We start from the raw sequence: 55,968 nt of genomic DNA on the forward strand, positions 1-55,968 counted from the left end.
GCCGCACCGCCCGCCTGGCCGCCGCCGCGGGCCTGGAACCCGGCGGCGCGCTGAGCCCGGCCACCCTCCTCCTGGACGAGGAGGAGAGCACCCGCTGGCCGCTGCGCGAGGCCGCCGAGAAGGGCCGCGTCGTGACGTCCTGCCCGCCCGACCAGGCGCTCGCCCGGCTGGCCAGGCCCGGGTTCGACCCGCCGGACACCGCCCTGGTCCTGCCGCTGGAGCAGGCGGGAGCCGATCACCCGGCCGGGTTCCTGGTGGCCGGCGTCAACAGCGCCCGCCCGCTCGACGCCGACTGCCACACCTTCCTGGGCCTGGCCGCCAACCACATCTCGGCGGCCCTGGCCAACGCCACCGCGTTCGAGGCCGAGCACCGCCGCGCCGAGCAACTGGCCGAGCTGGACCGGGCCAAGACCATGTTCTTCGCCAACCTCAGCCACGAGTTCCGCACGCCGCTCACGCTCATGCTCGGCCCGGCCGAGGACCTGCTCGGCTCGGTGCTGCGCGAGGCCGACCGGGAGCGGGTCCGTACCGTGCACGCCAACGCGCTGCGGCTGCTCAAGCTGGTCAACACGCTGCTGGAGTTCTCCAGGGGCGAGGAGGGCGCGCTGCCCGCCGAGCCCCGGCCGGTGGAGCTCGGCGCGCTCACCGCCGAGGTGGCCAGCCTGTTCCAGGCGGCGGTCGAGCGCGGCGGGCTGAGCCTCGTCCTGGACTGCCCGCCGCTGCCCAGGCCGGTCCTCGTCGATCCCGACCTGTGGGAGAAGGTCGTGCTCAACCTGCTGTCCAACGCGTTCAAGTTCACCCTGCGCGGGGAGATCAGGGTCCGCGTGGACGTGGCGGGCGACCGGGCCAGGGTCACCGTCGGCGACACCGGCGTCGGAATCCCGGCCGCCGAGCTGCCCCGGCTGTTCGAACGGTTCCGCCGCGTCGCCGGCACGCGGGCCAGGAGCGGCGAGGGCAGCGGCATCGGGCTGGCGCTGACGCGGGAGCTGGTGGAGCGGCACGGAGGCGTCATCGAGGTGGAGAGCGTGCTGGGGGAGGGGAGCACGTTCACGGTGCTGCTGCCGTTCGCACCCGACGGGCAGGCGTCCGGGACGGCCGCCGGGAGCGGCGTCCACGCGGCCGCCTTCGTGCAGGAGGCGCTCGGCTGGGTCCCGAACGACCCCGCCGCCGCGGAACGGGCGCCCGAGGTGCTGGTCGTCGACGACAACGCCGACATGCGGGCGCATCTCGTCCGCCTGCTGTCCCCGCACTGGCGGGTCGCCGCCGTCGCCGACGGCGAGGCCGCCCTGCGGGCCGTCGCGCAGGCGCCGCCCGAGCTGGTGCTCACCGACGTCATGATGCCCGGCCTCGACGGGTACGGCCTGCTGCGCGCCCTGCGCGCGGACGAACGCACCCGCACCATCCCCGTGATCATGGTCTCCGCGCGGGCCGGCCAGGAGGCCACCGTCGAGGGCCTGGAGTCGGGCGCGGACGACTACCTGATCAAGCCGTTCACGGCCGCCGAGCTGGTCGCCAGGGTGGGCACCCACCTGCGTGCCCTGCGTCGGCGCGCCGACGCGACCCGGCGCATCCGGGCCCTGGCCGAGCTGGGCGAACGCCTGCACGCCAGTCTCGACCCGGACGAGATCGCCGGCGTGCTGTGCGAGCACCTGGTGCCCGAGTACGCGGCCGGCTGCGCGGTCTGGCTCGTCCCGGACGACGCGGACGCTCCCGGCGGCCCGCCGGCGCCCCCGCGCCGCCAGGCCGTCCGCACCACCCCCGACCTCCCCGCCCCCGCCCGCACCCTCCTCCGCACCCCGCCCGCATCCGGCCCGGCCCGCGCCCTGCTGCACGGTCCACCCCCGCCCGACCCCGCCGGGCTGCTCGCGTTACCCCTGCGGGGACGGCGTGGGAGCGTCGGCGTGGTCACCCTCGCCCAGCCCGCCGCCGCGACCGCCGACCCGCAGGCCCGCGCCTTCCTGACCGCGCTGGCCGACCGCGCCGCCCTCGCCTTCGACAACGCCGCCGCCTACGCCCGCGAGCACCGCACCGCCCTCAGCCTCCAGCGCTCGCTGCTCCCGGCCCGGCTGCCCGACCTCGACGGCCTGCGCCTGGCCGCCCGCTACGAGCCCGGCACCTCAGGACGGCTCGTCGGCGGCGACTGGTACGACGTCATCGCCATGCCCGGCGGCCGCGTGGCCCTGGTGATCGGCGACGTAGTCGGCAAGGGCGTGGAGGCCGCCGCGCTCATGGGCAGGCTGCGCGCCGCCGTCCACGCCTACGCCCTCGAAGGCGTGCGCCCCGCCCACCTGCTCGAACGCCTCAACGTGTTCGTCACCCAGGGCGGCCTCCGCTACTTCACCACCATGCTCTTCGCCGTCTACGACCCGGCCGAGCGCCGCCTGGAGATCGCGAACGCCGGTCACGTCCCGCCGATGCTGGTGCCGTCCACGGGGGCGGTACGCCTGCTGGAGGCGCACCACGGCCAGGCGCTCGGCGTGGACCCCGGGTTCGCCTACGGCGGGCAGACGTTCGTCCTGCCCAGGGGCTCGACCCTGCTGCTGTACACCGACGGCCTGGTCGAGACCCGCGACGAGCCGCTGACCCGGCGGCTGGACGACCTGCGCGCCGCCCTGGCCGCCGGACCCGGCGACGCCGAGTCGGTCTGCGACCGCGCCCTGCGGGTGATGACCGAGCACGGCGCCCGCGACGACGTCGCCCTGCTCGCCCTGCAGATCCCCTGACCCGGGCCTCAGCCCCGCCGGTCGTCCACCTCGACGGCCAGGTGGGGCCAGGCCAGGTCGGCGGCGGTCAGCGCGCCGAGCGGAGGCAGGCCCTCCTGCGGGAGGAACCGGACGACGGTCCCGGTCGTGCCGTCGTCGGCGACGGGTTCGAGGCCGGTCACCGGCACGCCGTGCTCGTAGCGGCCGCTCCAGGAGCCGTCGAGGCGGCGGTTGGTGTGGACCAGCCACGTGCTGAGCGCCGCGACGACGGACATGCCCCGGCGCGGGCGGCCGTCGGGCAGCGCCGGGGCCTCGGGGTGGTCGAAGAAGCGCAGGTCCTTCGTCGCCATGACCGGCTTGCGCACCGGACGTCCGTGCTCGTCGAGGCGGGTGTCGGTGCCCCGGCCGTCGTCGGCGACCTCGACGGACCCGTCCGGGCGCAGGACGACGACGCAGCGCCCGCCGCCACGGGACTCCGCCTCGTCGGCCGCGTACGCGAGGACCTCCAGCACCAGGTGCCGGACGCCGCCGGCGGCGAACACGTCGGGACGGGCGCGGACGTGGGCGAGATGCTCGACGTCGACCGTGCCCGTCCAGTCGTGCGTCGTGTTGCGCCAGGAGGCTCTCATGGGCCCATCGTCCCAGGCCCGCCAGGTGAGCCGACCGGCGCGGCCACCGGTCGGCTCGGGTTCTGGGCGGCTCAGCTCCCGACGGGCTCCGCGCGCAGCCGCGCCGAGTGCTTGACCAGGGTGATCAGCACCTCCCGGCTGGAGTCCCGCTTCCGCGCGTCGCACATCACGATCGGGATCGACGGGTTGAGCTGCAGCGCCAGCCGCACCTCGTCCAGCTCGAATGTCGGCGCCCCCTCGAAGCAGTTCACCGCCACCACGAACGGCGTCCCGCGCCGCTCGAAGTAGTCGACCGAGGGGAAGCAGTCGGCCAGGCGGCGGGTGTCGGCCAGGATGACGGCCCCCAGGGAGCCCTCGGCCAGCTCGTCCCACACGAACCAGAAGCGTTCCTGCCCCGGGGTGCCGAACAGGTACAGGACGTAGTCGGTGCCCAGGGTGATGCGTCCGAAGTCCATGGCCACCGTGGTGGTGCGCTTGGCCTCCACGGAGGTGAGGTCGTCGACGCCCACGCTGCGGTCGGTCAGCACCTCCTCGGTGCGCAACGGCCTGGTCTCGGACACGGCGCCGACCATCGTCGTCTTGCCCGCGCCGAATCCTCCGGCGATCAGGATCTTGATCGCCGTCGGGAGGCGCGGGCGCTCAGAGCGAGCGAAGACCATCGAGCACCGCCCTGTACATCTTCATGTCATGCATGTCCACCTCGGATTGCGGTTCCTGGGCAGAGACGAGTTCACGGTCGAACAGGTCGCCTAGCAGCACGCGGATCGTGCCGGCCGGGAGGTTCAGGTGCGCGGCTATCTCGGCGACCGACTTGGGTTCGCGACAGAGCTGGAGGATGCGCAGATGCTCGGGGTCCAGCCCGGCGTCGGGGCCCGGCGGCGGACCCACCGCCAGCGCCATGGAGATGAGGTCGAACTTGCCGTGCGCGGGCTGGGTCCGCCCGCGCGTGACGACGTAGGGCCGGATGATCTCCGGATCTATCCAGTGTTCGTCCGTGGACTCCTCCGTGGTGCTCACCGGTCGCTCCTGGCCACGGCCTCGGCGTTGCGCGCGCCGGAGGTCAGGTACTGGCCGACCCGCGCCACCAGCATCGCCATCTCGTACGCCACCAGCCCGATGTCGGCGTTCTGGGCGCAGAGCACGGCCAGGCAGGCGCGCTCGCCGGCGGTGGTCACGATCAGGAACTGCGACTTCCACTCCACGACCGTCTGCCGCACCGGACCGGCGGAGATGTGGTCCGCGACGCCCTTGGCCAGGCTCTGCAGGCCGGAGGCGACGGCCGACAGGTGCTCGCCGTCGGTGCGTTGCAGACCGGCGGACGAGGCCATGAGCAGGCCGTCGGAGGACAGCACGATGGCGTGCTCGGCCTCCTTGATCCGGCCGATCAGGTCGTCGAGCAGCCAGTTGAGGTCGGTGCCCGCGGTGGGGGTCATGTCGGGCCTCCCGTCGGGAGCCGGGCCGCGGCGGTCATGCCTCGCCCCCCGGCTGCTCTTCCATCAGCCTGGCCGCCTCGGTGCGGCCAAGACGGGTGCCTGACTGCAGGGATCCCATCATGGCGCGGATCTCCTCGGGCGAGCGCTCGTCATCGTCCTCCTCGAAATCGGGCTGCGTCGGCGTGTCGTCACGCAGCGCTGGCGCCAGGTTGGCCTGGGGGACTCGGAAGGGCAGGCCGGACGGCGTGAACTCGGCCACAGGCTGCTGCTCCGGTTCCGCGGGCGGTTCTGGTTCAGGTGAAGGCGAGGGTGCTGGTACTGGTGCTGGGAAGGGATCTGCCACTGCATGGATCTGGGTGGGGAAGGCGATGGGGGCGGGGGCGGGACGCGGCGGGGTCAGGGTGCGGACGTTCTCGGCGGGCCGCGCGACCGTCGCCAGCGTGGTCCCGGTGCTCGTACGGCGGGGCAGGCTCGGCCGGTCGTCGCCCTCCGGGTGCCGCGGCGCCGGGTCGAGCTCGACCAGCTCCTGCGGCAGCAGCACCACGACCGTGGTCCCCCCGTACGGGGAGGACTTCAGCACGACCTGGATGTCGTGCCGCCGGGCGAGCTGGCTGACCACGTAGAGGCCCAGCCGGGCGGTGCCGGAGATGCGGAACTCGGGCGGGTCAGCGATGCGCTCGTTGGCGGCGTCGAGGTCCTCGGGCTTCATGCCGAGCCCGCGGTCCTCGATCTCGATGACGTACCCGTTGGCCACGAGCTGCCCGCTGACCTGCACGTTCGTGTACGGCGGCGAGAACGACACGGCGTTCTCGATCAGCTCGGCCAGCAGGTGGATGACGTCGCCGACGGCCCGGCCGACGAGCACGACCTCGCCCATCGGCATGAGCGTGACCCGGGTGTAGTCCTCGACCTCGGCCAGCGCACCGCGCACCACGTCCACCATGGGGACGGACCGCCGCCACGTACGGGCGGGCGACGAACCGGACAGGACGATCAGGTTCTCGGCGTTGCGCCGCATCCGGATGGCCAGGTGGTCGAGGCGGAAGAGCTCCTTCAGCTCCTCCGGGTCGGTCTCCCGGCGCTCCATCACGTCCAGGACGGTGAGCTGCCGGTGCACCAGGCCCTGGGTGCGGCGGGCCAGGCTGAGCAGGATGTCGCGGATGCTGCGGCGCAGCTCGGCCTGCTCGGCCGCGACGGTGATGGCCGTGTGCTGCATGGTGTTGAACGCCTGGCCCACCTGGCCGATCTCGTCGTCGCCGAACTCCAGCGCGGGCGCCTCCTTGGCGACGTCCACCTCCTCGCCGTGGCCGATGCGCTCGACGATGCCGGGCAGGCGCTCGTCGGACAGCTCGTGCGCGGCGTCGCGCAGCTTCTGCAGCTGGGCGAACAGGGCGCGGGCGGTGGTGATGGACAGGATGATCGAGGCGACGACGGCCACCAGCCCGAGACCGGCGGCCAGCACCAGCCGGACGATGACGCCGGCCGCGACGGGCACGACCCGGTCCACCAGGCGGTCGCCGGCGGCCAGCACCAGGGCGCTGAAGTCGGCCAGCGCGCGGTCGGCCGCGCTCTTCCACTGCGCCGCGCCGAACGGCAGCGCCCCGGCCTGCGGGCCCTGCCCGGAGATCAGGTTCTCCATGGTCTGGAGCCTGCTCAGCGACTCGCCCTTCAGCAGCTTGTCGAAGGCCGCCTGCTCGGAGTCGGGCAGCTCGTCGCCGGCCTGCTCGGCGAGGACGTGCCAGGCGCCGACGGTCTGGGTGAACTGCGCCTGCTCCTCGGCCGAGATCCGCCCCTGGACGAGCGCGCCGGCCAGCAGGGCGTCCTCGCGCGCCAGCACCTCGCGGGACCTGTTCAGGGCCAGGAGCGTGCGGATGTCCTTGGCGACGGTCTTGTCGTCGACGGTCGCCAGCGAGCCGTAGAGGGTGAAGACGGAGTCGATCAGATCGCTGTAGGCGGCCGTGGCCTCCAGTTTGTCCAGGCGGCCGGCGTCGATGGCCTTGCGGGTCTCCTTGAGCGTGCCGAGGGCCTTGAGCACGTCGTTCAGGCGACCGGCGCCCTCGTCGTCGATGGCCCAGCTCACCAGGCCGCCGGTCGCCGCCTCCTGGAACGCGGCGAGCAGGCCGTCGGTCTTCTTGCGCTGGTTGTCCAGGTCACGGCGGGGGCCGCCGGTGGCGTCGCTGAGTTTCACGACGGAGATCCGGCGCTCCCTCTGGAGCTCGATGAGCAAGGGCTCGCTGGGGCCCACTACGCTGGAGTCGACTTGAGAGACCCAGAGCAGGTTGACACCCTCACGAAGGGTGACCCAGGCAGCGAACGCCCACAGTGCCGTGAGGGAGAGCAGTAGAGCTGTGACTTTGGTCCGCAGGCTCGTATTGCGGAAGCCCATTTATACCCACCCTGTGAAAGTCATTTCGCGTGCTCATCATCCGGACAGGTCATGGCATATCGACGCTGTCGATCACGAAACCTTAGCGCAGTTCCAAAGCGTCTCTCAAGCAACACTAGGCACTATCTGTACTTATATCCCATTTTTGACACCAGTAGTCAAAAATGGGCAAAATGGGTAGCCTTTATTAATGCCCGACTCGTCTCCCCCTGCTTACTTCAGCATCAGAAATACCCTGCTCAAGCAGTCCGACCAGCTCGCCGGCGTGCCCGAACCCGACCGGGCCGCGGTACTCGCAACCGCGTTGGAGGCCGTCCCGGTGGCGGCCGGATTCCTGCGGCCGTACTCCACGTTGTTCGCCGAGGGCGACAGCTCGGCGAGCAGGCTGGCCTTCAGTTGCCTGTCCGCCGCGGCCACGTTTCCGGACGCAGCGCGTGACGAAGTAGCCGAACTCGGCACACTCACCGCGATCCTTTTCGGTCTGGACGACATAGCCGACAACATCGCCGGCTCCTGGTCCCCGGACGACGTCCTGGCGATCTTCGGCCGCCTCTCCTCGGTCCTGCGCGGCCAGGGAACCGACCCCGGCGACGAGGGGCCGGTGGGCGAGGCCCTGCGCGCCTGGCGCGACTGGTGGACGCGGTTCGGCGCCGACCCGGAGGTGGCGGTGTACGCGCCCGCCCTGGCCGAGCAGCTCGACCTCGCGGGCGCGGCCATGGCCCGCGAGCGGGCGTGGTCGGAAGGCGGGGAACCCTGGCCCGACTACGACACCTACGTGGACAACGGCACCCAGACGATCCTGTACAGGACGTGGTGGGTGGCCGGTCTCGGGGTGCGCGGTCCCCGTCCGGCGCACGACCGGCACTGGCGGGCCGTCGTGTCCGCCACCCATCTCGGCGCGGCCTGCATGCGGCTGGCCAACGACATCAGGACGTTCGAGCGGGAGCGCAGCGAGGGCAAGCCGAACTCCGTCCTCATCCTGGAGCGGGCGGGCACGGACACGCGGGCCGCGGTCGACGGGGTCGCCGCTCACATCGCCGAGCTCAACGGGCGCTTCCTGAACGCGCTCGCCGGGCTGCCCCCCGAACTGGCCGCGATCGCCGAGGGGCAGCGCAGGAGCGTGGCCTTCAACGGCGCGTGGTACCTGGCCAGGGACACGCACGCCTACACGGTTCGCGAACTGGCCGGGGACGTCGGAGCACACGGCGGCTAGGAGGGACGCGCGAGGTGGGCGGCGGCGAGCTCGGCCGACCTGACCACCGCGACCGGCACGTACAGGTCCTTGTCATGCCAGAGGGGAACGTGCCGCTCGTCCGCCGCGCGGGTCAGGTACTCCAGCCCCCGTTCCACGGCCGCCTCACGCCGTGGTTCGGCCCGTCCGGGGGTCAGCAGCAGGGTCTGCATCGCGTACGACGTCTCCTCCCGGGTGCCCGTCCAGCGGCCCCACGAGCCGTCCGCCCGCTGCGTGTCCAGCACCCAGCGGGCGGCCGCCGCCACGGCCTCGTCCGAGGCCGGGCCGCCGAAGTCGGCCAGCGCGAGCGCGCAGCTCACGGTCGCATAGTACGGCGAGGCGTGCCACCTGTCGGCCCAGAACCCGCCGGGGTCCTGCCGCTCGCGCAGCCAGGCGGACAGGCCGGTGATCGCCTCGCCGTAGCGCGGCGCGGCGTCCGGCCGGCGGGCGGCGTACTGGCCGAAGGCGTCGAGCACGTGCGCGTTGACGCTGATCGACACGCCCTGCTCGCCGGGCCAGGTGGTGAAGTGGGAGCCGTTGTGGAAGTGCCACAGGCAGTCCGGCTCGTACGGCGAGCCCAGCAGCGCCAGCGCGTACAGCGCGACGGAGGTGGTGTCGGCGTCGGCCGGCAGCCCCGGGCCCGCCGGGGTGCCCTGGGGCCCGATCGCCGCCCGCAGGTCCGCGATCATCTCCGGCGGCACCTCGACGGGCACCCCGGCGCGGGCCAGCCAGCTCAGCACCCAGCCGCGCTCGAACACGGTGATCGGCAGCCCGACCGGGACCGGGCCGCCGTGGATGCGCACGACCGCCTCCAGGTGGTCGAGGACCGGGCCCGCGACCCGGCCGCCGAGCCAGGCGGCGGCCGCGGCGGGCGAGGCGCCGACGGTGCCGATGGCCGACGGCCGCGCCCCCAACGCGCCGCGGGCGTCCGGGCCCGCGATCTCCAGGGCGTGCAGCAGCTTGTCCGGGATGTCCTGCCCGGCGGCGACCCAGGACCTGATCGTGTCCAGGGTTCCGTAGCCCATGCCCGCGGGCAGCGGCAGCGGCGGGTGCCCGCTGTGCCCGTTGATGAGCGACACGAGCGAGGGGACGATGTGCTCGATGGCCGGCATGTCGGGCAGGCTGAGCGGCGCGGACAACAAGGCGGAGAGCGCGCGGAGTCCGCGTTCCGCCGCCGGGGCCGCCGCGTCGAGGTCCATGCCCGGGTCGCCCCGGCGCGCCGCGGTCAGCAGCGCCTCGGTCGCGCTCAGCGTCGGCACGAGCCCGTAACCGTCGGGAGCGCCCCAGGAGCCGTCCGCGTGCTGGACGGCGGTGAGGTGGTCGAGGCGCTCGCGGTGCCCGATCAGCCAGGGGGCGAGCGAGACCAGCCGCCCGGTCTCGTAGACCGACGGCGAGACCTGCCCCCACGGCCGGAGCATGAGGCTGGAGACGAGGTCGTCCGCGCGCGCGCTGATGTCCGCCGCCGTGCCGGCGGCGGTGCTCGTCCGGCTCACGCGCGTGCGGTCCGCTCGATCGGGTGCAGCCTCAGCATCAGCTTCTCCTTCGGCCGGGTCGAGGCGCCGGGCAGGGCCGTCAACGGCTGGGGGTTGGTCAGCTCCGGCCGGTACCGGCTCAGCAGGTTGGCGACGACGAGCGGCGCCTCGACGTAGAACAGGTGCTGGCCGAGGCAGATGTGCGGGCCGGCACCGAACGGGATGAAGGCGTAACGGTGACGCCGCTCGCCCTTTCCGTCGGCCCAGCGGTCCGGGTCGAACTCCAGCGGCCGGTCCCAGAACTCCGGCAGCCGATGGGTGCTGAACGGACTGATCAGCACGTGTGTCCCCGCCTTGATCCGGACGCCGCCGACCTCCGTGTCGGCCAGTGTCTGGCGGGGCACGATCCACGCCGTCGGGTAGATGCGCAGCAGCTCCTGCAGGACCATGCGGAGATAGGGCAGCTCGGCGACCTGGGCCGGGCGCACCGGGCCGTCGACGTCGAGGCGGGCGATCTCCTCGCGCAGCCGGGCGTCCACCTCGGGGTGCTCGTGCAGCAGGCCCCAGAGCCAGGTGAGCGACATCGCCGTGGTCTCGGTGGCCGTGCCGTAGACGCTCACCAGGTCGTGCCGGACCTGGTGGACGTCGACCTCGCCGTCCGGCCCGCGTCTGCCCCTGACCAGGGCGGCCAGCACGTCGGTGTCCTTGCCGTGCGAGGTCTCGGCGACCGCCTGCTCGATCAGCGGGTAGACGATCTCGTCGATCTTCTTCTTGGCGGCCATGAACGCGCGGTCGCCGGGCAGCGGCACGGAGTCCGGCACGAACGGCAGCAGCAGCCGGAAGGCGATGGACGTGGCACACGTGGCGAACTCGGGCGCCAGCACCGCGGCCGTCTCCCGCGAGATCCGTCCGCCGAACAGGACCTGGGCGACGGCCTGGTTGATGATCGTGGTCATCTCACGCCCGGCGTCCACCGGCCGGCCCGTACGGGCGTGGCCGTCGAAGGCGCGCAGGTAGTCGTCGATGAGCTCGGTCATGTCCTCGGCCAGCGAGGCCGTGTGCTTCACGGTGAACAGCGGCTGGAGGATCTTCCTGGTGGTCGACCACGTGTCGCCCTCGCTGAGGATGCCGTGGCCGGTCACCCGGCGTACGGCCTGCCAGAGGGTGCCCTCGCGGACGAAGTTCGCCGCGTCGGTCTTGAGGATCTGCTGCACGTGGTCGGGGTGCGAGATCAGGTACGGGCGGAACGGGCCGAGATCGAGCCGGACGATCCGCCCGTCCGCCTCCGTCCCCATTTTCGCGAGTTCACTGACAGGATCCTTGACCAGACGCGGCACCACTCGATAAAGGGGAAGGGTCTTGGGGCTACTCGCGGGGGCGTGCGGCATTGGGGGGAACCCCGATCCTGAGGATGACGCTGAAGGCAAGAGTGGCTATATCGCCATATGTTACTTTTTGCGTGATTATGGCATGATCATCCGCCCGTGATCAAGGTTGGGGCGTGATGGTACAGTTACGCTTCTTGTGGGATCATGCGAGCCGCGTCGTGGGGGCGCGCGGCCTGGGCCGTACACTGCGCTGACGGCCTGTCCCTCATCCGACCTGGCGCTTCGTCGCTGGATGCTGCGGTCTTCCGTGTAGATTCAAGATCGTACTTGGGGGTAGAGCGGCGATGGATCCCGGCCGGACGACGCCACGACGCGACGACGACGTGATCGCGCGCTGCCGCGCCCTGCTCGAACCCGCGCTCCGCCAGGCCGTCTCCGAGCTGCATCCCTGGGGCGCGCGCATGGCCGCCTTCGCCCTCGGCTGGCCCGACGCCGAGGGCCACGTCAGCGGCGGTGGCGGCGGTGCTGGTGGCGGTGCTGGTGGCGGCGGCAAGATCCTCCGGCCCGCCATCGCCATGCTCAGCGCCGAGGCCGTCGGCGGCACCGCCGAGCAGGCGCTGCCCGGCGCGGTCGCGGTCGAGCTCGTGCACGCCTTCTCCCTCGTGCACGACGACATCATCGACCGCGACGAGCAACGCAGGCACCGGGACGCGCTGTGGAAGGCGTACGGCGTGGGCCCGGCGGTGCTGGCCGGCGACTCGCTGCTGGCGCTGGCCGTCAGCCGCCTGAGCGGCCACGCCGAGGCGATGCGCCACCTGTCGGCGGCCCTGACGGAGCTGGTGCAGGGGCAGACGGCCGACATGACGTTCGAGACCCGCCCGTGGACGGGGCCCGAGGAGGTCACCGTCGAGGAGTACACGCGGATGGCCGCGGGCAAGACGGGCAGCCTGCTGGCCGCGGCCGCGGCGGCGGGGACGGCGCTCGGCGGGGCGCCCGCGCTGTCCGGCCGCATGTGGGGGATGGGACTGGACCTCGGGATCGCCTTCCAGATCGCCGACGACGTGCTCGGCATCTGGGGGGACCCGCGGGTCACCGGCAAGCCCGTGCACAGCGACCTGCGGCGCGACAAGAAGACGTTGCCCGTGCTCGCGGCGCTCGCCGTCGGCGGGCCCGCCGCCGAGGAGCTGTCCGAGGTGCTGGCGAAGGGCGCCGGGGACGAGGAGAGCGCGCGGCGGGCCGCCCGCCTGGTCGAGGAGGCGGGCGGCCGGGCCCTGGCCGAGGAGGTCGCCGACCGCCACCTGTCGGCGGCGCTGGCCGTCATGGACGAGCACCTGCCCGGCGCCGCCGCCCTGCGTGCCCTGTGCGCCTCGGTGACCAACCGCACCCACTGACGCCCACGACCCGCGCCGCCGCGGCTCCCGGAGGGGTTCGGCGACGCCCGGCGCGGGTCGTCAGGCGCGGGCCGACAGGCGACGTCGGGCGCGGGGCCGTCAGGCGGACCGCGGAGAGGGTCAGGGGCGGGAGGCCTCGTCGAGGAGGGTCAGCTCCTCTTCGCTCAGCTCCAGCTCGGCCGCCGCCAGCAGCGGCTTGAGCTGGCGCGGGTCGCGCGCGCTGGCGATCGGCGCGGTGACCGTGGGCTGGGCGGCCAGCCAGGCCAGCGCCACCGAGGCGGGCTCCGCGCCGCGCTCGGCCGCCACCTTCAGCAGCCCTTCGAGCGCCCTGCGCCCGTGCTCGGTGTCGAGGTACTCGGCCGCCTTCCCGGCCCGCGGGCTGTCGACGGTGACGCCGGGCTGGTACTTGCCGGTCAGGAACCCGCGGGCCAGCCCGAAGTACGGCGTGCTCGACAGGCCGGCCGCCGCCACCACGTCCCGCAGCTCGCCCTCATACCCCCGGTCGACCAGGTTGTACGGCTGCTGCAACGCCACGTACGAGGCCAGCCCCTCGTCCCGGGAGATCCGGAGGGCCTCGGCCAGCCGCTCCGGCCCGTAGTTCGACGCGCCGACCTGACGCACCTTGCCCTCCCTGACCAGCGCGTCGAAGGCGGCCAGCGACTCCACCAGAGGCGTGTCGTGGTCGTCCACGTGCGCCCAGTACAGGTCGATGTAGTCGGTGCGCAGGCGGCGCAGCGAGTCCTCGACGGCCGTCCGGATTGTGGCCGGGGCCAGCCCTTCGAGCCCCTCCAGCATGCCGACCTTGGTGGACACGACCACGGAGTCGCGGTTGCCGCGGTCGGCCATCCACTCGCCGATGATCAGCTCGGACGTGGACTCGCCGGTCACCCAGTGGGGGTAGACGTCGGCCGTGTCGATGAAGTTGCCCCCGCCCTCGACATAGGCGTCGAGTATCGCGAACGAGGTCTCCTTGTCCGCGGTCCAGCCGAAGACGTTGGTGCCGAGCGATATCGGGAAAACGGACAGGTCCGTCGTGCCTATTGATCTCATGCGGCCATTATCCGCGCCCCCGGCGAAGAGGCACGGACGGCGCCCCGGTCACGTCCGTGCCTGGTCGCGGACCTGACGTCAGTGCTCCACGGAGGCCAGGTCGAGGGCGCGCGGGGTGAGCAGCCAGACCACCAGCGCGCCGATCAGCATCAGCGCCGCCCCCGCCCCGGAGGTCAGGGCCAGCGAGTCGGTGAAGGCCGTCCTGGCCGTCTCCACCAGCCGCGCCCCCTGAGCCCCCAGCTCGGCGGCCACGTCGAGCGCGCCGCCCAGCGACTCGCGCGCCGCGCCCGCGGCCGGGCCGCCGTAGTTCAGCCCGTCCCGGTAGACCACGGCGGCCACGCTGCCCAGCACGGCCACGCCGAGCGCGGCGCCCACCTCGTAGCTGGTCTCCTCGATGGCCGCCGCGCTGCCCGACTTCTCCGGCGGCGAACCGGCCATGATCACCGCGGAGGCGATGGCCAGCGCGCCGTTGCCCGCGCCGATCAGCGCCAGCGCGACGGCGACCGGCCAGTAGCCCAGCGGGTGCGGCGCCAGGGCCAGCAGCAGGAACCCCAGCCCCGTCACCGCGAGCCCGCCCGTCAGCACCGGGCGGGCGCCGACGCGCTCGGCCAGGACCGGCGCGAGCGGCGAGGCGATCAGCGCGGCCAGCGCGGCGGGCAGCAGCCGCACGCCCGTCTCCAGCGGCGCGTACCCCTGGACGAGCTGCATCCACTGCGCGAGCAGCAGCAGCACGGCGGCCATCGCGATCGACGTGGTCAGCGCCGTCACCACGCCCGCCGAGAACGGCCCGCTGCGGAACAGCCTGATCTCCAGCAGCGGATCGGGCCTGTGCAGGCACCGCACCACGAACCAGCCCAGCGCGACCGCCGCGACCGCGGTGGCGGCCAGGGCGGCGGGCGAGGTCAGGCCGTCCTTGCCGAACGTCTTGACCGCGTACAGCAGCGCGGCCATGCCCGCCATCGACAGGACGGTGCCCAGCGCGTCCCACCGGCCCGGCCGGGGGTTGCGCGTCTCCGGCAGCAGGAGCAGCCCGGCGACCACGGCCACCGCCATGACGGGCACGTTCACCAGGAACGCCGACTGCCAGGCGAAGTGCTCCAGCAGGAACCCGCCCAGGATCGGGCCGAGCGCCGCGCCCATCGCCGCCATCGCCGACCAGACGCCGAGCGCCCTGGCCCGCTCGCCCGGGTCGGTGAACAGGTTCCGGATCATGGACAGCGTGGACGGCATGATCATCGCGCCGCCCACGCCGAGCAGCGCCCGTACGGCGATCACCTCGGCGGCCGAGTCGGCCGCCAGGACCGCCGTCGAGGCCAGCCCGAACACGGCGAACCCGGCCAGCAGCATGCGCTTGCGCCCCCACCGGTCGCCCAGCGCGCTCGCCGTGACCAGCAGGCCGGCCAGCACCAGTGAGTACGCGTCCACCATCCACAGCAGCTCGACCGAGGTCGGCCGCAGGTCCTCGGTGATCGCGGGCAGGGCGACGTTGAGCACGGTCATGTCCATGACCACGAGCAGCACGCTGGCCGACAACACGGCCAGGCCCGCCCACCGCCTGCGCGCCGGGACGCCGGTGGCCGTCATCACGACCACCCCCCGGCGCCCGCGCCGGCCAGGAACGTCTCGCGCAGCAGCCTGGGCACGTCCCTGCGGGCGACGTCGCCGCGGCGCAGGCTCTCCCGGACGGCCACGAGCAGGCCGTAGACCGTGTTGCTGATCCAGCGGGCGGGCAGGTCCGCGCGCAGCAGGCCGGCCCGCTGGGCGGCGGCGAAGAGCGCGATCTCGTGCTCCTCCAGCTCGTCCGCGCGGCGCAGCAGCTCCGGGTGCACGGCCATCGCGTAGTCGGTCAGGCCGAAGCCGTAGTCGTCGGCCACGTCGATCCAGCCCTCCAGCAGGGCCTCCAGGGCCTGCCGGATCAGGTGGGGGTCGTCGGAGGCGGCGGCGGACCTGACGTCCGCGCGCACCTGGAGGTCGTGCCACCGGTCGTGCGCGCGGTGGCCGAGCGCCGTCATCAGCTCCTCGCGGCTGCTGAACTGCCGGTGGAGCGTGGCCCTGCTGATCCCCACCGCCTCGGCGAGCTGGGCCATCGAGGCGGCCGGATGTTCGTTGAGGTGCTGGATCGCCGCGGTCATGATCTGCTCCCGGCTCACCACCATGAGACAACTCCGTCGAATATGAGACATTTACGTCTCATATGCTACATGACGGTCCAAGGGCAGCAGGCTCTCGCCCCGGCGGGATGGCGACGAAGTCGCAGGTGGCGTTAGGGTGCGAGCTGTGTCGATCGGTGACGCGCGCACGCGCATCCTGGACGCGGCCGAGGAACTGTTCGCGGGCGGCGGCTACGAGGCCACTCCGACCGCGGTGATAGCCAGGCTCGCGAGAGTCCCCAAAGGCCTGATCTTCCACTACTTCCCGCGGAAGATCGACGTACTCGTCGCCCTGGTCGACGAGCGCACCCTGGTCGAGGAGGGCCGCGAGGTCGACGCCGTGCCCGGCGACCCGGCCGGCACGCTCGCCCGGCTGGCGCGCGGGCTGCCGCTGCGGGCCTCACCGGCGATGCGGCGCATCCTGTTCCGCGAGGCCGACACGCACGGCTCGGTCAAGGAGCGGCTCGGCAGGCTCAACGGCGAGCTGATCAGCAGGGCCAGGTTCGCGCTGGAGCTCGCGCTGCCCGGCACGCGCGGCGACGCGGCGCGGCTGGAGGTGGCCGCGGCGACGTTCGCCGCCGTGCTGCTCTACCAGGAGAACCTCTGCCAGCTAACCGGTCACCAGATCGACCCCGACGCCGTCGCCGAACTCATCGCCCACGCACTCGGCTAGCAGCTCGTCGAGGGCGTCGCGCAGGTGGCCGAGCAGGCCCCACACGTCGTCCGCCCGATCGGGGCAGGCCACGATGCCGAAGTCGAGCATGCCGTCGTAGGAGAAGCAGGTGATGTTCACGCCGCCGGACAGGTCGGTCAGCACCGACAGCGGGTAGTAGGCCAGCACCCGGCCGCCGCACATGTAGAGCGGGAACTGCGGGCCCGGCACGTTGCTGATGATCAGGTTGATCGGCGGGAACGCCGAGCCGGCCAGCCGGAAGATCGCCGGGGTGGCCAGGCTGGTGACCGGCGCGGGCAGCAGCGAGCACAGCTCGCCGAGCCAGCTCGGCGGCGCGAGCGCGAAGCGCCGCTTGGCCCTGTTCATGGTCTCGCCGACCGCCCGCAGCCGCTCCCCGGCGTCGGGGACGTTCGTCGGCATCGGCGCCACCATGGCCGCGATCTGGTTCCCGACCACGTCCTTGGCGCCGCCCGTGCGCACCGCCACGGGCACGGCCACCACCAGCGGCTCCTCCGGCAGCGCGTCCCGCTCGTCCAGCCACGAGCGCAGCGCCGAGGCGCACAGCGCCATCACCACGTCGTTGACGCTGATGCCGTTGGCCTTGGCGACCTTCTTGACCTCCTTCAGCGGCACCGACCCGAACGACAGCTCCCGCCGCCCGCTGATCGGCCCGTTGAACGGCGTGCGCGGCGCGGTCAGGCCCGGCAGCTCGGGCCGCTCCTTCTGGTCGCCGGCAACCAGCCGGGCGGCCCTGGCGATCGCCCTCGCGCCGGGCAGCGCGCCGGCCAGCGGGATCGCGTCGAGGTCGCCCGCGGCCCTGACCGCCGAGCGGGCCGCCCGCACCGGATGGGTGACCGATCGCACGGCGGCGCCGGCCAGCATCTCCATCAGGCCCGGCGCGTCCTGCCGCGGCGCCGCCGGACGCGGCCGTCGTTCCCGGGTCCCCTCCGGGGTCAGGTCGAGCAGGGTCGCCAGGGTCTCCGCGCCCGACACACCGTCGATGGCGGCGTGGTGCACCTTCGTGTAGACCGCGACCCGGCCGCCCGCCAGACCCTTGATCAGGTGCATCTCCCACAGCGGACGCGACCGGTCGAGCCTGCGCTCGTGGATCGCGGCCACCGCCTCGGCCAGCGCGGCGTCGTCGCCGGGCGCGGGCAGCGTCGTCTCGAACAGGTGGTTGCCCAGGTCGAAGGCCGGATCGGCGCACCAGTAGGGACGGTCGAGCCCGAACGGCACCTCGACCAGGCGCAGGCTGAGCGCGGGGGAGAGGTGGACGCGGTCCAGCAGCAGCTGGGCCAGCGCGTCCCGGTCCACCGCGCCGCCGGCCGGGTCGAGGACCGCCAGCCCGGCGACGTGCGCCGCGGTGGTCTCGGACTCGACATGGAGGAACTGGGCGTCCAACGGGGTCAGCTGGCGCATCTGCTCTCCCTTCTTCGTCGTGTGCGAAAGCCTCGCACGGTGTCATTTCCGTAACGTTTCCGCGAGAGTCTTTCAGATGAAATGCACACCTCCGGACCACCTTTTCGTGAAGGGCCAGCTCAGCCGCGTTCGTGACACTTACCTATCCGTTGACCACCTGCACGGGATGACGCACGACCGCGTCGAAGGAGTAGCCGAAGGGGTGCTTGGGCGTGCGCAGGGGCTGGGTGGCGCCGGTCTCGTCGGTGGCCCTGGCCATCAGCACGGCGGGCCCGAGGTGCTTCGGCGCCCACTGGACGTGCCACGGCAACCACGCCCCGACCAGGTGCGGACCGTGGTGCTCGGCCAGGTGCCAGGTCCGGCCGCCGTCGAAGCTGACCTCGACCTTGACGATCCGGCCGCGCCCCGACCACGACCGGCCGCGCAGCACGTGCGGCCCCGGACGGCCACGCCAGGCGTGCGGGCCGCGGATCGGCAGCCGGGCGTCCCAGGGCAGCTCGAAGGCGCTCTTCACGGGCTGCGCCGCCACGTCCCGGTAGAAGACCGTGTTCCACGGCGTGAACAGCTTGCTCGTGGAGACTTCGATGTCCCCCAGCCACTTGATGGAGGCGATGCCCACCCACCCCGGCACCACCAGCCGCGCCGGGAACCCGTGGTCGGGAGGCAGTGGCCGGCCGTTCATCTCGTACGCCACCAGCACGTCGTCCACGGCCTTGGCCACGGGCAGCGGACGGCGGACGTGGCCGTGGTGCTCGAAGGGCGCGTCGAGGCCGGTGGGGAGCACGTCCACGGCCTCGGGACGCAGCCCGGCCTCGGCGAGCAGGTGGCGCAGCGGCACGCCCCGCCACCTCGCCACGCCGACCGCGCCCAGCCCCCACTGGGCGCCGGGCGCGGGGTCGCCCTGCTGGGTGCCGTAGAACGCGCGGCCGTTGCCGGCGCACTCGATGGCGACGTCGTGGGTGCGCGAGGGCATCGACAGCAGCTCGTCGTAGGTGAAGGCGCGCGGCGCGCGAAGCCCGGCGCCGTGCAGGTGGAGCTGCCAGGCGGCGGCGTCGATCAGCGGCGTGGAGGTGTGGTTCCTGACGAAGAAGCGGTCGTTCGGCGTGTGGTAGCCGACCCCGGACATCGCCTCCCATCGCATCTCCGCGTTCCCGTCGTGGACCAGGAACAGGTGGTCGGGGAGCGGCTTGACGATCGTCGCCGCGACTTGCCTCATGGGAGCCACCTCTCGCAAGACGTATTTCCTACCTGGAAACCATTTAATCTCCTCGCGCTGTCTCCGCGTGCGAGTGCTTGCCGAATCCTGTCCCGGATCTGGGACCGTTCCAGCCGTGACGAGACCTACCCAACGGCGTGGGTGCGGCAACCGTGCCTTTCGGGGTGGTTCGTCAGGGCGTCCGGACGAGGGTGGAGAAGGGCTCGCCGGCGTTGAGCCGGGCCACCAGGCCGAGCAGTCCGGTGCGGCCGTCGTTCTCCCGCAGCCAGCGGCTCACCTGGCAGGCCGACCTGGCGTACGTGGCGGGGTCCGCGCTCGCGGTCCGCAGCCACTCCTCCAGCGTCACCGGCAGCGGCCCGGACGGCGCCACCAGGCAGCGGTCCGGCGCGGACTCCGGGGCCAGGTAGCGCGGGTCGCCCGAGACCACCACCGCCAGCCCCTCGTCGAACCACTGCGGGACGGCGGCGGAGGAGGCGAGCCTGGCGTGCAGCTCGACATGGGACAGCTCGTGCGAGGCGATCACCGGGTCGAGGCCGCGCGGCGAGAGCATGACCGACCGGTTGAGCACCGCGACGCCGCGCTCCTGGCCGCCGCCGATGCGCCGGTAGCAGGTGTCGGTCAGGCAGACGAGCAGGCCGGGGGAGCTGAGGCGAGTGCCGTAGAAGCCGGTGACCCGGCGGGCGGCCTGCTCGGCCACCTCGCCGACGCGGGTGCGCTGGGCGGGGGTCAGGCCGTCCTCGGTGTAGACGCGCGGGTGCAGCTCGGTCAGGCCGTAGCAGCCGGGGCAGGTGGTGGCGGCGAGCGAGGGGTAGGCCAGCGCGACCCCGCCGACGGCGGCCAGCAGCAACGAGGCCGGTACGGCGACGAGAATGCGCCACCAGCGCCGCCTGCTCTTCGTCCCGGATGCCCGTTCGGTGGGCCGGGCCGGGGGATGGTTGTCCTTCATCGCCGTCCAAGCTAGCGAAGCGGGATGATCTGCGCGCGGCGCGGCAAGAATGCGGCAAATGTTCTAATTTGTGGTGTTAAGTCCGAATTTGAGAGCAGAAATCTGGGTGGACGCCCGTTCCAGGACGAAGGCGGCGACCGCCCGCGGCGGACCCCCGCCTCCAGGCTCGGGTGCGGCCCGCGCTGGGTGCGGGCCGCACCCGACCCGCCCTCCGACGCGGGACGGGGACGGGACTAGCGCCCGAGGAAGGCGAGAAGCCGGTCGAGCGGCCAGGTGTTGATGACGTCGTCGCCGGTCAGCCAGGCCCGCTGCGCGATCCCGACCCCGAACCGCTGGTGGGCCAGGTGCGGGATCGCGTGCGAGTCGCTGTCGACGGAGAACTTCACCCCGTGGTGCTTGGCCAGCCGCACCAGGTCGGCCGGCAGGTCGGACCGGTCGGGATAGGAGTCGATCTCCATCGCGGTGCCCGTACGGGCGGCCGCCCGGAAGACGGCGTCCCAGTCGGCCTCGACCGGCGGCCGCTTGCCGATCTTCCGGGTGGTGGGATGGCCGATGATGTCGACGTACGGGTTCTCGCAGGCGGCGATGAAGCGGCGGGTCATCTCCTCCCGCGACATGCCGAAGTGCGAGTGGACCGACGCCACACACACGTCGAACTCGCGCAGGACCTCGCCGGGCCAGTCGACCGAGCCGTCGGGCGCGATGTTGAGCTCCGACCCGTGCAGGATGCGCATGTGCGGATACTTCTTCTGCAGCTCGGCCACCCGCCCGCGCTGCTCCAGCGCCTTGTCCAGCGTCATGCGCTGCATGGCCAGGTCGGGCGCGTGGTCGGTGACCGCGTAGTAGGAGTAGCCGCGCGCGGCCCCGGCGGCCACCATGTCCTCCAGCGAGGCGATGCCGTCGGTGAGGTCGGTGTGGGTGTGCAGGTCGCCCTTGAGGTCGGCCAGCTCCACCAGCACGGGCAGCTCGCCGCGCAGCGCCGCCTTGACCTCGCCGCCGTCCTCGCGCATCGGCGGCGGCACGAACTGCATGCCGAGCGCCTCGTAGATGTCCTCCTCGGACTCCGCGGCGATCACCCGCTCGCCCTCGAACAGCCCGTACTCGGACAGCTTCCAGCCCTTCTTCACCGCCATCTCCCTGATGGTCACGTTGTGCTCCTTGGAGCCGGTGAAGTACTGCATCGCCGCGCCCCACGACCCGGCCGGGATCAGGCGCAGGTCGACCTGGACGCCGGAGGTCGTGCGGATCGAGGTCTTCTTGTCGCCGGCGGCGATGACGTCGGCCACGTAGGGCTGCGCGCGGAAGTCGGCCATGATCGACTCGGGCGCCACCGCCAGGATGTCGATGTCGCCGATCGTGTCCTTCATCCGCCGCAGCGACCCCGCGTACGCGATGCGCTCGGCCTTGAGCGAGCCGATGACCTGCTCGGCCAGCGCCATGGCGACGCCGATGTGGACCCGCCGGCCCGCCTGCTCAAGCTGCTCGATGCCCTTGAGCAGGTTGGCCAGCGTCTTGGGGCCCAGGCCCTTGACGCCGTCGAGCCGGCCGGAGGTGATGGCCTCGCCCAGCGCCACCGTGGAGTCGATGCCGTAGTCCTCGAAGAGCATGATGGCCGTCTTGGGGCCGAGCGTGGGCACCTGAGTGAGCCGCCGCACGCCCTCGGGCACCCGGCCCCGCAGGTCGTCGAGCTGCCGGAAGCTGCCGCGCTGGAGGAACTCCTCCATCTTCTTGGCGATGGCCTCCCCGACGCCGGGGACGCCGCGCACGTCGACCTCCGAGATGTCCTCGGGGAACCCGGCGATCGCCTTGGCCGCCTTCTGGTAGCTCCGCACCCGGAAGGCGTCGCCGCCGCTCAGCGCGAACAGCTCCGCGTATTCCTGCAGCGCCGCCGCCGCCTCCTCATTAGCCCGCATGCCCCTACCTTAGGATCTCCGACCGACAATCCCGGTGATCAGAACTTGACCTCCCGCGGCCGGTACGGCTCGGCCAGGAACTCCATCTCCCTGTCCGACAGCGTGAGGCCGACGGCGGCGACGGCGTCGTCCACGTGCCGGTCCTTGGTGGCCCCGACGATCGGCGCGGTGATCCCCGGCCGGTTGAGCAGCCAGGCCAGGGCGATCTGGGCCGGCGGCAGCTCCCGCTGGGCGGCGACCTGGGCGACCCGGTCGAGGATCTGCCGGTCGTTGTCGGGGTCGTACAGGAAGTCGATGCGCTGGTCGGAGCCGGTCCTGGCGGTCGCGGAGGCCGCCGAGCCCGCCCGGGCCAGCACGCCGCGCGCGAGCGGGCTCCACGGGATCACGCCCACGCCCTGGTCGGCGCAGAGGGGCAGCATCTCGCGCTCCTCCTCCCGGTAGAGCAGGTTGAGGTGGTTCTGCATCGAGACGAACCTGGTCCAGCCGTTGGCCTCGGCCACGTGCTGGGCCTTGGCGAACTGCCAGGCCCACATCGTGGACGCGCCGATGTAGCGGGCCCGGCCCGACCTGACGACCTCGTGCAGCGCCTCCATGGTCTCCTCGATGGGGGTCTCGTCGTCCCATCGGTGGATCTGGTACAGGTCCACGTAGTCGGTGCCGAGCCGGTCGAGCGAGGCGTCGACGGCGGACAGGATGTGCTTGCGCGACAGGCCGCGGTCGTTGGCGCCCCGGCCCATCGGGAAGTAGACCTTGGTGGCCAGCACGTAGTCCTCGCGCCGGGGGAAGATCCGGCGCAGCACGCTGCCGGTGACGACCTCGCTCTGGCCCCGGCTGTAGATGTCGGCGGTGTCGAAGAACGTCACGCCCGCGTCGGCGGCCCGGCGGATGATCGGCTCGGCCTCTTCCTCGGGCAGCGCCCATTCCTGCCGCGCCGGGTCGCCGTAGCTCATCATCCCCAAACAGATGCGAGAAACTTTCATACCAGTCGCGCCAAGTCGCATGTATTCCATACCGCCACCCTATGGCTGATATGAACTGTCTAACCTGTTGTGGGGTGGGAAGTCAGCGTGTCCGGAAGCGGCCTCGGCCTTTACACGGGGCTTCGCGATCAGGTCGATTAGAGGAACGAGGCAGCGGTGAGCGCACTCGCCACGCGTACTGTCCCGACGCATCAACCGTGTACCGGGGGTGAGGTGGACTCGACACACCGTGGCCTGACGCCTCGATTACGGTCCAGGATGCACAGTCTCTCGTCGCCGTCCTGGGCCGGGGGGCTCGGCCTGGTGGCCGGGGGCGTCGGGCTGGCGATCCCGGTGCAGGCCGGGCTGGCCGGGTCCGGGCTGGTGGTCGAGGGGTCGGTCGCGCTGGCCGTCCTGCTCACGGTGCACGGCAGGTTCGTCCTGGAGGAGCCCTCGCGCCGGGCCGGTGCGTGGTGGCTGGTGGCCGTCCAGGCGTGGCTCACGTACGTGCCGCTGGCGGTGTTCGGGCCGGCCTGGACGCCGGTGTGCGGGCTGCTGGCGGGCGCCCTGCTGGTGGTCGCGTCCCGGATCAGGTCGGTCGTGCTGGTGGTGCTGGCGCTGTCGTGCGGGCCGGTGCTGCTGGCCGCGCCCTCCTGGCAGGTCGAGCCGGCGTGGGCGCTGGCCTGCCCGCTGGTCGGCGTCGTGGAGTTCGCGCTGCTGAGCCTGCTGGCCCAGGTGCGCCGGTTGGCCGGGGCCCGGACCGACGTCATGCGCCAGGCCGTGACGCTGGAGCGCCGCCGCTTCACCCGCGACCTGCACGACCTGGTCGGGCACCGGCTGACCGTCCTGACGCTCAAGGCGCGGCTCATCCAGCGGCTGGTGGCGGAGGGTGACGAGAAGGCCCGGCAGGAGCTGACCGAGACGCTCGACCTGCTGCGGGAGCTGTCGGCCGACGTCCGGGCCGTCGCGCACGGACGCCTGCGCAGCTCCTCGCTGGCGGCCGAGATGAGCTCGGCGCGGGCGCTGCTGGAGTCGGCGCGGGTGCGCTGCCAGATCAGGGTGGCCTGCCGCGATCTGCACCCTGACGTGGAGGAGGCCCTCACGCACGCGTTGCGCGAGGGCGTGACGAACGTGCTGCGGCACGCCGAGGCCGGGCAGTGCTGGATCCAGCTCATGGAACGCGACAACGTGGTCCGCCTGTCGATCAGGAACGATGGCGTACGTCCCCCGCGCCGGCCGGGCGACGCCGGTCAGGGCCTGCTCAACCTGGCCGAACGCGTCTCGGAGCTGGGCGGCTGGCTGGAGGCGTCCACGTCGCGCGGCGGGCAGTTCTCTTTCAGTGTTTATGCCCCGCGCAGATAATTACCTTTTGTGAAAAACACATCAAAGCGCATTCCATAGCCATATATGACTTATGTTGCGTGTTACTAGTGCGCCCCGGCGCGGCTGCGGCAGGCTCTAAGCACACCGCCTCGGAGGGCCGCGCCAAATGGACAAGTACGAGCTCTACTGCCTTGTGGACCAGTGTTTCTACGACACTCCCGACCACAGCACGGCGGCGGACGCCGACTTCCCCCAGCTGCGCCGGCCCGTCCCGGAAGGCTGGGCCCACGACCTCAGTGACACCTGGGCCTACTACATGCCGACCCAGGAGGCGCCCCTGCCGACCCAGGGCTGGAAGATCCACGTGTCGGCCCGGGTCGAGGACGCCGAGAAGGTCGTCCAGACCGTGTGGGACTACTGCGTGCCCCGCGGGGTCGCCTTCAAGTTCCTGCGCGGCCCGGCCGTGCTCGTCATGGTCAACTCCAAGGCCGCCTCCCGGGCGTCGAGCGGCAAGCTGATCACCATCTACCCCCGGGACGAGGGCCAGCTCGAACTCGTGCTCAAGGAGCTCGACGAGCTGCTGCGCGGCGTCGAGGGGCCGTACATCCTGAGCGACCTGCGCTACGGCGAGGGGCCGATGTTCGTCCGGTACGGCGGGTTCGCCGAGCGGCACTGCCTGTCCCCGTCCGGGGAGCGGGTGCTGGCCGTCGAGGACGGCGACGGCAGGTTGATCCCCGACGTGCGCGGCGCGACGTTCTCGGTGCCGCCCTGGACGACGCTGCCCGAGTTCCTGGAACCCCACCTGGCCGCGCGCAACGCCGTGACCATGGAGGAGCTGCCGTACCGGATCGAGAGCGTGCTGCACTTCTCCAACGGCGGCGGCGTCTACCTGGCCCGCGACACCCGAACGGACGAACGGGTGGTGCTCAAGGAGGCCAGGCCGCACGCGGGGCTGGACGTGGCCGGCCGGGACGCGGTCGCCAGGCTCCAGCACGAGCGCGACATGCTGCGCCGCCTGGCCGGCCTGCCCGCCGCCCCCGGGCTGCGCGACTACTTCAGCATCGGCGGCCACCACTTCCTCGTGCAGGAGTTCGTGGACGGCACCCCGCTCCAGCGGCGGCTGGTGCGCCGCTTCCCGCTGACCCGCGCCACCTGCACCGACCAGGACCTCGCCGAGTACACCGCCTGGGCCACCACGACCCTGGAGAGCGTCGAGGAGGCCGTCGCGTCGCTGCACGGACGCGGCGTGGTCTTCGGCGACCTGCACCCCGACAACATCCTGATCACCCAGGACGACCGGGTCGTGCTCATCGACTACGAGGTCGCCACCCTCGCCGCGGACCAGGCCAGGGCCGCGCTGGCCCACCCCGCCTTCGCCGCGCCGCGCGACCGCCACGGCGTCGAGGTCGACCGGTACGCGCTGGCCTGCCTGCGGTTCGCCCTGTTCGCCCCGCAGTGCACGATCATGCTGCCGATACACCGGCCGAAGATCGTCCAGCTGGCGCGGATCGTCAAGGAGACCTTCCCCGTCCCCGCCGCCTTCATGGACACCGCCGCCGCGACCATCGCGGGTGACCAGGCCGTCGAGACCCCCGTGCCGATGCCGGGGACGGCCACCTGGGCCGAGCTGCGGGACGCGATGTGCCGGGCCATCCGGGCGGCCGCGACCCCCGGCCGCGACGACCGCCTCTTCCCCGGCGACGTCGCCCAGTTCAGGCCCGGCGGAGGCCTCAACATCGCGACCGGCGCGGCCGGCGTCCTGCTCGCCCTGTCGGCCACCGGCCTCGGCCCCTTCCCCGAGTACGAGAAATGGCTGCGCGAACGCGCCCTGCGCCCCGCCGCCGGCTCCGGGATCGGCCTGTACGACGGCCTGCACGGCATCGCCCACGTCCTCGACCGGCTCGGACACCGCCAGGACGCGCTCGACGTCGTCGACATCGCCCTGCGGGAGCAGTGGGACCGCCTGGAGACGGCCCTGTTCTCCGGCCTGCCCGGCATCGGCCTGAACCTCCTGCGCCTCGGCCGGACCGAGCCCGCCCTGGCCGAGCACGCCATGCGCGCGGTGGACATGTGCGCCGACCGCCTCGGCGGCCCCGAGGACGTGCCCGGGATCAGCGGCGGCGACAACCCGAGAGCGGGCCTCATGTACGGCTCGTCCGGCTCCGCCCTGCTCTTCCTGCACGCCTACGAGCACACCGGCGACCGCGCGCTCCTCGACCTGGCCGAGATCGCGCTCAGGCAGGACCTGCGGCGCTGCCGGGCCTCGGAGGACGGCTCGCTCCAGGTGGACCAGGGCTGGCGGACGCTGCCCTACCTGGACGAGGGCTCCGTGGGCATCGCCCTGGTGCTCGGACGTCATCTCGTGCATCGCGACGACGAGGAGCTCGCCGCGGAGCTGGACCGGCTGAAGCTGGTCGCCCGCTCCGGGTTCTTCGTCCAGCCGGGGCTGTTCACCGGCCGCGCGGGCATCATCGCGGCGCTCGCCGGAGATCCGGTGGCCCGCGAGCTGATCAAGGGGTTGAGCTGGCACGCCATGCCGTACGGCGGCGGCCTGGCCTTCCCCGGTGACGGGCTGTTGCGCCTGTCCATGGATTTCGCGACCGGAACGGCCGGCGTGCTGTTCGCCCTCGGGGCGGTGCTGGGAGACCAGCCGGCACGCCTGCCGTTCCTGGAGGCCGCACCCGAGCGGCCTGCGCATGATCAACCGTGGAAGGAGGTGTAGAACATGGTTCTTCTCGACCTGCAGGGTCTGGAGGCTCCCGCGGCCAGCGACGTGGCCAGCGGCGGCAGCTCGCTCACTGCTCTCACGTGTCACTCGGGCCACCCGAGCAACCTCAGTGTCGCTCTTTGCCACTGATAGCTGACAGGGTCCCCGCGCCGTTTCGTGGTGGCGCGGGGACCTCCCGAGTCCGAAGGAGGCCGGCAGGTGGGACCGGGAGACCGCCTGGTGGCGGACGCCGTACGGCGCTGCGGCCCGTGGCCCGCCGTGCTGGCGGTCACCGCCGTCGCCGGCGCGGCCGGTGAGCTGGCCGTCCCGTTCCTCGTCGGCCGCACGCTCGACCTGCTCCTCGCCCGTTCCTCCGGCGCCGCCACCGCTCTGGTGCTGTGCGCGGGCGTGGTCGCCGTGGTGGTGCTCTGCGAGAGCCTCGGCGGCTGGGCCAGAGGGGCGAGCAGCGCGTACGCGGCCGCCCGGCTGCGGCTCGGCGTGCTGCGGCACGTGCTCGGCGTCGGCCGGGCCGCCACCCGACGCTTCCCCGAGGGCGACCTCGTCACCCGGGCCGGGCTGAACGCCGAGGAGGCCGGACGGGCCCCCGAGACGGTCACCGGCGCCCTGGCCCTGCTGGTGCCGACCGCCGGCGCCCTGGTCGCGCTCACCCTCATCCATCCGCTGCTGACCCTCACGCTCGGGGCCGGCATCGTCCTCATCGTGTTCGTCCTGCGGGCCTTCCTGCGCGCCACGACCGTCATCTCCGGCGGCTACCAGGAGGTCCAGGGCGAGATCGCGGCCCGCCTGGTGGACGCGCTCGACGGCGCCCGCACCATCGCCGCCGCCGGGACCGCGGGCCAGGAGGCCCGGCGGGTGCTCGCGCCCCTGCCCCGGCTGCGCGCGCACGGCATGGCCCTGTGGCGCGCGAACGCCGCCGCCGGGGTCCGGTCGGGGCTCATGATCCCGCTGCTGGAGGTCGCCGTGCTGGCCGCCGGCGGGGTCATGCTGGCCGCCGGGCGGCTCACCGTCGGCGACCTGTACGCCGCCGCCCGCTACGCCGCGCTCGGCGCCGCGCTCAGCACCTCGCTCGGCTACATCGGCGGCCTGGCCAGGGCGCGGGCCGCCGCCGCCCGGGTGGCCGACGTCCTCGCCCTGCCGCCGGTCTCCTACGGCACGCGCCCGCTCCCGTCCGGCCCCGGCACGGTCGAGTTCCGGGACGTCGCCGCGAACGGCCTCACCGTGGGCGACCTGACGATCCCCGGCGGCACGGTCACCGCCGTGGTGGGACGGTCGGGCTCCGGCAAGTCCCTGCTGGCCGCGCTCGCCGGCCGGCTGACCGACCCCGAACGCGGGGACGTGCTGCTCGACGGCGTCCCGCTGCGCGAGCTGACCCGCGACGGCCTGCGATCGGCCATCGGCTACGCCTTCGAGCGCCCGGTCCTGGTCGGCGACACCGTCGGCGAGGCGATCGGTGCCGTCCCCGGCTCCCAGGCCGGACGGGAGGCCGCCATGGCGGCCCGCGCCGACGGGTTCGTCCGCCGCCTGCCCGCCGGTTACGACACGCCGCTGGCCGAGACCCCCATGTCCGGCGGCGAGCGGCAGCGGCTCGGCCTGGCCAGGGCGTTCGCGCGGGGGGACCGGGTGCTGGTGCTCGACGACGCCACCTCCAGCCTGGACACCGTCACCGAACGCGAGGTCAGCCGGGCGCTCACCGGTGATCCCCGGGGTCGCACCCGCCTGATCACCGCCCACCGCCTGGCCACCGCCGCCCGCGCCGACCAGGTCGTCTGGCTCGACGAGGGCCGGGTGCGCGCCGCCGGCTCCCACGACACCCTGTGGCGCGACCCCGCCTACCGCGCCGTCTTCCAGGAGGGCCCCCCATGACCCCGGCCCCGGACGCTCCCGCGGCCCCTGACGGCCCCTCGATCCCCGGAGCCCCCGCCGGGTTCTGGCGGGCGCTCGTCCGTGAGCCGCGGCGGCTGGTCGCGATCCTGCTGTGGTCGGTGCTGGAGGCGGCGCCCGCGTTCCTCGTCGGGCACGCGGTCGCCCGCGCCATCGAGGACGGCTTCGCCCGCGCCAGGCCGCTGACCGGCCTGGCCTGGCTGGCGGCGCTCGGGCTGGCGTGGCTGGTCTCCGCCGTCGGCGCCCGCCAGGTGGTGCTGGCCGTGGCCGCCGTGGCCGAGCCGTTCCGCGACGACCTCCTGACGCGGGTGGTGCAGGGAGCGCTGCGCCGCCCGCTCGCCGAGCGGCCCGACAGCGCGGCCACGGCACGGGCCGGGCTCCAGGTCGAGCTGGCCAGGGACGCCTTCGCCGCCGTCGTCACCACGGTCAGAGGGTTCGCGTTCACGCTGGTCAGCGTGGTGCTGGGGCTGCTGACGCTGGCGCCGGGCACGCTCGTGCTGGTGCTGCCGCCGTTCGCGGCCGGGCTGGCGTTCTTCCTGGCCTCGCTGCCCGCGCTGGCCCGGCGGCAGCGCGCGTTCCTGCTGGCCGACGAGGAGCTGGCCCGGTCGATGACCGCGACGGCCACCGGGCTGCGCGACATCGAGGCGTGCGGCCTGGCCGACCGCGAGGACGAGCGGCTGGCCCGCCAGGTCGGCGCGCAGCGCGACGCCGCCCGCGCGCTGGCCAGGGTGACCTCGGTGCGCACCGCCGCGCTGGCCGTCGGCGGCTGGCTGCCCGTCGTCCTGCTGCTCGCCGGCACCCCGTGGCTGCTCGACGGCGGCGCCGGGCCGGGCGTGATCGTCGGCGCGCTCGCCTACGTCACCCAGTCGCTGGCACCCGCGCTCGGCGGGCTCGTCCAGGGGCTCGGGGTGAGCGGCGTGCGGCTCGTGGCCACGCTGCGCCGCATCGCCGCCGCCGCGCCGCCCCCGCCGCCCGCCCCGCCCAGGGTCCGCCCGGCCGGCGCCGACGTCGCGCTCCGGTCGGTCACCTTCTCCTACGGGCCGCACTCCGCGCCCGTCCTGGACCGCCTCGACCTCGCCGTCCCCGAGGGCGAGCACCTGGCCGTCGTCGGGCCGAGCGGCGCGGGCAAGTCCACGCTGGCCGCCCTGCTCAGCGGCATCCTGCCGCCCGGCGAGGGGGAGGTGCTGATCGGCGGCGTCCCCGCCGGCCGGGCCGACCCCGCCGTCCGCGTGCTGATCCCGCAGGAGGCGTACGTCTTCCGCGGCACGCTGCGCGACAACCTCGCCTATCTCGTGCCCGGGTCCGGCGACCTGGACGGCTCCGTGGCCGCCCTGGGCGCCGGAGAGCTGGTCGAGAGCCTGGGCGGGTACGACGCCACGCTGGACCCGGCGGCGCTGTCGGCCGGGCAGCGGCAGCTCATCGCCCTCGTCCGCGCCCACCTGACCGAGGCCCCGCTGGTCATCCTGGACGAGGCCACCTGTCACCTGGACCCCGCCGCCGAAGCCCTGGCCGAGAACGCCTTCGCGGCCAGGGGCGGCACGCTCATCGTGGTCGCGCACCGCCTCACCTCCGCGCTGCGCGCCCGCCGCGTCCTGCTCATGGACGGTCCCCGGATCACGATCGGCACGCACGACGAGCTGATCCGGGTCTCGCCCCTGTACGCCGACCTGGCCGGCCACTGGCAACCGGAGCCCGTGTCATGACATTTGCAGACGAGTACCCGCCCGCCGAACGTCAACCGGTCACCGACCGCCTCGGCGGGCACGACGTCCCCGACCCGTACCGCTGGCTGGAGGACCCCCTCGACCCCCGTACCGAGGAGTGGCTGGCCGGGCAGGACCGGCTGTGGCGGGAGGCGGCCGCGCGCCTGCCGGACCGCGAGCGCTTCCTGGCCCGGCTCACCGAGCTGAGCGTCACGGGCCTGGTCACCCCGCCCGTGTGGCGCGGCGGCCGGTGCTTCCACCTGCGGCAGACCGGCTGCCAGGAGCACCCGGTCCTCTACTGCGACGACCGGCCCTTCCTGAACCCGGCCGACCGCGACCCCACCGGCCTGACCACTCTGGACGACTGGCAACCCGACCCGTCGGGCCGTCTGGTCGCCTACCAGATCTCGCGCAGCGGCGACGAGAAGGCCGACCTGTACGTCGAGGAGGTCGACACCGGCAAGCTCGTGGACGGCCCCATCGGCGGCTGCCGGTACTCGCCGGTCGCCTGGCTGCCCGGCGGCGAGGGCTTCTACTACGTGCGCTTCCACGAGGGCGTGCACCTGCACCGGCTCGGCGTCCCCGACGACGTCCCCGTCCTGACCGGCGGGCCGGTCTCGTACGGCGTGCAGATCAGCGCGGACGGCCGCTGGCTGACGATCTCGGCGGGCGGCACGGTCGGCAACTCGCTCTGGCTGGCGGACCTGGCCGCGGGCGACCCCGAGCGGCCGGAGCTGTGGGCCGTGCAGGAGGGGACGCACGTGCGCACGGCGGGCGCGGTGGCCCCCGACGGCCGCCTGTACCTGCTCACCGACCGCAACGCCCCCCGGCGCCGGCTGTGCGTGGCCGACCCGGCCGAGCCGGAGGTGTGGCGCGAGCTGGTCCCCGAGGACCCCCGGGCGGTGCTCGGCGCGTTCACCCTGCTGGACGGCGACCGCCTGCTGGTCTCCAGGACCCGCCACGCGGTCGGCGAGATCGCCGTGCACGACGCCAGGACGGGCGAGCGGCTGGGCGAGGTGCCCCTGCCCGGCAGCGGCTCGATCGCCTCGCTCACTTCCCGCCCCGAGGGCGGCCACGAGGCCTGGTTCACCTACACCGACGCCGTCACCCCCGCCGAGATCTGGCGCTACGACGCCCGGACCGGCGCCAGCACCCTGTGGGCCGCCCCGCCCGGCCGCGTCGCGCTGCCCGACGTGAAGAGCCACCACGTCGAGTACACCTCCGCCGACGGCACCCGCGTGCGCATGGTCGTGGTCGCGCTCTCCTCCGGGTCGGGCCCCCGCCCGGCGATACTCAACGGGTACGGCGGCTTCGGCATCCCCCTCATGCCCGGCTACGCGGCCGACTCGCTGGCCTGGGTGGAGTCGGGCGGCGTGCTGGCCATCGCGAACCTGCGCGGCGGCGGCGAGGAGGGCGAGTCCTGGCACCGGGACGGCATGCTGGAACGCAAGCAGAACGTCTTCGACGACTTCGTCGCCGCGGCCGAGAAGCTGGTCGCCGACGGCTGGACGACCCCGGAACAGCTCGGCATCTGGGGCGAGTCGAACGGCGGCCTGCTCGTCGGCGCGGCCGTCACCCAGCGCCCCGACCTGTTCGCCGCCGCCGTCTGCTCGGCCGGCCTGCTGGACATGGCCCGCTACCATCGCAGCGGCCTCGGCCCGTCCTGGACCGGCGAGTACGGCGACCCCTGCGACCCCGACCATCTGGCCTGGCTGCTGGCCTACTCGCCCTACCACCACGTCCGCCGGGACGCGGATTATCCGGCGACGCTGTTCACGGTCTCGGCCGCCGACACCCGCGTGGACCCGATGCACGCCCGCAAGATGTGCGCGGCCATGCAGTGGGCCGGTGACGGCTCCCGTCCCGTCCTGCTGCGCCACGAGCGCGACGTCGGCCACGGTGCCCGCGCCGTCAGCCGGTCCATCGCGCTCGCCGCCGACGTCCTGGCCTTCCTGGCCGCCCACACCCGGCCCTGACCGGGCGGCGGGCGGCTGAGGGGAGGCGGCAGGAGGTCAGATCCAGCCGGACTCGCGGGCGATGCGGATGGCGTCGATGCGGCTGCGCGCGCCCAGCTTGGCCGTCGTCCGGCACAGGTAGTTCCGGACCGTTCCCTCGGCCAGGAACAGCGAGGCGGCGATCTCCCCGATGGAGGCGCCGTCGGCCGCCGCGCCGATCACGTCCAGCTCGCGGGGGGTGAGCGGCGGCTCCTCGGGGCGCATGGCGGCGATGGCCAGCTCCGAGTCGATGACCCGCTCGCCGTCGGCGACCCTGCGGATGGCGTCGGCCAGCCGCTCCGGCGGCGCGTCCTTGGCCATGAACCCCCGTACGTGCACCTCCAGCGCCTGCTTCAGGAGCCCGGGGGTGCCGACGCCGGTCAGGATCAGCACGCCGCAGCCGGGCAGCTTGTCGTGCAGTTCGCGGGCGGCGGCGAGCCCGTCCATGCCCGGCAGGGCGATGTCGAGCACCGCCACGTCCGGACGGCACGACTGGGCGGCGGCCAGGATGTGGTCGCCCCGCTCGACCTCGGCGACGACCTCGATGTCCTCCTCGTAGGCCAGCAGCGCCACAAGCGCCCCTCGTACCAGGTGCATGTCCTCAGCGAGCAACGTTCGAATCACCATGGGATCCTTGCGGTCGACCAGGCTTGCAACGTCCTGCGGGCGTCTTAATCCTGACCTATTGCCCGCACTGTGGAAAGTCCCCCTAAGTGAGGGTAAAGCCGTCCCCCGCAAGAGGGCGCTCATTTGGGGAATGGTCAAGCCATGAAGCCTCGAGTGAAGCCCCTGCCTCCCGCGGAATGGGACGACTTTCAGCAGGCGAACCCCCAGAACGTGTTCACGACGCTGGGCCGGCACCCCGCGGTCTACGAGGGCTGGCTGCGCTTCGGCGGCGCCCTGCTGAACGGCACGCTGCCCGCCCGCGACCGCGAGCTGGCCATCCTGCGCACCGCCTTCCACAGCCGCAGCGCGTACGAGTGGACCCATCACGCCCGCATCGCCCGCGAGGCGGGCCTGACGGACGTGGAGATCGAGTCGGTCCGCCAGCTCGACGCCCTCTGGCCGGTCGAGGACCGCCTGGTGCTACAGGTGGCCGACGACCTCCACTACGCGGGCGACCTCACCGACGCCACCTGGGCTGCCCTGTGCGACCGCTACGACGAGGTGCGCAGGATCGAGCTGGTCGTCCTCGTCGCCCACTACTCCATGCTGGCGCTGGTGCTCAGGGCGCTCGGCGTGCAGCTGGAGGAGTGAGCCCGGCCCGGCGGTCAGCCGCCGGGCACGATCATCGTCACGCCCGGGACCGAGCCGATCGAGGCCAGCGCCTTGCCCGCGTCGGCCAGGCCGATGGTCCGGGTGACGAGCTGGTCGGGGTGCAGGATCCCGGCCCTGATCAGTTCCAGCATGGGCGGGTAGGCGTGCGCGGCCATGCCGTGGCTGCCCAGCAGCCGCAGCTCGTGGCCGATCACGCGGTCCATCGGCACCGGCGTCGGCCCGCCCGGCAGCAGGCCGACCTGGACGTGCCGCCCCCGCCTGCGCAGGCTCTCGACCGAGGCCGCGCACGTGCGCGGGCTGCCCAGCGCGTCGAGCGAGACGTGCGCGCCGCCCCTGGTCAGCTCCCTGACCTGGGCCGCCGTGTCACCCGCCGAGCCGTTGACGAAGTGCGTGGCCCCGGCCAGCTCGGCCAGTTGCAGCGCGTCGGTGCTGATGTCCACCGCCACCACCCGCGCCCCGGACGCCGCCGCGATCATCACGGCCGACAGCCCGACGCCGCCGCAGCCGTGCACCGACACCCACTCGCCCGGACGCACCTCGCCCACCTGGACGACCGCCCGGAAGGCGGTGGCGAAGCGGCAGCCGAGCCCGGCGGCGGTGGCGTAGGCCATCTCCTCGGGGATCGGCACGAGGTTGACGTCGGCGTGGTCGACGGCGACGTACTCGGCGAAGGAGCCCCAGTGGGTGAAGCCCGGCTGGGTCTGCCGCTCGCACACCTGCTGCTCGCCCGTCGCGCAGGCCGCGCAGGTGCCGCAGGCGCAGACGAACGGCACGGTGACCCGCTCCCCCGGCAGCCAGCCGCGCACGTCGGGGCCCACGGCCTCGATCACGCCCGCCAGCTCGTGGCCGGGCACGTGCGGGAAGACCGTGATGTCGGGGTCGTGCCCCTGCCAGCCGTGCCAGTCGGAGCGGCACAGACCGGTCGCCTCGACCCTGATCACCGCCCCGCCGGGCGCGGGGGTGGGATCGGGCAGCTCGCGCAGGTCGAGTTCCCCGCCGAAGACGTCAAAGGCAACCGCTCGCATCTCATGAGCTTAGAGTGAGTCGCCGCAGGTCGCGCAAGGCCCGGTGGGAGGGCGAGCCGGGTTCGGTGGTGTAGAGCACCAGCCGGAGGTCGTCGCGGTCGGGCCACGGCAGCACCTGGCAGATGGCGTCGATCGTGCCGACGAGCGGATGGGTGACCTGCTTGCGCTGCTCCCTGCGACCTCGTGCCCGGCCCACAGCTCGGCGAACTCGGGGCTGAGCGCCAGCATCTCGGCCACCAGCGCCTGGAGCGCCCGGTCGTCGGGGTAGCGCCCGGCGGCCACGCGCAGGTCGGCGACCGAGGCGCGGGCGAAGCGGCCCTTCTCCTCGTCGGACAGGTGCTCGGCGATGCCGGGCGACATGAACACCCAGCGGATCACGTTGCGCCGGTCGGGAGGCAGGGAGTCCAGGTCGCCCATGAGCATGGCGGCGAGCGGGTTCCAGGCGCGCAGGTCGTAGCGGGCGTCCAGGACGTAGGCGGGGACGTCCTCCAGGAAGGCGAGCAGGTGCAGGATGCCCGCGGGCACGTCCTCCCTGATCCGGGGGGTCTCCAGCAGCCGGCCGGCCAGCCGGAACAGGTGGGCGCGCTCGTCCTGGTCCAGCATGAGCGCCCGGCACAGCGCGCCGAGCACCTGGCGCGACGGGTGCGGGCCCCTGCCCTGCTCCAGCCGGATGTAGTAGTCGATCGACATCCCGGCGAGCTGGGCCACCTCCTGCCGGCGCAGGCCCGGCGTGCGGCGGCGGTCGCCGCCCGGCAGCCCCACGTCGGACGGGGTGACGCGGGCGCGCCTGCTGCGCAGGAATGCGGCCAGTTCGTCGCGGTTCATGCCTCCATCCTCCGTCCTGAGGGCAGGTGAGCGGGCTCGCGAAGGTGGTACCGCTGATCCCAGCTTCCGCGGGTCTCTCCCACACCCCTTCCGACCTGGGAGAACGTTGGGCCATGACGACGACTGCCCTCATCACGGGCGCCAACAAGGGAATCGGCCACGAGATCGCGCGGCTGCTGTCGGAGCGGGGGATCACCGCGATCGTGGGAGCCCGCGACGAGGAGCGCGGGCGGGCCGCCGCCGGTCGGCTGGGCCTGCCGTACGTGCGGATCGACGTGACCGACGAGGCGAGCGTGGCCGCCGCCGCCAAGTGGATCGAGGCCGAGTACGGCTCGCTCGACATCCTGGTCAACAACGCCGGGATCGCCGGCGGCCTGGACGGGGGCGTCCCGAGCGCGGCCGGCGCGCAGGCGTTCAGGGACGTCTACGAGACGAACGTGTTCGGCGTGGTCACCGTGACCAACGCCATGCTGCCCCTGCTGCGCAGGTCGCCGGCGGGCCGGATCGTGAACATGTCCAGCGAGCTGGGCTCGATCAGCCTGGCACTCACGCCGGGCGGCCCGTTCTGGGACCTCAACTTCGCCGTCTACAACTCCTCCAAGACCGCGCTCAACATGATCACCGTCTGCTACGCCAAGGAGCTGATGGACACCTCCATCAAGGTGAACGCCGCCAACCCCGGCTACTGCGCCACCGACCTCAACGGGCACACCGGCTTCCGCACCGCCGAGCAGGGGGCGGCCGTCGCCGTACGGCTGGCGACCCTGGACGCCGACGGCCCGACCGGCGCCTACCTGGAGGATGACGGACCGATCGCCTGGTGAGGTGTGGACACCTGCGTAGTGGACAGAAGGGGGCGATGGGACGAGATCTGGACAAGGAGCGGTTCTCCGAGGCGGAGTACGCGCGCTTCGGAGAACGCATCCGGGAGCAACTCGGCACGCTTCGCGAGCTGCTCGAAACCCCCGGCTTCGGGCAGGGGCCGGCCACGATCGGGGCCGAGCTGGAGCTGTTCCTGATCGACCGGCAAGGACGGCCGCTGCCGCGCAACGACGAGGTCCGGGACCAGCTCGACGACCCGCGCGTCGTGCTCGAACTGGGCCGCTTCAACATTGAGGTCAACCTCACCCCGACGCCGCTGGCGGGCGCGCCCTTCGAGCGCATGGGGGCCGAGATCCAGGAGACGGTGACCAAGGTGGACGCCGCCGTCGAGGACGGCGGCGCGCTGCCGATCGGCATCCTGCCCACGCTGGACGCGAAGGACTTCACCCGCGGCGCGCTGAGCGACCAGAACCGCTACCGGGCCATGAGCAGGGGCATCAGGCGGCTGCGGCTGGAGCCGTTCCTCGTCAAGATCGAGGACCTGGAGCTGTCGGTGGAGGACGTGATCCTGGAGAGCGCCAACACCTCCTGGCAGGTGCACATCCGCACGCCGCCCGACCGCTTCGCCCGGCTGTTCAACGCCGCCCAGCTCGCCATCGGGCCGGTGCTGGCCGCGTGCGGCAACTCGCCGTTCTTCCTGGGCAGGGACCTGTGGGCGGAGACGCGGATCGCGCTGATGGAGGAGGCGGCCGACGACCGCGACGTGGAGCGGCGCGGGCGCAGGGACGGGCGGGTCACGTTCGGCTCGGACTGGGTGCGGGAGGGCGCGCACGAGCTGTTCGAGCGGTACGTGCAGGACTACGAGCCGATCGTGCCCGACCTGTCCGACGGCGCCGAGCCGCACGAGGTGCCCGAGCTGCGGCTGCACCAGGGCACGATCTGGCAGTGGAACCGGCCCGTCTACGACCCGGCCGACGGCGGGCACCTGCGGGTCGAGATGCGCGCGCTGCCCGCCGGACCGTCGTGCGCGGACATGACCGCGAACACGGCGTTCCTGCTGGGGCTGACGCTCTCGCAGGCCGAGCGGGACCTGACCGGCTACCGGTTCGCCGAGGCGTACCAGAACTTCTACCGCGCCGCCCAGGACGGGCTGGAGGCCAAGCTGGCCTGGCCGGGCCTGGACGGCGAGTTCGAGGCCGCCGACCTGGTGCTCAGGCTGCTGCCCGAGGCGCGGGCCGCGCTGCTGGCGCACGGAGTGACCCCGCACGACGCCGACACCGCCCTGGACGTCATCGCCCAGCGCACCCGGCTGCGGCGCACCGGCGCGGTCTGGCAGCGCGAGGCGCTGGCGCGCTTCGGCGGCGACCGGGAACGGCTCGTGCGGCGCTACCGGGAGCTGGCCCTGTCGGGCCTGCCGGTGCATCTGTGGGACTGAACGCCAACAAATGCCGCCGCTCGTCCGTCAAACTACTCCGAGAGACGGACGAAGTGAGGCAGATATGGCGGCGACGGGAATGGTTCCGGCCGACAAGGCGCCCTACGCGTTAACGCGGGCCACGGGGACCCTGGCCGAGGGGGCGGCGAAGCTGGCCGGGGAGATCGGCGCGACCGGGGTCGAGGCCCTGCTGGCCCACGCCAACAGGACCGCCGTCCACAAGGGCGCCACGGCGGCGCTGGGCTCGATGCAGCCCAGGCCGTCGGACTGGTACGCCTTCGACGGCAAGGACCAGGACACCGTCGACTGGTACCCGCAGGGCGTGACCTGCGGCGAGGAGTCCGGCAGCATCGGCGTGCCGGTGCTCCTGGTGAGCTGGTACTTCAAGCCGACGCCGGGCGAGCGGGGGATCAGGGTGTCGTTCCTGAGCCCCCGGACGCTGAAGTACCAGCACGCGCTGCTGGTCGAGGCCGCGCCCGACGGGACGTACAAGCCGATCGACGTGCACGCGGGCGGCCTGGCCTGCCACGGCGACCTGCTCTACGTCGCCGACACCTACAACGGCCTGCGCGTGTTCGACCTGGGAAACCTGCTCGACCTGCGCACCGCCCAGAGCGACCTGGGCGATCCCGCGCGCGTCGGGCGTTCCGGCGGCAAGTTCCACGCCTTCGGCTACCGCTACCTGCTGCCGCAGACCGACTGCTGGAAGCTCGCGCGGCGCGGGCCGCACTTCTCGTTCCTGTCGGTGGACCGCAGCGGCGCCACGCCCGCGCTGGTCTCGGGCGAGTACCGCGAGAACGACCCCGGCGGGTGGGTCGCCCGCTGGAACCTGCCCCTGACGGACGGCACGCCCAAGGACGCCTTCGTCATGGGACACCCCAAGATCCAGGGGGCGGTCTCCTGGGGCGGCAAGTGGTACCTGAGCCAGGCGGCCGACGGCAACACCAACGGCAGGCTGCTCGTCCACAGCGGTGACAAGCTGCTGACCAGGCCCTACCCGATCGGGCCCGAGGACCTGACGGTGCGCGGCGGCAAGTTGTGGAGCGTCACCGAGTTCAGGAACAAGCGCATCGTCTTCGCCGTCGCACTCTGAGCCGGGGCCGGGGCGGGGCACCAGGTGGGGGTGGGGATCAGCCCTCCATGTGGGCGCGCAGGACCTCGCGGTAGCGGTGGTCGAAGGCGTCGTAGCGGGCCCGCAGCGCGGCTCCCGGCCAGCCTGCGGGCAGCAGCTCGGCGGGCAGCAGCGGGTCGGCCAGCAGGTGGCGCAGCACGGCGGCCGAGACCAGGAAGCCCTCGGCCAGCCCGTCGGCCCGGTCGAGCGCCCGCTCCAGCCGGTGTGCCTCGGCCGCCCAGCCGTCGAGGTCCCACAGCAGCGGGGTGGGGTCGCCGTGCGGGCGGCCGTCGATCAGCGTGCACTGCGCGGTGACGGTCTCGGGCCAGGCGCGCACCAGGTTCGCCGGACGCAGCCAGGTGCCCTCGCGCAGCTCGCCCATGCGCAGCGCGGACATCGTGTGCCGGAACGCCGCCCGGTCGGCCGGGGCGCGCCGCTCGGCGGTGACCACCGCCACCTCCCACGTGCCGTCCCACGGTTTGGTGTGCGGGTCGCGGCTCTCGTCCTGGCGGGCCTGGCGCTCGACGAGCCGTTCGGACAGCGTGTAGCGGCCGCCCTGCTGCGTCAGGTCGCCGGCCGCCACCATGCGCGACAGCGCCACCCGGACCGTGCCCTCGGCGATGCCGAACAGCGCGCCGATGCGCACCAGATGCCGGACGGGCAGCCGGGGCGGGTGGCTGCCCAGCAGCGCGCTCAGGACCGCCGACCGGGCGCTGAGTGAGGTGTTACGGTCTTCCATCGCGTGTTGATTATATGTAACACTCGCGAGTATGGGCCGGTATCTCATCGAACCTTTCGACCACAGCGACCGCTACGCCACCGAGCGCTACCAGGGGGCGGCCGGGCGCAACTGGTGGACCTGCGACCCCACGCTGCGCCTGCTCATGCGGCGCCACCTCGGCGACGGCTTCGCCTGGGCCGAGCCCCGTCTGGAACGGCTCGGCGCGCTGATGGGCGGCCTGGTCGCCGAGTGCGCCGAGGAGACCGACCGCAACCCGCCCCGCCTGGAGAAGTACGACAAGTGGGGCAGGGACGTCAGCCGGGTCGTCATGCCGCCGTCCTTCGAGGCCGCCCGCGCGGCGCTCATGGAGGACAACTTCACCTCGCCGTCGTTCGCCGAGGAGGCACGGGCGAACGGGGCGGACCCGTCCGCGCTGGCGGCGGCCTGGACGTACCTGCTCGACCAGGCCGACATCGGGATGGGCTGCGCGCTCGGCACCGGCGGGGACATGGTGGTCTCGCTGGCCGAGAAGCACGCGCCCCCGGACGTACGCGACCGGGTCCGGGAGATCTTCGCCGACGGCTACTACTCCGGCGAGGCCGCTCAGATGTTCACCGAACGCACCGGCGGGTCCGACCTGGCCGCCCTGGAGGCGTGGGCCGAGCCCGACGGGGAGGCGTGGCGGCTGACCGGGTTCAAGTGGTTCGCCTCCAATGCCAACGGGTCGGCGTTCGTGGTGCTCGCCCGCACGCCCGACGGCGCGGTGGCGCCGTTCCTGGCGCTGTGGGAGCGGCGCGACGGCTCGCGCAACGGCGTGCGCATCCGGCGGCTGAAGGACAAGCTGGGCACCCGCTCGGTCGCCTCGGCCGAGGTCGAGTTCACCGGCGCCGAGGCGTTCCTGCTGGCCGGCCAGGGCTCCGGCTCCGGGCTCGGGACGATGATGAAGCTCACCAACGCCTCCCGGCTGGGCGTCGCCATGATGGGCGTCGGCGTGGCCAGGCGGGCGCTGGTCGAGTCGATCTGCTACGCCCGCTCCCGCGAGGCGTTCGGCCGCCCGCTCATCGACCAGCCGCTGATGCGCCGCAAGCTCGCCGAGCTGATCGTCGAGGTCGAGGCCGCCCAGGCGATGGTGTTCGACGGCCTGGTCGGCCCCCGGCTGCGGCTCGGCCCCGCGCTGATCAAGCTGCGCGCCGCCCGGCTCGGCCTGACGGCGGCGAGCGACGCGATCGAGGTGCACGGCGGCAACGGCTACATCGAGCAGTGGCCGGTGGCCAGGCTGCTGCGCGACGCCCAGGTCAACCCGATCTGGGAGGGCGGCGACAACATCCTGTGCCTGGACGTGCGCCGCGCCATGCTGCGCGAGGAGGCCCACGTGCCCTTCCTGGCCCGCCTGCGCGCCCTGGCCACCTCCGACCTGGTGAACGCGCGGATCGACGACCTGTCCAAGGCCGTCGAAGCCTGGCACGGGCTCGACCCGGCGCTCGCCGAGGAACGCCTCTACCCGCTGGCCCAGTTCATGGCCGACGTCTACGCCGCCGCGCTGCTGGAGGACCAGGCCGCCTGGGGGCTCGACGACGGGCGCAAGGCCCTGGTCGCCCGCCTGTACGCCGAGGCGCACCTGGCCGACCGCGGCCCGCTGCGCGGCGTCGACGCCCCGGCCGCCGACCACTTCGACGAGCTGCTGGCCGGGGCGCTCGCCTGACAGTACGCTCGCCAGGTCTCCCCGAGGAGGGCCGCATGACCGTACGCGTCGAGCGCGAAGGACCCGTCACGACCGTCGTCCTGAGCAGGCCGGCGGCGCGCAACGCGGTCGACAGGGAGACCGCCGGCGCGCTCACGGACGCGTTCGGCGACTTCGAGCGCTCCGACGCGGCCGTGGCGGTGTTGTGGGGCGAGGGCGGCACGTTCTGCTCGGGGGCCGACCTCAAGGCGCTGGACAACCACGTCGGCGAGGACGGCGACGGCCCGATGGGGCCGACCAGGATGCGCCTGTCCAAGCCGGTGATCGCCGCCGTCGCCGGGCACGCCGTGGCCGGCGGGCTGGAGCTGGCCCTCTGGTGCGACCTGCGGGTGGCCGAGGAGGACGCGGTGTTCGGCGTCTTCTGCCGCCGCTGGGGCGTGCCGCTGATCGACGGCGGCACGGTCCGGCTGCCCCGGCTCATCGGTGCCTCGCGCGCCATGGACCTGATACTCACCGGCCGCGCCGTGCACGCGCCGGAGGCCCTCGACATGGGCCTGGTCAACCGCCTGGTGCCCACCGGCACGGCCCGGCGGCACGCCGAGGAGCTGGCCGCGCGGATCGCCGCGTTCCCGCAGGCGTGCCTGCGCGGCGACCGCATGTCGCTGCTGGAGCAGCACGGCCTCACCGAGGAGGAGGCCATGCGCAACGAGCTGCGCCACGGGCTGGTCTCGCTGCCCGGCGCGGCGGCGGGCGCCGCCAGGTTCGCCGCCGGCGCCGGCCGTCACGGCGACCTCACCTAGCCCGCCGCCCGCGGCTCCCGGGCCCATCGGTTCAGCCGAGCACCGGGAAGTTGGACCTGATGACGCTGAGCGGGTCGCGGGCGCGCTTGAGGTCGCGCAGCCGGGCCAGCGTCTCGGGCGAGAACGCCGCCGCCGCCTGCTCCCCGCCGTGCAGCATCGTGAACGGCCGCCGCCCGCTGCTGAACGGCACCAGCACCTTGCCGAGCCGCTCGATGCGCTCTGACACCTCCGGCGACGGCAGGCCCAGCGCGTGCACGAGGTACGGCTCCGGCAGCCGCTCCACCGCGCCGCCGCCCTCGACCGGCCTGGCCACCGCCCCGCCCAGGTGCCGGACCTGAACCGCCAGCAGCGGCTCGATCGGCTCCCCGGTCAGCACGCCGGCGACCTCGTCGTCCAGCCTGGTCAGCAGCTCGGTGTGGCCCATGCCGGGGCTCGGGTCGACCGGTTCGTCGCAGATCGAGGCCAGTTCGGCCACCGGCAGCACCCGCCTGGTGTCGGCGATCGCCCCGCCCACGGCCTCCAGCGGCCGCAGCAGCGTCCCGGGGTCGGCCCCGAGGTAGGTGCACTCGACCATGACGAAGCCGGGGGCGCCGGGCGGCGTGAGGAGCTGGAACCACACCGACAGCTCCTCGGGCGCGTCGGCGGTGACCTCGCGGAAGGCCGCCATGACCTGCTCGGCGCGGTCGGCCGGCCACATGATCCGGCCGCCGTACAGGAAGGGCGCGGGGTGCAGGTCGAACTCCATGGCCGTCACGATCGCGAAGTCGCCGCCGCCGCCGCGCAGGGCCCAGAACAGCTCGGGGTCGCTCTCGGCGGTGACCGTGATCCGGCCGCCGTCGGCGTCCACGGCCTCGAAGGCGCGCACGCTGTCGGCGGCGAAGCCGTGCTTGCGGCTGAACCAGCTCAGACCGCCGCCCAGGGTGTAACCGGTCACGCTCACCACCGGCGAGCTGCCCGCCAGGCCGGTCAGCCCGAGCGGGCTCGCGGCGTCCAGCACCTCGCCCCACTTCACGCCCGCGCCGACGCGCGCCACCCCGTCGCGGATCGCCACCCCGCCCAGACGGCCGGTACGCAGCAGGATCGTCCCCTCGGTGTCGCCCGACGCGCCGTGGCCGCCCGGCTGCGCGGTCACCGCCAGGCCGTGCAGGCGGGCGTAGCCGATCACGGCGGCCACGTCGTCGGCGTCGGCGGCCTCGACCACCGCGCGCACCGGCTGCTCGACCGCCAGGTTCCAGGGACGGCGCGCCTGGTCGAAGCCGTCGTCGCCGGGAAGGAGAACGGGGCCGGTCGTCATGTTCCTCAGTTCGTTCATGTGATCGATGATGCTTGGTCCCACTTGCGTGGGAATTGGGGTTGACTTGAGCCCCGTGGAGTTCAGACTGTTCGGTCCGCTTGAGGTGGACGACGACGACGGCGCCCGCCTCGACCTCGGCACCAGGAAGCAGCGGGCGGTGCTGGCCATGCTGGCGCTGGAGCCGGGCCGGATCGTGCCACTGGACCGGCTGATCGAGGAGCTGTGGGCGGGGGAGGCCCCGGCCAGGGCCACCGCCACGCTCCAGGCGTACGTGTCGCACCTGCGACGGGTGCTCGAACCCGGACGCAAGCCGCGCACGCCGCCTCAAGTGCTGCTCACCCGCGAGCCCGGCTACCTGCTCGACATCGCGCCCGGCCAGACGGACGTCGCCCGCTTCGCCACCTGGGCGGCCGACGGCGCCCGGCTGGTGCGGCAGGGGCGGCACGGCGAGGCGGCGCGGGTGCTGGACCGGGCGCTCGGGCTGTGGCGCGGCGAGCCGCTGGCCGAGTTCCCCGGGCTGGCGCCCGACGTGCCGGCCCGGCTGGGGCAACTGCGGCTGGCGGCCGAGGAGGACCTGCTCGAAGCCCGGCTGGAGCTGGGGGAGGCCACCGTGCCCGACCTGGAGGCGCTGACCGAGGCGTATCCGTACCGGGAGCGGGCCTGGCGGCTGCTGGTGCTCGGGCTCTACCGGGCGGGCCGGCAGGCCGACGCGCTGGCCGCGCTGCGCCGGGTGCGCGGGCTGCTGGCCGGACAGCTGGGCATCGAGCCGGGCCCGGAGCTGAAACGCCTGGAGCAGGCCGTCTTCGACCAGTCCCCGGCCCTGGACGCCCCCGGCGGGACGACCGCCGCCGAACCGCCCCGGCGACCGGACGCGGACGACGCGAAGGCCCCACCGGCGCCGAGTGCCGCGGCGGGCGGACGGGCGGCGGGAGAGCGCCTGGTCGGACGGGAGGCGGAGCTGCGGACGCTGGAAGAGCTGCTGGGCGGCGCCAGGGCCGGGCACGGCGGCCTGGCGCTGGTCACCGGCGAGGCGGGCATCGGCAAGACCAGCCTGGTCAGGGCCGCCGCCGACCTGGCCGCCGCCCGCGGGTTCCGGGTGGAGTGGGGCAGATGCCTGGACGACCCCAGGGCCCCGGCGTTCTGGCCGTGGGCGCGGGCGGGCATGATCCCGCCGTCCCCGCACGCCGAGCTGTTCGACCTCTACGACGCCGTGCTCGCCTCGCTGCGCGGCGGCCCGCTCCTGCTGGTGCTGGAGGACCTGCACTGGGCCGACGCCTCGTCGCTGAAGCTGCTCGGCCACGTCGCGGGCGAGCTGGCGGGCACGTCCGCCCTGATCATCGCCACGCTCCGGCCCGAGCCCGCCGACCAGCCGGCCCAGCTCCGCGAGACGATGGGCACGCTGTCCAGGGAGGGCCGCAGGCTGCCGCTCGCGCCGTTCGACGCCGAGGGGGTGCGCGCCTTCCTGCGCCTGCGCGAGGTGAGCGCCGACCCCGGGGAGCTGCTCGACCGCTCCGGCGGCAACCCGTTCTACCTCGCCGAGCTGCTGCGCCTGCCCGAACGCGAACGCCACCTCGTCCCGCCCGGCGCGGCCGACGTGATCGACCGCAGGCTGGCCAGGCTGCCCGGGCCGACGCGGGACCTGCTCAGGGCCGCCGCCGTCGCGGGCCGCGAGGTCTCGGTCGACCTGCTGGCCGCGCTCGTGGAGCAGCCGGTCGAGGACGTCATGACGGGCCTGGAGCCCGCCCTGGCCGCCGGGCTGCTGACCGAGGCCGCCGACTACCGCTTCTCGCACGCCCTCGTCCGCCAGGCCCTCGACGCCGGCCTGACCACCCTGGCCCGCGCCCGGCTGCACCTGCGCGCCGGCCGCTCCCTGGAGGGCGTGCCCGGCGCCGACCCGGCGCTGCTGGCCGGCCACTTCGCCGCGGCGGCCAGGCTGGGCGGGGCGGCCAAGGCCGTCGAGCACGCCACCGAGGCCGCGGCCCAGGCCGCCGCCCGGCACGGCTACCAGGAGGCCGTCGAGCTGTGGGAGCTGGCGCTGGCCCACCTCCCGCCCGGCGACTCGCCGCGGCGCTGCCGGCTGCTCGTCGAGCTGGGCCGGGCCCGCCGCACCCTGGGCGACGCCGCCGGCGCCCGCCGCGACCTGGACGAGGCCGTCGCCCAGGCCCAGCGGCTCGGCGACAAGGACGCGCTGGTGGCCGCCGTCTCGGTGTTCGGCGGCCTGTCGGTGTGGAACTGGCGGCCGTACGGCGTCGTGGACGAGGCGATGGTCACGGTGCTGGAGGACCTGCTGGCCGGCGGCCTCGACCCGGCGTCCAGGGCGGCGCTGCTGGGCACGCTCGGCATCGAGCTGCACTACGGCCCGCGCCGCGCCGAGGGCGAACGGCTGGCGCTGGAGGCCGTCGAGCTGGCCCGCGGCCTGGACGACCCGATGCTGCTGGCCACGGCGCTGAACAACTACCTGATCGCCGGGTTCGTCCCGGGCCGCAACGACGTGCGGCTCAAGGCGGCCGAGGAGATGCTCGCCATTCCCGGCCTGCCCAGGGAGGCCCGGCTGGTGGGACGCGTCCTGCGCATGTCGTGCCTGCTGCGCGCGGGCGACCTGGCCGAGTGGGCCAGGGACCTGGACCGCTGCGAGCAGCTCCTGCACGAGGTGGCCAGGCCCGAGCTGGAGGCGATGGTCCGCGTCTCGCAGACCGCTGCGCACACCCTGCACGCCCGCTGGGACGAGGCCGAAGCCCTGCTCGGCCGCTTCCCCGGCCTCACGTACGGCGGCAGCCTGTGGGGGATCGAGGCGCGCCGCCTGGCCGCCCTCTACACCTGCCGGCGCGGCCAGGACCGGGGCGCGGAGCTGCTGGAGGAGCTGGTGGCGGCGGGGGAGCGCCCGCTGATGAGCCCGGTGCGCCCGCTCGCCGTCCTCGCGGCGCTGGAGGCCGGGCGGCCCGAGCTCGCCAGGGAGCTGATCGGCCGGTGGGGCGTGGAACTGCGCGAGGACTGGTCGGCGGACTTCCTCCACCCGGTCTGGGGGCTGGTGGCCGCCCGGCTCGGCACGCCCGACCCGGCCGACCTGTACGAACGGCTGCTGCCCATTTCCGGCCAGCTCATCGTCATGGGGATGGGCAGCGCCGCCTGGGGCTCGGTGCACGACGTGCTGGCCGAGCTGGCCGGGCGGCTCGGCCGCGACCGGGAGGCGCGCGAGCACAACGAGGCGGCGGTCGCGCTGCACCGGCGGCTCGGGCTGACGTACTGGGAGGCGCGCAGCCGGGGGTGGCGTCCCGGCTGACTGTCGGACCCGCCGCGTACTGTGATCTCATGCCTGACATCGAGGTCGCGGGGCGTTCCGTCCACATCACCAGCCCCGACAAGGTGGTCTTCCCGCAGTCGGGCCACACCAAGCTCGACCTGATCCGGTTCTACCAGGCGGTGGGCGAGGCGGCGCTGCGCGGCGTGCACGGGCGGCCGATGGTGCTCAAGCGGTTCGTCCACGGCATCGAGCAGGAGGCGTTCTTCCAGAAACGGGCTCCCGCCAAGCGGCCCGACTGGATCGAGGTGGCCGAGCTGCGCTACCGGTCCGGGCTGAGCGCGGAAGAGGTGGTCTGCACCGATCTGGCGCAGTTGCTCTGGGTGATCAACCTGGGGTGCGTCGACCTCAACCCCCACCCGGTGCGCGCCGACGACCTGGCCAGGCCCGACGAGCTGCGCATCGACCTCGATCCCGTGCCCGGCGTCGCCTGGGCCGACGTGCTGGCCACCGCGCAGGTGGCGCGGGAGGTGCTGGCCGACCACGGGCTGGTCGCCTGGCCCAAGACGTCCGGGTCGCGCGGGTTCCATGTCTACGCCCGGATCGAGCGGCGGTGGCCGTTCGCGAAGGTGCGCAAGGCGGCCGAGACCGTGGCCCGCGAGGTCGAGCGGCGGGCCCCCGACCTGGCGACCAGCAGGTGGTGGAAGGAGGAGCGCCACGGCGTGTTCGTCGACTTCAACCAGAACGCCTACGACCGCACGGTCGCCTCGGCGTACTCGGTGCGCGCGGTGCCCGACGCCCGCGTGTCCACGCCGCTGACCTGGGACGAGGTGCCCGGTTGCCGGCCCGAGACGTTCACGGTCGACAGCGTGCCCAAGCGGCTGGCCGAGCTGGGCGACCCGTGGGAGGACATGGATCTGCACGCCGGGTCGCTCGACGGGCTGCTGGAGCTGGCCGAGGAGCTCGGGCCCGCGCCCAAGCCGCCCAAGGGCAGCGGGCGCAGGCAGCAGACCATGCCGGTCATCGAGATCGCCAGGGCCCAGCACAAGGAGGAGGCGCTGGCGGGGCTCGACCGCTGGAAGGCCCGCCACCCCGAGGTCGCGGCCCTGCTGGAGGCCGCCGACGTGCTGGTCGACGGCATGCGCGGGCGCAGCAGCGTCTGGTACCGGATCCGGGTCAACCTCCAGCATGTGCCGGAGGAGGAGCGGCCGGCGCAGGAGCCGCTGGAGGTCGACTACGACCCCTGGCAGGGCGCCGGCGGCCCCTGACCGGGCGCGGCAGGGCGCCCGGTCAGGGGCCGCCGGCCAGGGCCGCCGATCAGGGGGCGGATCGGCGGCCGGGAACCAGGGCGCTGAGGGAGGTAGCGCCCCGGAGGGCCGAGGGGGGCGGGTCAGCGGCCGGAGACGAGGTTGCCGAGGCGGGCGTACAGCGACGTGCCGGTGCCGCGGTCGTTCTCGTGGCGGTCGGCGGCCCGGAACAGCGTGTAGATGAGCTGCACGCCCGCCCACCGCAGCGGCTCCGGCTCCCACTGCCGCACCTGCCGGCCCACCCATGGCAGCGCCGTCAGCTCGGTGTCCCGCCGCAGCACCAGGTCGCGCAGCGTGCGCCCGGCCAGGTTCGTGGTGGTCACGCCGCTGCCGACGTACCCGCCGGCCCAGCCGAGCCCGCTCGCGTGGTCGAGGTGCACGGTCGAGCACCAGTCGCGCGGCACGCCGAGCACCCCGCACCACGAGTGCTGCACCCGCGCGTCGGCCGCCGCGGGGAAGAGCTTCACCAGCATCCGCCACAGCAGCGCCACCGTCCGCGCCTGGGTGGCCCCCCGGCGGTCGGTACGCGACCCGAACCGGTACGGCACCCCCCGCCCGCCGATCGCGATCCGGTCGTCGGCCGTGCGCTGGGCGTAGACGTAGGCGTGGGCCTGGTCGCCGAGCAGCTCGTGCCCCGCCCAGCCGATGTGCTTCCACACCTCGGCGGGCAGCGGCTCAGTGACGATCATGGAGCTGTTCATCGGCAGCCACTGCCGGTGCTGCCCGGCCAGGGACGCGGTGAAGCCCTCGGTGGCGCGGATGACGTAGTCGGCCGAGACGATGCCGAGCGGCGTGTGCGCGGTCGCCTTGCCGCCGCCCACGCGCGGCCGGATCTCGGTCACCGTCGTGCCCTCGAAGACGTCCACGCCCAGCGCCGCGACGGCCGTGGCCAGCCCGACGGCGAGCTTGGCCGGCTGCACGCGGGCGCAGTGCGGCGAGTAGGCGGCCTCCAGCGTGCCCGCCACCTGGAGGCGTTCGCGCTGCTCGTCGCGGTCCATCAGGCGCATGTCGTCCTCGCCGTACCCCCAGGAGCGCAGGTCGGCGACCTCCTCGCGGAGCCGCCGCCGCTGGGCCGGGTTGGTGGCCACGTGCACGAGACCGCCCTTGTGCACGTCGGCGTCGATGCCCTCGGCGCGGGTGACGTCGATGACCTCGTCCACCGCGCGGAACATGGCGTGCTGGAGGTCGATCATGGCCTGCCGGCCGCGCGCCTCGGCGTGCCGCTCGCGCGAGCCGGCGAACTCGGCCGACAGCCAGCCGCCGTTGCGCCCGGACGCCCCGAACCCGGCGAACTCCTTCTCCAGGATCGCGATCCGCAGGTCGGGCTGGGCCTTCTTCAGGTAGTACGCCGTCCACAGACCGGTGTAGCCGCCGCCGACGATCGCCACGTCGTACTCGCGGGAGCCGGGCAGCGACGGCCGCCTGGCGGGCAGGCCGATCTGCCGGTACCAGAACGAGACGCCCCCGTTGGCGAAGTCGTCGGTGAGCGGGATGCCTGTCATGACTGTTCTGCCTCCACGGCTGCTGCTTGCCCCTCCGCTGTTTCCCCGTCCGCTTTGTCCCCGGCGGACGGGGTGGGCGGGCTGATCACCCAGAGCACCTCGGCGGTCTCGTCGCCGTCGTTGACCACCCGGTGCGGGACCGACGTGCGGTACTCCACGCTGTCGCCGGGCCCCATCGGGTGCGCGGCGGCGGACCCGGCGGGGCCCAGCCAGAGCGTGAGGTTGCCGCGCAGCACGAGGAAGATCTCCTGCGAGTCGCCGTGCGTGTACGGCTCGTCGCCGGTGGAGGCGCCCGGCTCGAACTCCCCGGCGTACATCTCCAGGGTGCGCAGCGGGCGCTGGGAGATCAGGAACTTGCGGGTGCCCGGCCCGGTGGCCAGCTCGGGACGCTCGGCGCGGCGCACCACGCGGTGGGCGGGCTCGTCGTCCTCGTTGAACAGGTCGGCCACGGTGATGCCGAGCGCCGAGGCGATCCTGCGCAGCATGCCGATGCTCGCGCTGGTCTGGCCGCGTTCGAGCTGGCTGATGAAGCTCGGGCTCGCCTTGGCCTCGCCGGCCAGCGCGCGCACGGTCATGCCGCGCATGCCGCGGTAGGCCCGGATGCGGGTGCCCAGGTCCGTCATCGAACCCCTCGATCGGTCAGGCTGAACAAGTTGTTCAGTGACCGTACCGACGGCGGAGAAAGCCCAGCAAGAGGGGGGTGCCTAACGAATCGGTAACCGGTCTCAGCCGCGGGTCGGCCGCTGGTAGCCCTCGTCGCCGCCGTAGACGTGCCGGGACGGGTCGTGTTCGGGCTGGGTGGCCGGGCTGGTCGGCGAGGCGGTGTGCTCCTCGGCGAAGTCGTCCGAGGGCGTGGGCGGCGGCGGGAACAGGTAGTCGTGCCAGGTGATCCGGCCCTTGGGATCGGCCTCGGTGGTGAACGCGCCCGCGCGCTGCGCGGCGGCCAGCTTGCCCGGGATGCGCACCGGCAGGCACAGGCGGCGCAGGTGACGGGCGTCGAGCCAGGTCCTGGCCAGCTCCTCGGTGCCGAGGACCTGCGGGCCGCCGTACTCCAGGACCGCGCAGGCGGGGCCGCCGGCCAGCAGCGCGGCCAGGCGGGCGGCGACGTCGTTCACGTGCACCGGCTGCCAGAGCAGCGAGCGGTCCATGGGCAGCACGGGCAGCGTGGACAGGTCGCGCAGCAGCCGGTCGACCGACTGGTGGAACGGGGTGGCGCGGACGACCGTCCAGGCCATGCCGCTCTCCTTGACCAGCCGTTCGGCCTCCAGCTTGTGCCGGTGGCCGGGCGCGCGGTCCGCGCCGGCGACCGAGGGCAGCAGCAGGTGCGAGGCTCCGGCCGAGCGGGCCGCCGCGGTCAGCGTGCGGGTGCCGGCCAGGTCCACCTGGGCGCCTCCCTGCCGGCCGCCGGTGGCCAGGTGCGCGACGGCCTCGATCTGCCGTACGGCCTCCGCGACGCCCTTGCCCGAGGCCAGATCGCCCCAAGCCCACTCCACGCCCCCGCGGCTCTCGTGCCGGGTACGGCTGAGCGCCCGTACCCGATGACCCGCCTTGAGCAGGACGGGCACCAGTGCCCTGCCGAGGGTGCCGGTGGCTCCTGTGACCAGAATGCGCATGCCGGGTCCATACCCGCGAATCCCCAGAGATGACAATGATTTTCGTGACGAGGTCTGTGGACGGCGGTGCGGGGTAGAGCCGCCAATATGGCTCGTATCGCATCCGAATCCCTGATCGAACGGCTCGCCGAGTGGGGCGTGGACACCGTCTTCGGCCTGCCGGGCGACGGTATCAACGGCATCATGGAGGGGCTGCGCCGTCATCGTGACCGGGTGCGGTTCGTGCTGGTGCACCACGAGGAGGCCGCCGCCTTCATGGCCACCGGCTACGCCAAGGCCACGGGACGGATCGGCGTGTGCCTGGCCACCTCCGGCCCCGGCGGCATCCACCTGCTCAACGGTCTCTACGACGCCAAGCTCGACCACGTCCCGGTGCTGGCCATCACCGGCATGCAGGAGACCGCCGTGCTCGGCACCGGCTACCAGCAGGAGGTCCACCTCGACAAGCTGTTCGCCGACGTGGCCGAGTACAACATGATGATCACCAACCCGGCCCAGCTGCCCTCGCTGGTGGACCTGGCCGTCCGGACGGCCTACGCGCGGCGCGGCGTCGCCCATCTCACGCTGCCCAACGACATCCAGGTGGCCGACGCGGGGGAGGACCCGTACCGGACGGTCGCGCCGGTGCGGGCGCCGGAGACCGCGCCGATCTACCTGCGGCCCCCGGGGCTGCCGCGCCAGGAGGACCTGGCTCGGGCCGCCGAGGTGCTCAACGCCGCCGAACGGCCCGCCATCCTGGCCGGGCAGGGCGCGCTGCACGCCCGGGACGAGGTGCTGGCCGTGGCCGAGGCGCTGGGCGCGCCGGTGGTCAAGACGCTGCCCGGCAAGGCGGTCGTCCCGGACGACTCGCCGTACACGACGGGCGGGATCGGGCTGCTCGGCACGAGGCCGAGCGAGGAGCTGATGGACGAGGCCGACGTGCTGTTCATGATCGGCACGAACTTCCCGTACTCGAAGTTCCTGCCCGAGCCGGGCAAGGCGCGGGTGGTGCAGTTCGAGGCCGAGCCGACCAGGGCGGGGGCGCGGGTGCCGACCGACGTGCCCGTGGTGTGCGACGCCAAGGAGGGACTGCGGGAGCTGCTGCCGCTGCTCAACCGGGGGAACGGCAACGGCCACCTGGCGAAGTACCAGAAGCTCATGGCCAAGTGGCGCTCCGACATGGACGCCCTGGAGAACCCTGACAGGGACCCGATCGCCCCCCAGTACGCCATGGCCGTCCTGGACGACCTGGCCTCCGACGACGCCATCCTCACCTGCGACAGCGGCACGATCGCCACCTGGGCCGCCCGCCACTGGACGATCCGCGGCGGGCGCGAGTTCTACCTGTCGGGCACGCTGGCCACGATGGCCCCGGGCCTGCCGTACGCCATCGCCATGCAGCACGCCTTCCCCGGCCGCCAGGTCATCGCCTACGTCGGCGACGGCGGGTTCGCGATGCTGATGGCCGAGTTCCTGACCGCCGCCCAGCATCGGCTGCCGGTCAAGGTCGTCATCAACAACAACAACTCCCTCGGCCAGATCCTGTGGGAGCAGATGGTCCTCGGCTACCCCGAGCACGGCGTGCGCTTCGCCCAGCCCGAGGCCGACTACTCGGTGTGGGCCAGGGCGTGCGGCGGGTTCGGCGCCAAGGTCACCAAGTCCGGGGACGTGGCCGCGGCGATCAGGCAGGCGCTCGCCCACGACGGCCCGGCCCTGGTGGACGTGGACGTCAACCCGAACGAGCCGCCCATGCCCGGCAAGGTCTCCTACGACCAGGCCAAGAGCTTCGCGCAGGCGTTCCTGAAGGGCCAGCCGCACAAGGCGGCCATCGCGACCACCCTGTTCAAGGACCGCATCCAGAGATTCACCGACTGATCCTCCACCTCCGGACACCGCCCCACCTCGGGACACCTGGGACCCCTGCCTTGAGAGGCCGCTCGCGTTCGGATCCGGCCGGTCAGGGGTGGGGCGACCCGGGCGGGCCGGCCGGTCAGGGGGTCTGGTGGGCGTGGGCGATCCGGGCGGCGGTCTCCAGGAGGGGGTCCACCAGCCGGGGCAGCTCGCGGGAGCGCCGCGAGGCGAGCACGATCCCCACGGCGGCCACCGCCCGCCCGTCCACCACGACCGGCGCCGCCGCCGAGCACGAGCCGAGCGTCATCTCCTCGTGCGTCAGCGCGTAGCCCTGCGCCCGCACCGCCGCCAGCTCCCTGGCCAGCCGGCCGGGCTCGGTGACGGTGTGCGGCGTGGGCCGTTCGAGGGCACGGGCCAGGTACGCCTGCACGAACCACTCCGGCTCGAAGGCCAACAGCGCCTTGCCCACGCCCGTCGGGTGCATCGGCAGCCGCCCGCCGGTGCGCGAGACGATGGGCACGGCCCGCCTGCCGTACACCTTGTCGACGTACAGGACCTCCAGGCCGTCGCGGACGGCGAGGTGCACGTTCTCGCCGGTGGTGGCGAACAGCTCCTGGAGCCAGGGGTGCGCGCGGCCCTGGAGGCTGCCGGGGGCGAGCTGGCCGAGCTCCCACAGCCGCAGCCCCACCCGCAGCCGCCCGTCGGGGGAGCGGCTGAGCGCCTGCCACCGCTCCAGCTCGGCCACCAGCCGGTGGGCCGTGCTCAGCGGCACCCCGCTCCGCCTGGCCAGGTCGGTCAGCGTGAGCTGCGGATGGGCCGCGTCGAACGCCCCCAGGATCGCCAGCACCTTGGACGTCACCGTCTGCCCCGGCTGCCTGGCTCCTCCGGACATGACCACACTCCTGCACAGTTCTTCCACTCAGTGGAAGAGGCTACTCGGCTCCCGGGGCCTGAAGGCAGCAGACTTCCCTCATGCGAACTCAGGTCGGGATCATCGGCGCGGGCCCCGCGGGCCTGCTGCTGTCTCATCTGCTCCACCTGCGCGGCATCTCCTCGGTGGTGCTGGAGAAGCGCAGCCGCGCCTACGTCGAGCGACGGGTGCGCGCGGGTGTCCTGGAGCAGGGCACCGTGGACACGCTCGTCGAGGCGGGCGTGGGCGGGCGCCTGCTGCGCGAGGGCCTGCCCCACCACGGCATCGAGCTGCGGTACGGCGGCGCCGGCCACCGCATCGCCTTCGACAGGCTCGTCCCCGGCCGGGCCATCACCGTCTACGGCCAGCAGGAGGTCGTCAAGGACCTGATCGCGGCCCGGCTGGCGGCGGGCGGCGACGTCCGGTTCGAGGTCGAGGACGTCGCGGTGCACTCGCCGGAGTCGCAGCCGTACCTCACCTTCGGCGGCGAGCGGCTCGACTGCGACGTGATCGCCGGGTGCGACGGGTTCCACGGCGTCTCCCGCCCCAGCGTCCCGGACGGGGTCCTGGAGGTGTTCGAGCGGGAGTACCCCTTCGCGTGGCTCGGCGTCCTGGCCGAGGTGGCGCCCTCGTCGGAGGAGCTGATCTACGCCAGGACCGAGCGCGGCTTCGCCCTGCACAGCATGCGCTCGCCCACCGTCAGCCGCTTCTACCTGCAGATCCCGGCCGACGCCGACGTGGCGCAGTGGCCGGACGAGCGCGTCTGGGCCGAGCTGAAGGCCCGGCTGGAGACCGTCCCGGGCTTCGAGCTGACCACGGGCGAGATCATCGAGAAGGGCGTCACGCCGATGCGCTCCTTCGTCACCGAGCCCATGCAGTACGGGCGGCTCTACCTGGCCGGGGACGCCGCGCACATCGTGCCGCCGACCGGCGCCAAGGGCCTGAACCTGGCCGTGGCCGACGTCCGGGTGCTGACCGAGGCGTTGACGGCCTTCTTCGAGCACGGCTCGCCGGAGCTGCTGGACGGCTACTCGCGGGCGTGCCTGAAGCGGGTCTGGCGGGCGCAGCACTTCTCGTGGTGGATGACGACGCTGCTGCACACCTTCGAGGAGGACGACGCGTACGGGCGGCGGCTCCAGACCTCCTACCTGGACTACGTCACCTCCTCGGAGGCGGCGGCGACCACGCTGGCGGAGAACTACGTCGGGCTGCCCTTCGACTGACCCGTCCGGCCCGTGCGACCACCCCCGGGCGGTCTGACCTCGGGTGATGCCTTAAGGTTGGCGCGTGGTTTTCGAGGAGGGCTGGGCGCGTTCGCCCCTGCGGTGGTTGATGGACACGCTGGGCCACGCCCAGCTCGCCAGGATGGAGAGCGAGCCGGCGCTGGTCGCGGCCGTGGATCAGCACGCGGCCCTGCTGCGTGACGCGATCCCGCTCGACCGCGAGACCCTCGGCGACTACCTGCTGGGCTTCCTCGACGAGCTGCGCCACCTGGGCTGGATCTTCAGCGGCGACCACGACGCGCCCGCGCTGCGGCTGACGGCCGTCTGCTGGCTCGCCCGCGAACAGGGCTTCCTCGCCGAACCCGCCTGACCGCCCCCAAGACGGGGGCGGGGCCGGTCCGCGGGGTCGGGTGGTGCGGGCCGGCCCTGGTGGGTCCGCGTGACCGGGCGCTCGTCCCGGCCACACGGAGCTCAGGTTCCGGGCGGGATGTCCGCGCGGGTCGCCCCGCCGGTGGTGCCGGTGGTGCCTGTCGTGCCGGGTGCGCCGGGCGTGGTCTGGGCCGGCTCGGCGGGCCGGGCCATCGTGCGGGCGTCCTCACGTCCCCGCTGGTACGCCTCGGCGTGCGCCCTGGCCTGCGGCGCCTCCGCCTCGATCCGGCCGATCCAGCGCTCCCAGCGCTGCTGCATCGGACGGACGAGCCCGCCGCCCAGCCCGATGGCCAGGATCGCGCCGATGGTGGCGAGCACGGTGATGAGCACCGGCGTCGTGACGGTCGTGGCGACGCCGATCTGGTTGAGCGCGGCGATGATGCCCAGCGCCCAGATG

At 73.5% G+C, this 55,968-nt stretch carries 45 protein-coding genes and 1 pseudogene (2 of these 46 cut by a window edge); 21 read left to right on the forward strand and 25 right to left on the reverse strand.

All coding sequences use genetic code 11. The features are described from left to right. Positions 1–2,723: the 3' portion of a SpoIIE family protein phosphatase gene (locus tag ACWCSU_RS09145; protein ID WP_449934621.1), read on the forward strand. The gene continues 700 nt to the left of window position 1, outside the view; only the last 2,723 of its 3,423 coding nucleotides appear in the window; its start codon lies off the left edge, out of view; the stop codon is at positions 2,721–2,723. Between the two features lie 8 nt (positions 2,724–2,731). On the opposite strand, the gene ACWCSU_RS09150 is transcribed toward ACWCSU_RS09145, so the two are convergent. The 5 genes from ACWCSU_RS09150 to ACWCSU_RS09170 form a co-directional block, all read right to left on the reverse strand. Continuing rightward, positions 2,732–3,331 (reverse strand): DNA topoisomerase subunit B, encoded by a 600-nt coding sequence (locus tag ACWCSU_RS09150; protein ID WP_357701058.1) that lies wholly within the window; start codon positions 3,329–3,331, stop codon positions 2,732–2,734. A 71-nt stretch (positions 3,332–3,402) separates the two neighbouring features. After that, positions 3,403–3,990, reverse strand: coding sequence for a GTP-binding protein (locus tag ACWCSU_RS09155; RefSeq protein WP_357701056.1), 588 nt, complete (start codon positions 3,988–3,990; stop codon positions 3,403–3,405). Continuing rightward, positions 3,971–4,348, reverse strand: coding sequence for a DUF742 domain-containing protein (locus ACWCSU_RS09160; RefSeq protein WP_352356948.1), 378 nt, complete (start codon positions 4,346–4,348; stop codon positions 3,971–3,973). Before ACWCSU_RS09160 ends, ACWCSU_RS09155 begins: the two co-directional genes overlap by 20 nt. After that, the gene (locus tag ACWCSU_RS09165) at positions 4,345–4,764 is read right to left on the reverse strand and encodes a roadblock/LC7 domain-containing protein (protein ID WP_357701054.1); all 420 of its coding nucleotides are present in this window, start codon (positions 4,762–4,764) and stop codon (positions 4,345–4,347) included. Before ACWCSU_RS09165 ends, ACWCSU_RS09160 begins: the two co-directional genes overlap by 4 nt. 34 nt (positions 4,765–4,798) lie before the next feature. Further along, on the reverse strand, positions 4,799–7,150 hold the full coding sequence (locus ACWCSU_RS09170; RefSeq protein WP_449934624.1) for a sensor histidine kinase: 2,352 nt from the start codon (positions 7,148–7,150) through the stop codon (positions 4,799–4,801). 190 nt (positions 7,151–7,340) lie between these two features. Here ACWCSU_RS09170 and ACWCSU_RS09175 point away from each other — a divergent pair, with 190 nt between their 5' ends. Further along, the gene (locus tag ACWCSU_RS09175; protein WP_449934626.1) at positions 7,341–8,363 is read left to right on the forward strand and encodes a terpene synthase family protein; all 1,023 of its coding nucleotides are present in this window, start codon (positions 7,341–7,343) and stop codon (positions 8,361–8,363) included. Here ACWCSU_RS09175 and ACWCSU_RS09180 read toward each other — a convergent pair. Together ACWCSU_RS09180 and ACWCSU_RS09185 are read right to left on the reverse strand one after the other, a co-directional pair. Beyond that, the gene (locus tag ACWCSU_RS09180) at positions 8,360–9,874 is read right to left on the reverse strand and encodes a prenyltransferase/squalene oxidase repeat-containing protein (RefSeq protein WP_449934628.1); all 1,515 of its coding nucleotides are present in this window, start codon (positions 9,872–9,874) and stop codon (positions 8,360–8,362) included. The two genes, ACWCSU_RS09175 and ACWCSU_RS09180, sit on opposite strands and share 4 nt — an antisense overlap. Then, positions 9,871–11,241, reverse strand: a complete 1,371-nt coding sequence (locus ACWCSU_RS09185; protein WP_449934629.1) for a cytochrome P450 — start codon at positions 11,239–11,241, stop codon at positions 9,871–9,873. Before ACWCSU_RS09185 ends, ACWCSU_RS09180 begins: the two co-directional genes overlap by 4 nt. A 284-nt stretch (positions 11,242–11,525) precedes the next feature. On the opposite strand from ACWCSU_RS09185, the gene ACWCSU_RS09190 reads away from it, so the two are divergent. Next, positions 11,526–12,572, forward strand: a complete 1,047-nt coding sequence (locus ACWCSU_RS09190; protein ID WP_449934631.1) for a polyprenyl synthetase family protein — start codon at positions 11,526–11,528, stop codon at positions 12,570–12,572. A 120-nt stretch (positions 12,573–12,692) separates the two neighbouring features. On the opposite strand, the gene ACWCSU_RS09195 is transcribed toward ACWCSU_RS09190, so the two are convergent. From ACWCSU_RS09195 to ACWCSU_RS09205, 3 genes are all read right to left on the reverse strand, one after another. Continuing rightward, positions 12,693–13,622, reverse strand: a complete 930-nt coding sequence (locus ACWCSU_RS09195; protein WP_357701045.1) for an aldo/keto reductase — start codon at positions 13,620–13,622, stop codon at positions 12,693–12,695. A 78-nt stretch (positions 13,623–13,700) separates the two neighbouring features. Continuing rightward, entirely contained in the window at positions 13,701–15,206 is a 1,506-nt protein-coding gene (locus ACWCSU_RS09200) for an MFS transporter (protein ID WP_449934634.1), read from the reverse strand. Then, the gene (locus tag ACWCSU_RS09205; RefSeq protein WP_449934636.1) at positions 15,206–15,778 is read right to left on the reverse strand and encodes a TetR/AcrR family transcriptional regulator; all 573 of its coding nucleotides are present in this window, start codon (positions 15,776–15,778) and stop codon (positions 15,206–15,208) included. Before ACWCSU_RS09205 ends, ACWCSU_RS09200 begins: the two co-directional genes overlap by 1 nt. A gap of 121 nt (positions 15,779–15,899) precedes the next feature. Between ACWCSU_RS09205 and ACWCSU_RS09210 the strand changes: the two genes are divergently transcribed. Further along, complete coding sequence (locus ACWCSU_RS09210) at positions 15,900–16,445, forward strand: TetR/AcrR family transcriptional regulator (RefSeq protein ID WP_357701039.1); 546 nt, start codon at positions 15,900–15,902, stop codon at positions 16,443–16,445. On the opposite strand, the gene ACWCSU_RS09215 is transcribed toward ACWCSU_RS09210, so the two are convergent. The 5 genes from ACWCSU_RS09215 to ACWCSU_RS09235 all read right to left on the reverse strand — a co-directional run bounded on the left by ACWCSU_RS09215 (position 16,383) and on the right by ACWCSU_RS09235 (position 22,949). Continuing rightward, entirely contained in the window at positions 16,383–17,864 is a 1,482-nt protein-coding gene (locus tag ACWCSU_RS09215; protein WP_449934638.1) for a WS/DGAT/MGAT family O-acyltransferase, read from the reverse strand. The genes ACWCSU_RS09210 and ACWCSU_RS09215 overlap by 63 nt on opposite strands. A 142-nt stretch (positions 17,865–18,006) precedes the next feature. Continuing rightward, the gene (locus tag ACWCSU_RS09220) at positions 18,007–19,080 is read right to left on the reverse strand and encodes a sulfite oxidase (RefSeq protein ID WP_449934640.1); all 1,074 of its coding nucleotides are present in this window, start codon (positions 19,078–19,080) and stop codon (positions 18,007–18,009) included. A gap of 172 nt (positions 19,081–19,252) precedes the next feature. Beyond that, complete coding sequence (locus ACWCSU_RS09225; protein ID WP_449934642.1) at positions 19,253–20,026, reverse strand: hypothetical protein; 774 nt, start codon at positions 20,024–20,026, stop codon at positions 19,253–19,255. Positions 20,027–20,259: 233 nt separating this feature from the next. Then, a complete protein-coding gene (gene polX / locus ACWCSU_RS09230) occupies positions 20,260–21,939 on the reverse strand; it encodes a DNA polymerase/3'-5' exonuclease PolX (protein WP_449934644.1) in 1,680 nt (559 codons plus the stop codon). 38 nt (positions 21,940–21,977) lie between these two features. Continuing rightward, entirely contained in the window at positions 21,978–22,949 is a 972-nt protein-coding gene (locus tag ACWCSU_RS09235; protein WP_449934645.1) for an aldo/keto reductase, read from the reverse strand. 228 nt (positions 22,950–23,177) lie between these two features. On the opposite strand from ACWCSU_RS09235, the gene ACWCSU_RS09240 reads away from it, so the two are divergent. The 6 genes from ACWCSU_RS09240 (at position 23,178) to ACWCSU_RS09265 (ending at position 32,509) form a co-directional block, all read left to right on the forward strand. Next, positions 23,178–24,260 (forward strand): sensor histidine kinase, encoded by a 1,083-nt coding sequence (locus ACWCSU_RS09240; protein ID WP_357701028.1) that lies wholly within the window; start codon positions 23,178–23,180, stop codon positions 24,258–24,260. A gap of 127 nt (positions 24,261–24,387) precedes the next feature. Next, on the forward strand, positions 24,388–26,943 hold the full coding sequence (lanKC, locus tag ACWCSU_RS09245; protein ID WP_449934646.1) for a class III lanthionine synthetase LanKC: 2,556 nt from the start codon (positions 24,388–24,390) through the stop codon (positions 26,941–26,943). Between the two features lie 3 nt (positions 26,944–26,946). Further along, positions 26,947–27,078 carry a SapB/AmfS family lanthipeptide gene (locus tag ACWCSU_RS09250; RefSeq protein WP_352327332.1) on the forward strand — a complete coding sequence of 44 codons (132 nt, stop codon included), beginning with the start codon at positions 26,947–26,949 and terminating at the stop codon, positions 27,076–27,078. A 69-nt stretch (positions 27,079–27,147) separates the two neighbouring features. Continuing rightward, a complete protein-coding gene (locus tag ACWCSU_RS09255) occupies positions 27,148–28,812 on the forward strand; it encodes an ABC transporter ATP-binding protein (RefSeq protein WP_449934648.1) in 1,665 nt (554 codons plus the stop codon). Beyond that, on the forward strand, positions 28,809–30,533 hold the full coding sequence (locus ACWCSU_RS09260) for an ATP-binding cassette domain-containing protein (RefSeq protein ID WP_449934650.1): 1,725 nt from the start codon (positions 28,809–28,811) through the stop codon (positions 30,531–30,533). The genes ACWCSU_RS09255 and ACWCSU_RS09260 overlap by 4 nt, the downstream gene beginning before the upstream one ends. Then, the gene (locus ACWCSU_RS09265; RefSeq protein ID WP_449934651.1) at positions 30,530–32,509 is read left to right on the forward strand and encodes a prolyl oligopeptidase family serine peptidase; all 1,980 of its coding nucleotides are present in this window, start codon (positions 30,530–30,532) and stop codon (positions 32,507–32,509) included. Before ACWCSU_RS09260 ends, ACWCSU_RS09265 begins: the two co-directional genes overlap by 4 nt. A 36-nt stretch (positions 32,510–32,545) precedes the next feature. On the opposite strand, the gene ACWCSU_RS09270 is transcribed toward ACWCSU_RS09265, so the two are convergent. Beyond that, positions 32,546–33,154 carry a response regulator transcription factor gene (locus ACWCSU_RS09270; protein ID WP_357701018.1) on the reverse strand — a complete coding sequence of 203 codons (609 nt, stop codon included), beginning with the start codon at positions 33,152–33,154 and terminating at the stop codon, positions 32,546–32,548. A gap of 141 nt (positions 33,155–33,295) precedes the next feature. Here ACWCSU_RS09270 and ACWCSU_RS09275 point away from each other — a divergent pair, with 141 nt between their 5' ends. Then, the gene (locus ACWCSU_RS09275; RefSeq protein WP_357701016.1) at positions 33,296–33,784 is read left to right on the forward strand and encodes a carboxymuconolactone decarboxylase family protein; all 489 of its coding nucleotides are present in this window, start codon (positions 33,296–33,298) and stop codon (positions 33,782–33,784) included. Between the two features lie 14 nt (positions 33,785–33,798). On the opposite strand, the gene ACWCSU_RS09280 is transcribed toward ACWCSU_RS09275, so the two are convergent. Further along, positions 33,799–34,830: a zinc-dependent alcohol dehydrogenase family protein gene (locus ACWCSU_RS09280; RefSeq protein ID WP_449934653.1), complete on the reverse strand. Its 1,032-nt coding sequence runs from the start codon at positions 34,828–34,830 to the stop codon at positions 33,799–33,801. A gap of 1 nt (position 34,831) precedes the next feature. Then, a pseudogene (locus ACWCSU_RS09285) lies at positions 34,832–35,655 on the reverse strand (helix-turn-helix transcriptional regulator). A 113-nt stretch (positions 35,656–35,768) separates the two neighbouring features. On the opposite strand from ACWCSU_RS09285, the gene ACWCSU_RS09290 reads away from it, so the two are divergent. The 3 genes from ACWCSU_RS09290 (at position 35,769) to ACWCSU_RS09300 (ending at position 39,005) form a co-directional block, all read left to right on the forward strand. Further along, on the forward strand, positions 35,769–36,479 hold the full coding sequence (locus ACWCSU_RS09290; RefSeq protein WP_357701010.1) for an SDR family oxidoreductase: 711 nt from the start codon (positions 35,769–35,771) through the stop codon (positions 36,477–36,479). 35 nt (positions 36,480–36,514) lie between these two features. Next, positions 36,515–37,912, forward strand: a complete 1,398-nt coding sequence (locus tag ACWCSU_RS09295; RefSeq protein WP_357701008.1) for a glutamate--cysteine ligase — start codon at positions 36,515–36,517, stop codon at positions 37,910–37,912. 64 nt (positions 37,913–37,976) lie between these two features. Then, entirely contained in the window at positions 37,977–39,005 is a 1,029-nt protein-coding gene (locus ACWCSU_RS09300; protein ID WP_449934655.1) for a hypothetical protein, read from the forward strand. Between the two features lie 37 nt (positions 39,006–39,042). On the opposite strand, the gene ACWCSU_RS09305 is transcribed toward ACWCSU_RS09300, so the two are convergent. Further along, positions 39,043–39,762: a PaaX family transcriptional regulator C-terminal domain-containing protein gene (locus ACWCSU_RS09305; RefSeq protein ID WP_449934657.1), complete on the reverse strand. Its 720-nt coding sequence runs from the start codon at positions 39,760–39,762 to the stop codon at positions 39,043–39,045. A gap of 31 nt (positions 39,763–39,793) precedes the next feature. On the opposite strand from ACWCSU_RS09305, the gene ACWCSU_RS09310 reads away from it, so the two are divergent. Both ACWCSU_RS09310 and ACWCSU_RS09315 read left to right on the forward strand, forming a co-directional pair. Next, on the forward strand, positions 39,794–41,446 hold the full coding sequence (locus ACWCSU_RS09310) for an acyl-CoA dehydrogenase family protein (RefSeq protein WP_357701002.1): 1,653 nt from the start codon (positions 39,794–39,796) through the stop codon (positions 41,444–41,446). A 35-nt stretch (positions 41,447–41,481) separates the two neighbouring features. Then, positions 41,482–42,225 carry a crotonase/enoyl-CoA hydratase family protein gene (locus ACWCSU_RS09315; RefSeq protein ID WP_449934659.1) on the forward strand — a complete coding sequence of 248 codons (744 nt, stop codon included), beginning with the start codon at positions 41,482–41,484 and terminating at the stop codon, positions 42,223–42,225. A 31-nt stretch (positions 42,226–42,256) separates the two neighbouring features. On the opposite strand, the gene ACWCSU_RS09320 is transcribed toward ACWCSU_RS09315, so the two are convergent. Continuing rightward, positions 42,257–43,537: an FAD-binding oxidoreductase gene (locus ACWCSU_RS09320; protein ID WP_357700998.1), complete on the reverse strand. Its 1,281-nt coding sequence runs from the start codon at positions 43,535–43,537 to the stop codon at positions 42,257–42,259. 55 nt (positions 43,538–43,592) lie between these two features. On the opposite strand from ACWCSU_RS09320, the gene ACWCSU_RS09325 reads away from it, so the two are divergent. Beyond that, positions 43,593–46,799: a BTAD domain-containing putative transcriptional regulator gene (locus ACWCSU_RS09325; RefSeq protein ID WP_449934660.1), complete on the forward strand. Its 3,207-nt coding sequence runs from the start codon at positions 43,593–43,595 to the stop codon at positions 46,797–46,799. Between the two features lie 29 nt (positions 46,800–46,828). Further along, a complete protein-coding gene (ligD, locus tag ACWCSU_RS09330; RefSeq protein WP_357700994.1) occupies positions 46,829–48,025 on the forward strand; it encodes a non-homologous end-joining DNA ligase in 1,197 nt (398 codons plus the stop codon). Positions 48,026–48,147: 122 nt separating this feature from the next. On the opposite strand, the gene ACWCSU_RS09335 is transcribed toward ligD, so the two are convergent. The 3 genes from ACWCSU_RS09335 to ACWCSU_RS09345 form a co-directional block, all read right to left on the reverse strand. Next, a complete protein-coding gene (locus ACWCSU_RS09335; protein WP_449934661.1) occupies positions 48,148–49,566 on the reverse strand; it encodes an NAD(P)/FAD-dependent oxidoreductase in 1,419 nt (472 codons plus the stop codon). After that, complete coding sequence (locus ACWCSU_RS09340) at positions 49,563–50,189, reverse strand: helix-turn-helix domain-containing protein (protein WP_357706755.1); 627 nt, start codon at positions 50,187–50,189, stop codon at positions 49,563–49,565. Before ACWCSU_RS09340 ends, ACWCSU_RS09335 begins: the two co-directional genes overlap by 4 nt. Before the next feature lie 102 nt (positions 50,190–50,291). After that, positions 50,292–51,179: an SDR family oxidoreductase gene (locus ACWCSU_RS09345; RefSeq protein WP_357706754.1), complete on the reverse strand. Its 888-nt coding sequence runs from the start codon at positions 51,177–51,179 to the stop codon at positions 50,292–50,294. Between the two features lie 87 nt (positions 51,180–51,266). Here ACWCSU_RS09345 and ACWCSU_RS09350 point away from each other — a divergent pair, with 87 nt between their 5' ends. Then, positions 51,267–53,033 carry a thiamine pyrophosphate-dependent enzyme gene (locus tag ACWCSU_RS09350; protein ID WP_364096221.1) on the forward strand — a complete coding sequence of 589 codons (1,767 nt, stop codon included), beginning with the start codon at positions 51,267–51,269 and terminating at the stop codon, positions 53,031–53,033. Positions 53,034–53,148: 115 nt separating this feature from the next. Here ACWCSU_RS09350 and ACWCSU_RS09355 read toward each other — a convergent pair whose 3' ends face one another. Next, on the reverse strand, positions 53,149–53,901 hold the full coding sequence (locus ACWCSU_RS09355; protein WP_357706750.1) for an IclR family transcriptional regulator: 753 nt from the start codon (positions 53,899–53,901) through the stop codon (positions 53,149–53,151). Between the two features lie 80 nt (positions 53,902–53,981). Here ACWCSU_RS09355 and ACWCSU_RS09360 point away from each other — a divergent pair, with 80 nt between their 5' ends. Then, complete coding sequence (locus ACWCSU_RS09360; RefSeq protein ID WP_449934662.1) at positions 53,982–55,142, forward strand: 4-hydroxybenzoate 3-monooxygenase; 1,161 nt, start codon at positions 53,982–53,984, stop codon at positions 55,140–55,142. A gap of 64 nt (positions 55,143–55,206) precedes the next feature. Continuing rightward, positions 55,207–55,512 (forward strand): DUF6401 family natural product biosynthesis protein, encoded by a 306-nt coding sequence (locus ACWCSU_RS09365; RefSeq protein WP_357706747.1) that lies wholly within the window; start codon positions 55,207–55,209, stop codon positions 55,510–55,512. A gap of 101 nt (positions 55,513–55,613) precedes the next feature. Here the strand turns inward: ACWCSU_RS09365 and ACWCSU_RS09370 are convergent, their stop codons facing one another. Continuing rightward, positions 55,614–55,968, reverse strand: the 3' end of a protein-coding gene (locus tag ACWCSU_RS09370; protein ID WP_449934773.1) for a mechanosensitive ion channel family protein. Its footprint extends 464 nt past the window's final position; only the last 355 of its 819 coding nucleotides appear in the window; its start codon lies off the right edge, out of view; the stop codon is at positions 55,614–55,616.

This window comes from Nonomuraea sp. NPDC001699, assembly GCF_053596455.1.

Excerpts from the sequence above, each read along its gene's own strand:
- ACWCSU_RS09150 (WP_357701058.1), bottom strand. The coding sequence starts at position 3,331 with ATGAGAGCCTCCTGGCGCAACACGACGCACGACTGGACGGGCACGGTC.
- ACWCSU_RS09155 (WP_357701056.1), bottom strand. The coding sequence starts at position 3,990 with ATGGTCTTCGCTCGCTCTGAGCGCCCGCGCCTCCCGACGGCGATCAAG.
- ACWCSU_RS09165 (WP_357701054.1), bottom strand. The coding sequence starts at position 4,764 with ATGACCCCCACCGCGGGCACCGACCTCAACTGGCTGCTCGACGACCTG.
- ACWCSU_RS09170 (WP_449934624.1), bottom strand. The coding sequence starts at position 7,150 with ATGGGCTTCCGCAATACGAGCCTGCGGACCAAAGTCACAGCTCTACTG.
- ACWCSU_RS09175 (WP_449934626.1), top strand. The coding sequence starts at position 7,341 with ATGCCCGACTCGTCTCCCCCTGCTTACTTCAGCATCAGAAATACCCTG.
- ACWCSU_RS09185 (WP_449934629.1), bottom strand. The coding sequence starts at position 11,241 with ATGCCGCACGCCCCCGCGAGTAGCCCCAAGACCCTTCCCCTTTATCGA.
- ACWCSU_RS09190 (WP_449934631.1), top strand. The coding sequence starts at position 11,526 with ATGGATCCCGGCCGGACGACGCCACGACGCGACGACGACGTGATCGCG.
- ACWCSU_RS09195 (WP_357701045.1), bottom strand. The coding sequence starts at position 13,622 with ATGAGATCAATAGGCACGACGGACCTGTCCGTTTTCCCGATATCGCTC.
- ACWCSU_RS09200 (WP_449934634.1), bottom strand. The coding sequence starts at position 15,206 with ATGACGGCCACCGGCGTCCCGGCGCGCAGGCGGTGGGCGGGCCTGGCC.
- ACWCSU_RS09205 (WP_449934636.1), bottom strand. The coding sequence starts at position 15,778 with ATGGTGGTGAGCCGGGAGCAGATCATGACCGCGGCGATCCAGCACCTC.
- ACWCSU_RS09215 (WP_449934638.1), bottom strand. The coding sequence starts at position 17,864 with ATGCGCCAGCTGACCCCGTTGGACGCCCAGTTCCTCCATGTCGAGTCC.
- ACWCSU_RS09220 (WP_449934640.1), bottom strand. The coding sequence starts at position 19,080 with ATGAGGCAAGTCGCGGCGACGATCGTCAAGCCGCTCCCCGACCACCTG.
- ACWCSU_RS09225 (WP_449934642.1), bottom strand. The coding sequence starts at position 20,026 with ATGAAGGACAACCATCCCCCGGCCCGGCCCACCGAACGGGCATCCGGG.
- polX (WP_449934644.1), bottom strand. The coding sequence starts at position 21,939 with ATGCGGGCTAATGAGGAGGCGGCGGCGGCGCTGCAGGAATACGCGGAG.
- ACWCSU_RS09235 (WP_449934645.1), bottom strand. The coding sequence starts at position 22,949 with ATGGAATACATGCGACTTGGCGCGACTGGTATGAAAGTTTCTCGCATC.
- ACWCSU_RS09240 (WP_357701028.1), top strand. The coding sequence starts at position 23,178 with ATGCACAGTCTCTCGTCGCCGTCCTGGGCCGGGGGGCTCGGCCTGGTG.
- lanKC (WP_449934646.1), top strand. The coding sequence starts at position 24,388 with ATGGACAAGTACGAGCTCTACTGCCTTGTGGACCAGTGTTTCTACGAC.
- ACWCSU_RS09250 (WP_352327332.1), top strand. The coding sequence starts at position 26,947 with ATGGTTCTTCTCGACCTGCAGGGTCTGGAGGCTCCCGCGGCCAGCGAC.
- ACWCSU_RS09260 (WP_449934650.1), top strand. The coding sequence starts at position 28,809 with ATGACCCCGGCCCCGGACGCTCCCGCGGCCCCTGACGGCCCCTCGATC.
- ACWCSU_RS09265 (WP_449934651.1), top strand. The coding sequence starts at position 30,530 with ATGACATTTGCAGACGAGTACCCGCCCGCCGAACGTCAACCGGTCACC.
- ACWCSU_RS09270 (WP_357701018.1), bottom strand. The coding sequence starts at position 33,154 with ATGGTGATTCGAACGTTGCTCGCTGAGGACATGCACCTGGTACGAGGG.
- ACWCSU_RS09275 (WP_357701016.1), top strand. The coding sequence starts at position 33,296 with ATGAAGCCTCGAGTGAAGCCCCTGCCTCCCGCGGAATGGGACGACTTT.
- ACWCSU_RS09280 (WP_449934653.1), bottom strand. The coding sequence starts at position 34,830 with ATGCGAGCGGTTGCCTTTGACGTCTTCGGCGGGGAACTCGACCTGCGC.
- ACWCSU_RS09290 (WP_357701010.1), top strand. The coding sequence starts at position 35,769 with ATGACGACGACTGCCCTCATCACGGGCGCCAACAAGGGAATCGGCCAC.
- ACWCSU_RS09295 (WP_357701008.1), top strand. The coding sequence starts at position 36,515 with ATGGGACGAGATCTGGACAAGGAGCGGTTCTCCGAGGCGGAGTACGCG.
- ACWCSU_RS09300 (WP_449934655.1), top strand. The coding sequence starts at position 37,977 with ATGGCGGCGACGGGAATGGTTCCGGCCGACAAGGCGCCCTACGCGTTA.
- ACWCSU_RS09305 (WP_449934657.1), bottom strand. The coding sequence starts at position 39,762 with ATGGAAGACCGTAACACCTCACTCAGCGCCCGGTCGGCGGTCCTGAGC.
- ACWCSU_RS09310 (WP_357701002.1), top strand. The coding sequence starts at position 39,794 with ATGGGCCGGTATCTCATCGAACCTTTCGACCACAGCGACCGCTACGCC.
- ACWCSU_RS09315 (WP_449934659.1), top strand. The coding sequence starts at position 41,482 with ATGACCGTACGCGTCGAGCGCGAAGGACCCGTCACGACCGTCGTCCTG.
- ACWCSU_RS09320 (WP_357700998.1), bottom strand. The coding sequence starts at position 43,537 with ATGAACGAACTGAGGAACATGACGACCGGCCCCGTTCTCCTTCCCGGC.
- ligD (WP_357700994.1), top strand. The coding sequence starts at position 46,829 with ATGCCTGACATCGAGGTCGCGGGGCGTTCCGTCCACATCACCAGCCCC.
- ACWCSU_RS09335 (WP_449934661.1), bottom strand. The coding sequence starts at position 49,566 with ATGACAGGCATCCCGCTCACCGACGACTTCGCCAACGGGGGCGTCTCG.
- ACWCSU_RS09340 (WP_357706755.1), bottom strand. The coding sequence starts at position 50,189 with ATGACGGACCTGGGCACCCGCATCCGGGCCTACCGCGGCATGCGCGGC.
- ACWCSU_RS09345 (WP_357706754.1), bottom strand. The coding sequence starts at position 51,179 with ATGCGCATTCTGGTCACAGGAGCCACCGGCACCCTCGGCAGGGCACTG.
- ACWCSU_RS09350 (WP_364096221.1), top strand. The coding sequence starts at position 51,267 with ATGGCTCGTATCGCATCCGAATCCCTGATCGAACGGCTCGCCGAGTGG.
- ACWCSU_RS09355 (WP_357706750.1), bottom strand. The coding sequence starts at position 53,901 with ATGTCCGGAGGAGCCAGGCAGCCGGGGCAGACGGTGACGTCCAAGGTG.
- ACWCSU_RS09360 (WP_449934662.1), top strand. The coding sequence starts at position 53,982 with ATGCGAACTCAGGTCGGGATCATCGGCGCGGGCCCCGCGGGCCTGCTG.